The sequence below is a fragment of the Allonocardiopsis opalescens genome (genome assembly GCF_003002095.1).
GTDB lineage: Bacteria > Actinomycetota > Actinomycetes > Streptosporangiales > Streptosporangiaceae > Allonocardiopsis > Allonocardiopsis opalescens.
Genome location: NZ_PVZC01000014.1, coordinates 1 through 57,671 on the forward strand (window position 1 = coordinate 1; position 57,671 = coordinate 57,671).

Annotated in this window: 45 protein-coding genes, 2 tRNA genes and 1 pseudogene (1 of these 48 running past the window's edge); 34 read left to right on the top strand and 14 right to left on the bottom strand. The window is 73.1% G+C overall.

Features of this window, described 5'->3' with window-relative positions:
* The 9 genes and pseudogenes from CLV72_RS33500 to CLV72_RS30505 form a co-directional block, all read left to right on the top strand.
* Nucleotides 1–113: pseudogene (locus CLV72_RS33500) on the top strand (succinate--CoA ligase subunit alpha); the annotation flags it as partial.
* 278 nt (nucleotides 114–391) lie between these two features.
* Nucleotides 392–1,213 carry a hydroxypyruvate isomerase family protein gene (locus CLV72_RS30470; RefSeq protein WP_106253616.1) on the top strand — a complete coding sequence of 274 codons (822 nt, stop codon included), beginning with the start codon at nucleotides 392–394 and terminating at the stop codon, nucleotides 1,211–1,213.
* A gap of 12 nt (nucleotides 1,214–1,225) precedes the next feature.
* The gene (locus CLV72_RS30475) at nucleotides 1,226–2,110 is read left to right on the top strand and encodes a 2-hydroxy-3-oxopropionate reductase (RefSeq protein ID WP_106253619.1); all 885 of its coding nucleotides are present in this window, start codon (nucleotides 1,226–1,228) and stop codon (nucleotides 2,108–2,110) included.
* 5 nt (nucleotides 2,111–2,115) lie between these two features.
* Nucleotides 2,116–3,840 (top strand): glyoxylate carboligase, encoded by a 1,725-nt coding sequence (gcl, locus tag CLV72_RS30480; RefSeq protein ID WP_106253621.1) that lies wholly within the window; start codon nucleotides 2,116–2,118, stop codon nucleotides 3,838–3,840.
* A gap of 58 nt (nucleotides 3,841–3,898) precedes the next feature.
* Nucleotides 3,899–5,437, top strand: a complete 1,539-nt coding sequence (locus CLV72_RS30485) for an aldehyde dehydrogenase family protein (RefSeq protein WP_106253623.1) — start codon at nucleotides 3,899–3,901, stop codon at nucleotides 5,435–5,437.
* Between the two features lie 198 nt (nucleotides 5,438–5,635).
* Entirely contained in the window at nucleotides 5,636–6,778 is a 1,143-nt protein-coding gene (locus CLV72_RS30490; RefSeq protein ID WP_106253625.1) for an acyl-CoA dehydrogenase family protein, read from the top strand.
* A complete protein-coding gene (locus CLV72_RS30495) occupies nucleotides 6,775–7,626 on the top strand; it encodes a phosphate/phosphite/phosphonate ABC transporter substrate-binding protein (RefSeq protein ID WP_211303182.1) in 852 nt (283 codons plus the stop codon). The genes CLV72_RS30490 and CLV72_RS30495 overlap by 4 nt, the downstream gene beginning before the upstream one ends.
* Nucleotides 7,623–8,867, top strand: coding sequence for a hypothetical protein (locus CLV72_RS30500; RefSeq protein ID WP_106253628.1), 1,245 nt, complete (start codon nucleotides 7,623–7,625; stop codon nucleotides 8,865–8,867). The genes CLV72_RS30495 and CLV72_RS30500 overlap by 4 nt, the downstream gene beginning before the upstream one ends.
* A gap of 102 nt (nucleotides 8,868–8,969) precedes the next feature.
* Complete coding sequence (locus CLV72_RS30505; protein WP_106253630.1) at nucleotides 8,970–10,070, top strand: permease; 1,101 nt, start codon at nucleotides 8,970–8,972, stop codon at nucleotides 10,068–10,070.
* A gap of 57 nt (nucleotides 10,071–10,127) precedes the next feature.
* Here the strand turns inward: CLV72_RS30505 and CLV72_RS30510 are convergent, their stop codons facing one another.
* Nucleotides 10,128–10,988, bottom strand: coding sequence for an alpha/beta fold hydrolase (locus CLV72_RS30510; RefSeq protein WP_106253633.1), 861 nt, complete (start codon nucleotides 10,986–10,988; stop codon nucleotides 10,128–10,130).
* 386 nt (nucleotides 10,989–11,374) lie between these two features.
* Between CLV72_RS30510 and CLV72_RS33765 the strand changes: the two genes are divergently transcribed.
* From CLV72_RS33765 to CLV72_RS30530, 4 genes are read left to right on the top strand one after another with little or no spacing between them, the layout of a single operon-like run.
* The gene (locus CLV72_RS33765) at nucleotides 11,375–14,107 is read left to right on the top strand and encodes a sensor histidine kinase (RefSeq protein WP_106253636.1); all 2,733 of its coding nucleotides are present in this window, start codon (nucleotides 11,375–11,377) and stop codon (nucleotides 14,105–14,107) included.
* Between the two features lie 19 nt (nucleotides 14,108–14,126).
* Complete coding sequence (locus tag CLV72_RS30520; RefSeq protein ID WP_106253639.1) at nucleotides 14,127–14,567, top strand: roadblock/LC7 domain-containing protein; 441 nt, start codon at nucleotides 14,127–14,129, stop codon at nucleotides 14,565–14,567.
* Nucleotides 14,567–14,938 carry a DUF742 domain-containing protein gene (locus CLV72_RS30525; RefSeq protein ID WP_245930535.1) on the top strand — a complete coding sequence of 124 codons (372 nt, stop codon included), beginning with the start codon at nucleotides 14,567–14,569 and terminating at the stop codon, nucleotides 14,936–14,938. The genes CLV72_RS30520 and CLV72_RS30525 overlap by 1 nt, the downstream gene beginning before the upstream one ends.
* A complete protein-coding gene (locus tag CLV72_RS30530; protein ID WP_106253644.1) occupies nucleotides 14,919–15,536 on the top strand; it encodes a GTP-binding protein in 618 nt (205 codons plus the stop codon). Before CLV72_RS30525 ends, CLV72_RS30530 begins: the two co-directional genes overlap by 20 nt.
* Before the next feature lie 9 nt (nucleotides 15,537–15,545).
* Here the strand turns inward: CLV72_RS30530 and CLV72_RS30535 are convergent, their stop codons facing one another.
* Together CLV72_RS30535 and CLV72_RS30540 are read right to left on the bottom strand one after the other, a co-directional pair.
* A complete protein-coding gene (locus CLV72_RS30535; protein WP_106253647.1) occupies nucleotides 15,546–16,214 on the bottom strand; it encodes a response regulator in 669 nt (222 codons plus the stop codon).
* Nucleotides 16,211–17,476 (bottom strand): sensor histidine kinase, encoded by a 1,266-nt coding sequence (locus CLV72_RS30540; RefSeq protein WP_106253649.1) that lies wholly within the window; start codon nucleotides 17,474–17,476, stop codon nucleotides 16,211–16,213. The genes CLV72_RS30535 and CLV72_RS30540 overlap by 4 nt, the downstream gene beginning before the upstream one ends.
* 481 nt (nucleotides 17,477–17,957) lie before the next feature.
* On the opposite strand from CLV72_RS30540, the gene CLV72_RS30545 reads away from it, so the two are divergent.
* The 12 genes from CLV72_RS30545 (at nucleotide 17,958) to pstB (ending at nucleotide 33,745) form a co-directional block, all read left to right on the top strand.
* Nucleotides 17,958–18,203: a hypothetical protein gene (locus CLV72_RS30545; RefSeq protein WP_106253651.1), complete on the top strand. Its 246-nt coding sequence runs from the start codon at nucleotides 17,958–17,960 to the stop codon at nucleotides 18,201–18,203.
* Nucleotides 18,204–18,423: 220 nt separating this feature from the next.
* On the top strand, nucleotides 18,424–19,416 hold the full coding sequence (locus CLV72_RS30550) for a CPBP family intramembrane glutamic endopeptidase (RefSeq protein WP_106253653.1): 993 nt from the start codon (nucleotides 18,424–18,426) through the stop codon (nucleotides 19,414–19,416).
* A 635-nt stretch (nucleotides 19,417–20,051) separates the two neighbouring features.
* On the top strand, nucleotides 20,052–21,152 hold the full coding sequence (gene pstC, locus CLV72_RS30555) for a phosphate ABC transporter permease subunit PstC (protein WP_245930536.1): 1,101 nt from the start codon (nucleotides 20,052–20,054) through the stop codon (nucleotides 21,150–21,152).
* Nucleotides 21,153–21,160: 8 nt separating this feature from the next.
* Entirely contained in the window at nucleotides 21,161–22,615 is a 1,455-nt protein-coding gene (gene pstA / locus CLV72_RS30560; protein WP_211303183.1) for a phosphate ABC transporter permease PstA, read from the top strand.
* A gap of 50 nt (nucleotides 22,616–22,665) precedes the next feature.
* Nucleotides 22,666–24,393: a phosphate ABC transporter substrate-binding protein PstS gene (locus tag CLV72_RS33770; RefSeq protein ID WP_106253655.1), complete on the top strand. Its 1,728-nt coding sequence runs from the start codon at nucleotides 22,666–22,668 to the stop codon at nucleotides 24,391–24,393.
* Complete coding sequence (locus CLV72_RS30570) at nucleotides 24,390–26,918, top strand: hypothetical protein (RefSeq protein WP_106253657.1); 2,529 nt, start codon at nucleotides 24,390–24,392, stop codon at nucleotides 26,916–26,918. The genes CLV72_RS33770 and CLV72_RS30570 overlap by 4 nt, the downstream gene beginning before the upstream one ends.
* Nucleotides 26,919–27,218: 300 nt before the next feature.
* The gene (locus CLV72_RS30575) at nucleotides 27,219–28,298 is read left to right on the top strand and encodes a hypothetical protein (RefSeq protein ID WP_106253659.1); all 1,080 of its coding nucleotides are present in this window, start codon (nucleotides 27,219–27,221) and stop codon (nucleotides 28,296–28,298) included.
* Between the two features lie 441 nt (nucleotides 28,299–28,739).
* Entirely contained in the window at nucleotides 28,740–29,792 is a 1,053-nt protein-coding gene (locus CLV72_RS30580) for a substrate-binding domain-containing protein (protein ID WP_170141181.1), read from the top strand.
* Between the two features lie 85 nt (nucleotides 29,793–29,877).
* Nucleotides 29,878–30,345, top strand: coding sequence for a hypothetical protein (locus CLV72_RS30585; RefSeq protein WP_106253664.1), 468 nt, complete (start codon nucleotides 29,878–29,880; stop codon nucleotides 30,343–30,345).
* A 174-nt stretch (nucleotides 30,346–30,519) separates the two neighbouring features.
* Nucleotides 30,520–31,737, top strand: coding sequence for a hypothetical protein (locus tag CLV72_RS30590; protein ID WP_106253667.1), 1,218 nt, complete (start codon nucleotides 30,520–30,522; stop codon nucleotides 31,735–31,737).
* Between the two features lie 104 nt (nucleotides 31,738–31,841).
* Complete coding sequence (locus CLV72_RS30595) at nucleotides 31,842–32,891, top strand: sortase (protein ID WP_106253669.1); 1,050 nt, start codon at nucleotides 31,842–31,844, stop codon at nucleotides 32,889–32,891.
* 80 nt (nucleotides 32,892–32,971) lie between these two features.
* The gene (pstB, locus tag CLV72_RS30600) at nucleotides 32,972–33,745 is read left to right on the top strand and encodes a phosphate ABC transporter ATP-binding protein PstB (protein ID WP_106253717.1); all 774 of its coding nucleotides are present in this window, start codon (nucleotides 32,972–32,974) and stop codon (nucleotides 33,743–33,745) included.
* Between the two features lie 38 nt (nucleotides 33,746–33,783).
* On the opposite strand, the gene cpt is transcribed toward pstB, so the two are convergent.
* The 4 genes from cpt to CLV72_RS30620 all read right to left on the bottom strand — a co-directional run bounded on the left by cpt (nucleotide 33,784) and on the right by CLV72_RS30620 (nucleotide 39,000).
* On the bottom strand, nucleotides 33,784–34,317 hold the full coding sequence (cpt, locus tag CLV72_RS30605; protein WP_146159644.1) for a chloramphenicol phosphotransferase CPT: 534 nt from the start codon (nucleotides 34,315–34,317) through the stop codon (nucleotides 33,784–33,786).
* Between the two features lie 85 nt (nucleotides 34,318–34,402).
* Nucleotides 34,403–35,707, bottom strand: coding sequence for a glycerate kinase family protein (locus CLV72_RS30610; RefSeq protein ID WP_106253674.1), 1,305 nt, complete (start codon nucleotides 35,705–35,707; stop codon nucleotides 34,403–34,405).
* Nucleotides 35,708–35,764: 57 nt separating this feature from the next.
* Nucleotides 35,765–37,348, bottom strand: coding sequence for an SLC13 family permease (locus tag CLV72_RS30615; RefSeq protein WP_106253677.1), 1,584 nt, complete (start codon nucleotides 37,346–37,348; stop codon nucleotides 35,765–35,767).
* Between the two features lie 593 nt (nucleotides 37,349–37,941).
* Entirely contained in the window at nucleotides 37,942–39,000 is a 1,059-nt protein-coding gene (locus CLV72_RS30620) for a LacI family DNA-binding transcriptional regulator (RefSeq protein ID WP_342755700.1), read from the bottom strand.
* A gap of 486 nt (nucleotides 39,001–39,486) precedes the next feature.
* Between CLV72_RS30620 and CLV72_RS30625 the strand changes: the two genes are divergently transcribed.
* Nucleotides 39,487–40,500 (top strand): glycoside hydrolase family 16 protein, encoded by a 1,014-nt coding sequence (locus CLV72_RS30625; protein WP_106253681.1) that lies wholly within the window; start codon nucleotides 39,487–39,489, stop codon nucleotides 40,498–40,500.
* A 1,411-nt stretch (nucleotides 40,501–41,911) separates the two neighbouring features.
* Complete coding sequence (locus CLV72_RS30630) at nucleotides 41,912–43,138, top strand: glycoside hydrolase family 64 protein (RefSeq protein ID WP_106253684.1); 1,227 nt, start codon at nucleotides 41,912–41,914, stop codon at nucleotides 43,136–43,138.
* 777 nt (nucleotides 43,139–43,915) lie between these two features.
* Here the strand turns inward: CLV72_RS30630 and CLV72_RS30635 are convergent.
* Together CLV72_RS30635 and CLV72_RS30640 are read right to left on the bottom strand one after the other, a co-directional pair.
* Nucleotides 43,916–44,764, bottom strand: a complete 849-nt coding sequence (locus CLV72_RS30635) for a helix-turn-helix domain-containing protein (RefSeq protein ID WP_170141182.1) — start codon at nucleotides 44,762–44,764, stop codon at nucleotides 43,916–43,918.
* Nucleotides 44,765–45,499: 735 nt separating this feature from the next.
* The gene (locus CLV72_RS30640; protein ID WP_106253689.1) at nucleotides 45,500–46,438 is read right to left on the bottom strand and encodes a UTRA domain-containing protein; all 939 of its coding nucleotides are present in this window, start codon (nucleotides 46,436–46,438) and stop codon (nucleotides 45,500–45,502) included.
* Between the two features lie 656 nt (nucleotides 46,439–47,094).
* Here CLV72_RS30640 and CLV72_RS30645 point away from each other — a divergent pair.
* Nucleotides 47,095–48,330 carry a glycosyltransferase gene (locus CLV72_RS30645; protein WP_106253692.1) on the top strand — a complete coding sequence of 412 codons (1,236 nt, stop codon included), beginning with the start codon at nucleotides 47,095–47,097 and terminating at the stop codon, nucleotides 48,328–48,330.
* A gap of 312 nt (nucleotides 48,331–48,642) precedes the next feature.
* On the opposite strand, the gene CLV72_RS30650 is transcribed toward CLV72_RS30645, so the two are convergent.
* Both CLV72_RS30650 and CLV72_RS30655 read right to left on the bottom strand, forming a co-directional pair.
* Nucleotides 48,643–48,834, bottom strand: a complete 192-nt coding sequence (locus CLV72_RS30650) for a ferredoxin (RefSeq protein ID WP_106253695.1) — start codon at nucleotides 48,832–48,834, stop codon at nucleotides 48,643–48,645.
* Nucleotides 48,835–48,841: 7 nt separating this feature from the next.
* Nucleotides 48,842–50,050: a cytochrome P450 gene (locus CLV72_RS30655; RefSeq protein WP_106253697.1), complete on the bottom strand. Its 1,209-nt coding sequence runs from the start codon at nucleotides 50,048–50,050 to the stop codon at nucleotides 48,842–48,844.
* A 98-nt stretch (nucleotides 50,051–50,148) separates the two neighbouring features.
* On the opposite strand from CLV72_RS30655, the gene CLV72_RS30660 reads away from it, so the two are divergent.
* Entirely contained in the window at nucleotides 50,149–50,814 is a 666-nt protein-coding gene (locus CLV72_RS30660; protein ID WP_106253700.1) for a TetR/AcrR family transcriptional regulator, read from the top strand.
* Nucleotides 50,815–50,877: 63 nt separating this feature from the next.
* Here the strand turns inward: CLV72_RS30660 and CLV72_RS30665 are convergent, their stop codons facing one another.
* On the bottom strand, nucleotides 50,878–51,501 hold the full coding sequence (locus CLV72_RS30665) for an AAA family ATPase (protein WP_106253703.1): 624 nt from the start codon (nucleotides 51,499–51,501) through the stop codon (nucleotides 50,878–50,880).
* Between the two features lie 402 nt (nucleotides 51,502–51,903).
* Between CLV72_RS30665 and CLV72_RS30670 the strand changes: the two genes are divergently transcribed.
* On the top strand, nucleotides 51,904–52,548 hold the full coding sequence (locus CLV72_RS30670; RefSeq protein WP_106253705.1) for a dihydrofolate reductase family protein: 645 nt from the start codon (nucleotides 51,904–51,906) through the stop codon (nucleotides 52,546–52,548).
* Nucleotides 52,549–52,782: 234 nt separating this feature from the next.
* Here CLV72_RS30670 and CLV72_RS30675 read toward each other — a convergent pair whose 3' ends face one another.
* The gene (locus tag CLV72_RS30675) at nucleotides 52,783–53,892 is read right to left on the bottom strand and encodes a DUF4037 domain-containing protein (protein WP_106253707.1); all 1,110 of its coding nucleotides are present in this window, start codon (nucleotides 53,890–53,892) and stop codon (nucleotides 52,783–52,785) included.
* Between the two features lie 704 nt (nucleotides 53,893–54,596).
* Between CLV72_RS30675 and CLV72_RS30680 the strand changes: the two genes are divergently transcribed.
* Complete coding sequence (locus CLV72_RS30680; RefSeq protein WP_106253709.1) at nucleotides 54,597–55,109, top strand: VUT family protein; 513 nt, start codon at nucleotides 54,597–54,599, stop codon at nucleotides 55,107–55,109.
* Between the two features lie 183 nt (nucleotides 55,110–55,292).
* Here CLV72_RS30680 and CLV72_RS30685 read toward each other — a convergent pair.
* Nucleotides 55,293–55,366: transfer RNA gene (locus tag CLV72_RS30685), tRNA-Gly, on the bottom strand.
* Between the two features lie 87 nt (nucleotides 55,367–55,453).
* Here CLV72_RS30685 and CLV72_RS30690 point away from each other — a divergent pair.
* The 3 genes from CLV72_RS30690 to CLV72_RS30700 all read left to right on the top strand — a co-directional run.
* A tRNA-Pro gene (locus CLV72_RS30690) sits at nucleotides 55,454–55,528 on the top strand.
* Nucleotides 55,529–55,722: 194 nt separating this feature from the next.
* The gene (tig, locus tag CLV72_RS30695; RefSeq protein WP_106253711.1) at nucleotides 55,723–57,192 is read left to right on the top strand and encodes a trigger factor; all 1,470 of its coding nucleotides are present in this window, start codon (nucleotides 55,723–55,725) and stop codon (nucleotides 57,190–57,192) included.
* 388 nt (nucleotides 57,193–57,580) lie between these two features.
* Nucleotides 57,581–57,671: the beginning of a ClpP family protease gene (locus CLV72_RS30700; RefSeq protein ID WP_106253712.1), read on the top strand. It continues 527 nt past the right edge of the window; 91 of the gene's 618 nt are visible here — the first part of the coding sequence; the start codon lies at nucleotides 57,581–57,583; the stop codon falls past the right edge of the window.

Genomic DNA, 57,671 nt, shown 5'->3' on the forward strand with positions numbered 1-57,671 from the left:
GCACGGCCGCCGCCAAGAAGCAGGCCCTGGAGAAGGCCGGCGTCCGCGTGGGCAAGACCCCCACCGAAACCGCCGAACTCGCCCGCGAGATCTACGAGAAGCTCGGGCTCTAGCAGGCCGTTCGGGCCGGGCGGACCCTGTTCGGGACCGCTCGGTCCGAATTCGCGTGACCGCGGCCGCCCGGCGGAACGGCCGCACATCCGGCCCGCGTCATCCGCATTCCGGTACCGCTTTTCCGCGTTCTTGACATTTCCGCATTACCACCGCCCCCGGGCCGGCGCCGATCCGCCGGACCGGGGACCAGGGCGACGACCACGGGGCGCGACGCGTGCACCGGCCACCGCGCCCACCGGATGAGTGAAGCGAGGCACGAACCATCAGAGGGAGCCCCATGTCGCTGAGCGACCTGAAATACGACGTCAACCTGTCGATCGTCTTCACCGAACTGCCCCTGCTCGAACGCCCCGCCGCCGCCGCGGCCGCGGGGTTCGACGCCGTCGAGCTGTGGTGGCCCTTCGACACGAACCCGGTCCCCGACGACCAGGACGTGGACGCGCTGGTGAAGGCGCTCGAATCGGCTGGGACGCAGCTGGTCGGCCTCAACTTCATCGCGGGCGACATGCCCGGCGGCGACCGCGGCTGGCTGTCCAGGCCCGCGGACTCCGCCGGCTTCCTCGCCAACATCGAGGCGACGGTCGCCCTGGCCGAGCGCACCGGCACCCGCGTCCTCAACGCCCTGTACGGCAACCGGGTGCCCGGCGTGCCGGCGCGCGAGCAGGAGGACCTGGCCGTCGACAACCTGGCCATCGCCGCCCGCGCGGCGGCGCGCATCGGCGCGACCGTGGTGGTCGAGGCGCTGAACTCCTACGAGAGCCCCGACTACCCGATCGTCTCCACCGAGGCGGCGCTCGCGCTGATCGACCGGGTGCGCACCGAGGGCGGCGTCGACAACGTCGCCTTCCTGGCCGACCTGTACCACCTCGGCCGCATGGGCGAGGACCTGCACCAGGTCATCGCCGAGCACGCCGACCGCTTCGGCCACGTGCAGATCGCCGACATCCCCGGCCGGGGCCAGCCGGGGACCGGCGAACTCGACTTCACCGGCCTGCTCGGCGCCCTGGCCGCCAGCCCCTACCAGGGGCACGTCGGCCTGGAGTACAAGCCCCAGGGACCCAGCGCCGCCAGTTTCACCGGGCTGCCCGGCCACTCCTAAGGAGACTCTGACATGACCACGATCGGATTCATCGGCCTGGGCATCATGGGCGGCCCCATGGCCGCCAACCTCGTCCGCGCCGGATACGACGTCATCGGCTTCGACCTGGGCGCCGAGCGCCTGGCCAAACTGCGCGAGGACGGCGGCCGCGCCGCCACCAGCCTGCCCGAGGCGGTCGGCGAGGCCGACATCGTCATCACCATGCTGCCGGACTCCCCGGACGTCGAGGCCGTCGCCCTCGGCGAGGACGGCGTCATCGCCGCCGTCAAGCCCGGGACCCTCTACATCGACATGAGCAGCATCGCGCCGCTCACCGCCCGCCGGGTGGCCGAGGCCGGCGCCGCCGCCGGGGTGCGCACCCTGGACGCGCCGGTCAGCGGCGGCGAGCCGGGCGCCATCGGCGGCACGCTGTCCATCATGGTGGGCGGCTCCGACGCCGACTTCGAGGCGGCGCGCCCGGTGTTCGAGGCGCTGGGCAAGACCATCGTCCACGTCGGCGGGGCCGGCGCGGGCCAGACGGTCAAGGCCGCCAACCAGCTCGTCGTCGGCGGCACCTACGCGCTGGTGGCCGAGGCGCTGGTGCTGCTGGAGGCGTCGGGTGTGGACGGCAAGCGGGGCCTGGACGTGCTCGCCGGCGGCCTGGCCGCCAGCCGCATCCTCGAACTCAAGCGGCAGACCATGGTCGACCGGGAGTTCACCCCCGGCTTCCGGATCGACCTGCACCACAAGGACATGGGCATCGTGCAGTCCGCGGCACGGGCGGCGGAGGTCTCGCTGCCGATGGCGGGCCTGGTCGCGCAGCTGATCGCGTCCGCACGAGCCCAGGGGTACGGCACGCTGGACCATTCCGCGCTGCTGAAGGTCATCGAGAACCTGTCCGGCCGGTCGGAGGGCTGAGGTCAATGGAGCGAATTCCCTGCATGGAGGCCGTGGTCAAGGTCCTCGAATCCGAGGGCGTGGACACGGTCTTCGGAATCCCGGGCGCGGCGATCCTGCCGCTGTACTCGGCGATGCAGCACAGCGGCATCAAGCACATCACCGTCCGGCACGAGGAGGGCGGCACGCACGCCGCCGACGGCTGGGCGCGGGTCACCGGCAACGTGGGCGTCAGCATCGGCACCTCGGGCCCGGCCGGCACCAACATGATCACCGGCCTGTACACGGCGATGGCCGACTCCATCCCGATCATCTGCATCACCGGCCAGGCCGCCCGTGACAAGCTGCACACCGAGGCCTTCCAGGCCGTCGACATCGTCGAGATCGCCAAGCCCGTCACCAAGTGGGCGGTGCAGCTCAAGGAGCCGGCGCAGGCGCCGTGGGTCTTCCGCGAGGCCTTCCGGATCGCCCGCTCGGGCCGCCCCGGGCCGGTCCTGATCGACCTGCCGATCGACGTGCAGCGCGGCGAGTGCTACTACGACGCCGAACTCGACGGCCCGCTGCCGGTGGAGGTGCCCGAACCGCGGCCCGAGCCGGTGCGCGCGGCCCTGGAGATGCTGCTCACCGCGGAGCGTCCACTGATCCTGGCCGGCGGCGGCGTGGTCATCGCCGACGCCGACAAGGAGCTGCGCCGCCTCGCCGAGCACCTGCAGATCCCGGTGCAGGTCACCCTGATGGGCAAGGGCGCCTTCCCCGAGGACCACCCGCTGTTCGCCGGGATGGCCGGTATCCAGACCCAGCAGCGCTGGGGCAACGCCGCCTTCCTGGAGTCGGACCTGGTCCTGGCCGTCGGCGCCCGCTTCGGCGACCGGCACACCGGCGATCTCGACACCTACCGGCGCGGCCGCCGCTTCATCCACGTCGACATCGAGCCCACCCAGATCGGGAAGGTGTTCGAGCCGGAACTGGGCATCGTCGGGCACGCCCGCACCACCCTGGCCGCGCTGCACGAGCAGGCGGCGCAGATCGCCCCGGCCCGCGGCTCCTGGGCCTGGCCCGAGCGGGTGGCCGAGCTGCGCGACACGCTGCCGCGCCGCGACGACTTCGACGCGGTGCCGATCAAGCCGCCGCGGGTCTTCCGGGAGCTCAACGAGTTCTACGGCCCCGACACCACCTTCGTCACCGCCATCGGGCTGTACCAGATCTGGTCCGGCCAGTTCCAGCGCACCCAGCTGCCGCACCGCTACCTGGTGTGCGGCCAGGCGGGCCCGCTGGGCTGGGAGGTGCCCGCCGCGATCGGCGTCAAGGCGGCCTACCCCGAGCGCGAGGTGGTCGCGGTGGCCGGCGACTACTCCTTCCAGTTCCTGATGGAGGAGGTGGCGGTCGCGGCCCAGTACCGCATCCCCTTCGTCATCGTGCTGGTCAACAACGAGTACCTGGGCCTGATCCGCCAGGCGGAGCTGCCCTACGACATGAACTACGCCGTTGACCTGCACTACGCGGAGAACGGCGTGGACCACGTCAAGCTGATGGAGGCCTTCGGCTGCCCGGCGCGCCGGGTGACCGACCCGGAGAGCATCCAGCCGGCGCTGCGGTGGGCCAGCGAGGAGTCCGCCCGCGTGCAGCTGCCCGTCATGGTCGAGGTGATGGTCGAACGCGAGGCCAACGCCGCCATGGGGCAGTCCCTGGACGCGATCAAGGAGTTCGAACCGGTCCCCGAGCTGAGCCCGGCCGTCTTCGAGACCGGCTGAACCGCTCCGCCCTCCGTCATGAAAGCTTTGACCCATCCGTCCCCCTCCGGAGGATGACATGGCCCTGCAACTCAAGCCAGGCACGTCCTGGTCCGAGACCTACGACAAGGCGATCGCCGCCGCCCCCGAGGCCTTCGACGCCGACCGGGTCAACAACTACTGGGGCGGCCGCTGGCACACCGACGGCGAGCCCAGGCCCGCGACCTCGCCCATCGACGGCACCGAGATCGCCGGTCCGCCGATGCTGTCGCGTGCGGCCGCCGAGGAGGCGGTGCGCGCCGCGACCCAGGAGCACGAGCGGTGGTCGCGGCTCCCGCTCGCCGAGCGCAAGCAGCGCGTCAGCGCCACGCTCGACGCCTGGGAGGCGCACCGCGACCTGCTGTCCATGATGCTGGTCTGGGAGATCGGCAAGCCCTGGCGGCTGGCCACCCAGGACGTCGACCGGGCCATCTCCGGCGTGCGCTGGTACGTCGAGGAGATCGACCGGATGATGGACGGCCGCGTCCCGCTGGAGGGGCCGGTCAGCAACATCGCCAGCTGGAACTACCCGATGAGCGTGCTCGCGCACGCCATGGCGGTGCAGGCGCTGGCCGGCAACGCGGCCATCGCCAAGACGCCGACCGACGGCGGCCTGGCCTGCCTCACCCTGGCCACCGCGCTGGCCGCCCGGGAAGGGCTGCCCTTCACCCTGGTCAGCGGCGGCGGCCGCGAGCTGTCGCCTGCGCTGGTGCAGTCCCCGCACATCTCCTGCGTGTCCTTCGTCGGCGGCCGCGACGCCGGCGCCCAGGTGGCGACCGCCCTCACCGACCTGGGCAAGCGGCACATCCTGGAGCAGGAGGGCCTGAACTGCTGGGGGGTGTGGGAGTACAGCGACTGGGAGACCCTGGCCGGCCAGGTCCGCAAGACCTACGACTACGCCAAGCAGCGCTGCACCGCCTACCCCCGCTTCATCGTGCAGCGCTCGCTGTTCGACCAGTTCCTCGCCGCCTACCTCCCGGCCGTCGCGTCGGTGCGCTTCGGCCACCCGCTGGCCGTCGAGAACCCCGACGACCCGCTGCCCGAACTGGACTTCGGGCCGCTGATCAACGACGCCAAGGCCAAGGAGCTGTCCGAGCAGGTCCACGACGCGATCGTCGGCGGCGGCGTGCCCCTGTACCGGGGCACCGTCGACGACGGCCGCTTCCTGCCCGGCCAGGACACCCGCGCCTACGTGGCGCCGGTGGCGATCCTGGAGCCGCCGCCCTCCTCGCCGCTGTTCCACGCCGAGCCCTTCGGCCCGGTCGACAGCATCGTGGTGGTCGACACCGAGGCCGAGCTGCTGGCCGCGATGAACGCCAGCAACGGCGCGCTCGTGTCCACTCTGTCCTGCGATGACGAGGCGACCGCCAAGCGGCTGGGCCGCAGCGTGCGCGCGTTCAAGGTCGGCATCAACAAGCCGCGCTCGCGCGGCGACCGCGACGAGCTGTTCGGCGGCGTCGGCGACTCCTGGCGGGGCGCCTTCGTCGGCGGCGAGCTGCTGGTGCGGGCGGTCACCCAGGGCCACTCCGCCGAGCGGCTGCCCGGCAACTTCCCGAACTACACCCTTCACCCGGAGTAGCTGCTCCGAGCGGCCGGGCAGCAGCGGCCGCGAAAGGTTCCCGGTCCGGGAGCCGCACCTCATCACAACAGATAAGGATGCGGAGCGCCGGCCGGTGCGCGCCCCGAACGCCTTCGGGCGGGAGGGGCGCCGCCGGCCGCCGTGCATCCACGACACGCCGGACGACTGCCCGCCCGGCCGAGAGAGGCAGAGAGCACCGTGCCCGAGTACCTGGACGCCCTCGAAACGGTCATCGCCGACGTCGTCGCATCCGACGCGCCGGAGGTGGACAAGGAGGGACGCTTCCCCGAGCGCGGTGTATCCGCGCTGAAGGCGGCGGGAATCCTCGGACTGACCACCTCACCCGATGTCGGCGGCGGCGGAGGATCGCTGCGCGACGCCGCGCGGGTGATCGAGCGCCTGGCCGGAAACTGCGGCTCCACCGCCATGGTGGTGCTGATGCACTACGCGGCCACGGCCGTCATCGAGGCCCACGGCCCCAAGGACGTCCGCGAGGCCATCGCCTCCGGCGGCCACCTCACCACCCTCGCCTTCTCCGAGGCCGGGTCCCGCAGCCACTTCTGGGCCCCCGGCGGCAGCGCGACCGCCGACGGCGGCGACATCGTCCTCAATGCCGCCAAGAGCTGGGTCACCTCCGCCGGAGCGGCCGACAGCTACGTCTGGTCCAGCAGGCCGGTGGCCGCCCCCGGCCCGATGACCCTCTGGCTGGTCCCCGCCCGCACCCCCGGCGTCCAGGTCGCCGGGCCCTTCGACGGGCTCGGCCTGCGCGGCAACGACTCCCGCCCGGTGCGCGGCACCGGCGTGCGGATCCCCGCCACCGCGCGGCTCGGCGAGGACGGCGCCGGACTCGACATCGCCCTCGCCGCCGCCCTGCCCTGGTTCCTGGTGCTCAACGCCGCGTTCAGTGTCGGCCTCTGCGAGGCCGCGGTCGCCGAGGCGACCCGGCACGCCACCGCCACCCGGCTGGAACACCTCGGCCAGACCCTCGCCCAGCAGCCCGTCACCCGCGACGAGCTGGCCCGGCTGCGCAACGCCACCGACACCGCCCGCGCCTTCCTGGCCGACACCCTCGACGCCCTGGAGCAGAGCCGCCCCGACGCCACCCTGCGGGTGCTCCAGGTCAAGGCCGTCGCGGGGGAGACCGCGAGCGAGGTCACCGACCAGGCGCTGCGCCTCGGCGGCGGCGCCGCCTTCCGCAAGGAGCTCGGCGTCGAGCGCCGCTTCCGCGACGCCCGCGCCGCCCGCGTCATGGCGCCCACCACCAGTGCGCTGCGCGACTTCGTCGGCCGCGCCATCACCGGGCAGCCGCTCTTCGACGAGCCCGCCGGGGAGCAGGCGTGAGCGTCCCCGACGCGCTGCTGATGGGCGCGGTCGCCTACGACCCCAAGGTCGTCACCATCTGGGAGGGCTTCCGGCGCCGCCTCAACGCCACCGGCGTGCCCTTCGACTACCTCCTGTACTCCACCTACGAGCGGCAGGTCGAGGACCTGGTGGCCGAGCGGATCCACGCCGCCTGGAACTCCCCGCTGGCCTGGATCCGCGCCGAACGCCTCGCCGCGGCGGCCGGCCGGACCGTCACCGCCGAGCTGATGCGCGACACCGACCGCGACCTCACCTCCGTGGTGCTGGTGCGCGCCGACTCCCCGGCGCGGACTCCGGCCGACCTGGCCGGCGCCACTGTGGCGGTGGGCGCGGTCGACTCGCCGCAGGCCACCCTCATCCCGCTGGCCCACCTGGCCGAGGCGGGAGTGGAGGTGAAGGTCCGCCGCTTCGACGTCGGCGTCGGCCTGCACGGCGACCACATCGGCGGCGAGCGCGACGCGGCCCGCGCCCTGGCGGCGGGCGAGGCGGACGCGGCCTGCGTCATCGACGCCAACCAGCTGCTCTTCACCAGGGAGGGCACCCTCCCGCCGGGATCGGTGCGGGTCCTGGCGCAGACCGAGCGCTACGACCACTGCAATATGACGGTCGTCGACACCGCCCCGCGCTCCCTGGTGGACCCGTTCATCGCCGCGCTGCGCGCCATGTCCTACGCCGACGCCGCCGTGCGTCCGCTGCTGGACCTGGAGGGCCTGACGTCCTGGGAGCCGGGCCGCACCGACCGCTACGCCGCCCTGGCGCGCGCCGTCGACCGCTTCGGCTTCTACGGCGCCGACGGGACGGTCACCGCGGCGGAGTACCGGCCGTGACCCCCCGCCCAGGGGGCGGGGGAGCCGCGTCCGGCCGGGTCGACCTGGCCGGGCTCGGCTTCACCGACGGCGCCGACCTGCTGGTGCGGCGGGCCCTCGCGGGCCTGCCGCCCGGCGGGCGGCTGCACGTGTCCGGGCGGCACCCAGAACTCCGCGTCCACCTCGGCGCCTGGTGCCGCGGCGCCGGGCACCGGCTGGAGGACCCCGAGCCCGACCCCGGCGGCTCAGGGGCGCCGCCCAGCGACGCGGCCGTCGCCGTGGTCGTCAAGGGCCGCCGCGACGACGACCGCTGGTTCGGCGCGGTGCGGGCCGGCTCCGCGCACGGCGTGGTCGACCGGCCGCCCGGCAGCTGGGGGCTGGCCGCACGCGGCGCCCTGATCGAGGCCGGCGGACCCGAGGTCCACTTCGACGTGAACGAGCGCGAGGTGGTCTGGGCCGACGCGGTCGCGCGGATGTACGCGCACGCCGCCTCCCGGCAGTGGGACCCGGCCACCGCGGTGGACTGGAGCTCGGCCGCCGGGCTCGACCCCGAGATCGAGACGGCCGTCGTGCAGCTGATGACCTACCTGGTGGAGAACGAGCAGGCGGCGCTGATCGTCCCGGCCCGCTTCCTCGGCCGCATCCACCCGCACTTCCGCGAGGTCGTGCAGCTGCTGTCGGTCCAGGTCGCCGACGAGGCTCGGCACATGGAGGTGTTCAACCGGCGCGCGCTGCTGCACCGCGACCGGCTGGGCACCTCCTCGGCCGGCGGCCGGGCCTCGCTGCTCACCCTGGTGGAGGAGACCGACTTCTCCATGGCCTCCTTCCTGCTCTCCGTCCTCGGCGAGGGCAGCTTCGTGGACCTGCTCGCCTTCCTGCACACCTACGCCCCCGATCCGGTCACCCGCCGGATCGCCTGGCTGGCCATGCAGGACGAGCGCCGCCACGTCGCCTTCGGCGTCGCGCACCTGCAACGGCAGGCCGAGCAGGACCCGGCGCTGCTCGGCCGGCTGCGCGGGGCCATCGAGCGCCGCCACGACGCGCTGGCCGACACCGCCGGGCTCAACGACGACGTGTTCGCCTCGCTCGTCGTGCTAGCCGCCGGGGAGTGGACCCCGGCGGCCATCGCGGCGGGCGGCGAGCGGGTCCGGCGGCTCCAGCACGCCATGGACGACGGGCGGCGCCGCCGCCTGGTCCGGCTCGGCTTCCCGCTCGACGAGGCGGCCGAACTGTCCGCCCTGCACACTCGCAACTTCATGTGACCGCGCCCGGCGCGGCCCCGCGAGGGCCGCGCCGGGCGGGCCGCGGACACCCCCTGGAACGGCCCCCGCGGCGCGGCCGCGGGGGCCTGGAGAGGACCCCTCATGTCTGTGGTGAACGAAAGGGTGCGGCCGCCCCGGCCCGCCCCGTCCCTGCTCATCCTCGGCGCCGCGGTGGCGCTGCTGTGCGTCGCCCTGGTCACCTGGTCGAAGTGGTGGCCCTACGTCTTCCGCACGATGGACATCGCCGCGACCGGCGCGGTGGGCGACCCGATCCTGGCCGGAGCGGCCGGCGGGGCCGCCGGCACCCATCCGATCGCCGCCGGCTGGGACTTCGCCGTCACCTACACGCTGGCGGTGTGGAAGGCGCTGCTGACCGGACTGGTCATCGCGGCCGCCATCGACGCGCTGCTGCCGCGCGCCTGGCTGCTGCGGCTGATGGGCGACGGCCGCCGCCCGCTGCGCTCCACCCTGACCGGCGCGCTGCTCGGCCTGCCGACCATGATGTGCACCTGCTGCGCCGTGCCGGTCACCGCGGCGATGCGCCGCCGGGGCGTACCGGCCGCCGCCGCCTTCGGCTTCTGGACGGCCAACCCGATGCTCAACCCGGCCGTGCTCGTCTTCTGCCTGCTGGTGCTGCCCTGGGAGTGGACGGCGGTGCGCTTCGCCGCGGGCGTCGCCATGGTGCTGTGCGTCGCCGCCGTCTTCGCCCGCTCCCGCGAGAGCGTGCCCGAGCCGGACGGGACCGCGCGCGGGGCGGCCCTGCCCGCCACCCCAGCCGGCGAGCCCGGGCCCGCCTCCGCCGCCGACGCGCTCCGCCGCTTCGCCCGCACCTTCACCCGGATGGCGCTGATCCTGATCCCCGAGTACCTCGGCATCATGTTCCTGATCGGCGTCGCCCAGACCTGGGTCAGCCCGGCCGACTGGGGCGCCTGGGCCGCCGGCGCGGTCGTGCTCGCCGCGCTGGCGGGCGCGCTGCTGGCCGTGCCGACCGCGGCGGAGATCCCGGTCGCGCAGGGCCTGTACCACGCGGGCGCCGGGCTGGGGGTGGTCGGCGCGCTGCTGGTCACCCTGCCGGCGCTCAGCCTGCCCGCCCTCATCATGCTCAGGCGCGCGGTGCGCCCGCGTGAACTGCTGCTGCTCAGCGCGGCGGTGGTCGCCGTCGGCATCGCCTCGGGCGGTGCGCTGGCGCTGCTGGCCGGCTGAGCCGCCGGACGCGCGGGCCGGCGGCCCGCGCCGGAGGGCGCCGCCTGCCCGGGCGGGTCAGGCGGCGCCCAGGAAGCCGCGCAGCGCCGGCATCAGCCGCGGGTCGCGCAGCACCGCGGTGTGCGAGCAGTCCGGGTACACGATCACGTCGCTGTCGGGGACGCGGTCGCAGATCGCGCGGGCGTCGTCGAGCGGGTAGAAGGCGTCGTGCTTGGCGGCCACGACCAGGGTCGGCGCGGAGATGTCCGGCAGCCGGTCGAACAGGTCGGCGGCCACCTCGGCGCGCAGCATCGCGGCCAGGCCGGCGGGGTCGTCCGGCGCCCCCTCGACCAGCCACATCAGCCGGGCCAGCGCCAGCCGGAGCGGGCGCGCCGCCACGGTGGGCCGCAGCACCGGCTCGGCCGCGCACGGGCGGCCGGCCGCCACATTGTCGGCGTAGGCGGCGGTCAGCTCGCGGCCCAGCGGCCCCAGCCGGCAGGCCGTGCCCATCACCGCCAGCCGCGCCACCACCCCGGGGTGGTCGGCGGCCAGCTGCTGGGCGGCGATGCCGCTGGTCGACAGGCCCAGCACCGGGACCGGCCGGTCGAACAGCTCCCGCAGCGCGTCGGCGTGGTCGGCGGCGATGTCGGCCATGGTGGCGCCCTTGCCGAGCCCGGGGCGGCGGCCCAGGGCGTACACGGTGAACGCGTCGGCCAGCGGGCGCAGCATGGAGCGCTCCTCCGCCAGCCGGCCGAGGCCGGTGGGGTTGCGGTCGGTCGCGACCGCCGTGCGCAGCCATACGACCGGAGGGCCGGAGCCGAGGGAGGTGTAGGCGATCCCGTTGCTGGTGGTGCCGGCGCGCGGCGGTGTCGCCGTGGAGGTCATGGGGGTATCCAGCTTCTCGACGGGCCGGATGCGGTACTTCTCGCGGGCGATCATCCGGCGGACCGCAGACGAGGGTAGCCCGTCGAATCACCGGAGGGCCGCAATCTTGACGCGGCGTTAACGAGCACGAAACCGGACAACCGGCTTGGTAACACAGCGTGTCGAAACCATTGTGACCTGCGACGGGGCGCCGACCGGCCCCGAAGCCGGCCGCGACCCCCGCGCCACGGTTTCCCCGGGGCATCCGGATACGGAAGGATGGACCCCCGCAGGGCGGTCGTTCCAGGGCATCCCGCGCATCGACCTCGATCGAATCGAATTCGCGATCTAGGCCACAGGGACCGGCCCCGTGCACTAACGTTCCGTGTCCGTGGACTATCGTCAGGTAGCTGAGCGCTGACGGCACGCGAACCGACCTCCGGAACAGTGAAGGCGGAATCATGACGCAGGCTCGAACCCGCGGCGTCAGCAGCAGACCAGTCGCCACGCGGCTGCGGCGCCTGGTGCTGATCCCCGGACTCGCCCTGCTGGCCGTCTGCGTCATGGTGGCGGGCGCCTTCGGCTACGCCGGCCTCGCCCAGCGCTCCACCGCCACCGGAGTGCAGAGCGCCGCGGTCGCGGCCGAGCGGGTGCTGCACGCCGTCGTCACCGAGCGCGGCGCCACGATGCGCGCCCTGGCCGGCGACGACACCGCCGCCGGGGAGCTCGACGCCCACCGCGCCGCCACCCAGGCCGAACTCCAGGCCTTCACCGCGGCGGCGGAGCCGCTCACCGGCCACCCCTCCGAGCGGGTGGGCGAGGCGGCCGGCGGCTTCCTCGCCGCGCTCGCCGTGCTCCCGCGCGTCCACGAGCAGGTCGACGGCGCCGGCTCGGGCGCCGAGGAGGCGGCCGAGCGCTTCACCGACTACAACGGCGTCGTCGACAGCGGCCTGAACCTCTTCACCACCCTGGGCGCCGAGGCGCCGGCCGGGCCTGCGGCCGCCGAGGCGATGTCGGCCGCCGCCCTGCTGGGCGCCGCCGACCAGCTCGCGCGGGCCGACTCCGTGCTCGGCGCCGCCCTGGTCCGCGACGAGCTGACCGGCGCGCAGCGCGACCAGTTCGCCCGGCACGCGGGCGCCTACCGGGGCCAGGTGCACCGCATCGCCCCCGCCCTCGGCCAGGCGCCCGCCGTCCAGGCCTACCAGGACCTGGTGACCGGCCCGGCCTGGCCGGAGCTGGCGGCGGTGGAGAGCACGGTCATCGCCGACGAGGTCGAGGTCACCGTCGACGCGATCACCGGCGAGGAGCAGCGCGATCTCGCCCCGCCCGTCTCCGAGCAGGAGTGGGCCGACGCCGTGCTGCCGGTCCGCGACGCGCTGGACACCCTCGCCTCCCAGCAGGTGGCCGCCGCCGGGGCGAGCGGGGTGGCCGCCTCCGACGGCACCTTCACCGCCGGCGCCGTCGCCAGCGGCATCGCGCTGCTGCTCGCGATGGCCACCATCGTCGTCTCGCGCCGCAACGCGGGCGCCATCCGGCGCCAGCTGATCCGGCTCCGCGACGACAGCGCCATCCTGGCCGACCACCGCCTGCCCTGGATCGTCCGGCGGCTGGAGCGCGGCGAGAAGGTCGACCTCGACGCCGACGTGCAGGAGCTCGACTTCGGCTCCGACGAGGTGGGCGAGGTGGCGGCGGCGCTGAACTCCATGCAGCGCACCGCCATCAACGCCACCATCAAGCAGGCCGAGACGCGTGAGGGCGTCAGCAAGGTCTTCATGAACATCGCGCACCGCAGCCAGGCGCTGATCCACCGCCAGCTGGTGCTGCTGGACAAGCTGGAGCGCGAGCAGGAGGATCCCGACCACCTCAAGGAGCTGTTCCAGCTGGACCACCTCGCCACCCGCTCCCGCCGCAACGCCGAGAACCTGATCATCCTCGGCGGTGTGCAGCCCGGCCGGAAGTGGCGCAAGCCGGTGCCGCTGGTCGACGTGCTGCGCGGCGCGATTTCTGAGACCGCCGACTACGTCCGGGTCAAGCTGCGCCCGGTGCCCGAGGTCGCGCTCACCGGCCAGGCCGTGGCCGACGTCATCCACCTCGTCGCCGAGCTGGTCGAGAACGCGGCCGCGTTCTCGCCGCCGCACACCCGCGTCGAGGTGCACGCCGAGCAGGTGCCCAAGGGCGTCGCGGTCGAGGTCGAGGACCGTGGGCTCGGCATGACCGCCGAGGAGTACGTCAAGGCCAACGAGACCCTCGCCAACCCGCCAGAGTTCGACGTGCTGGTCCTCACCGAGGACTCCAGGCTCGGACTCTTCGTGGTGGCGCGGCTGGCCGCCAGGCACGGCATCGCGGTCCGGCTGCGCAGCTCGCCCTACGGCGGCACCCAGGCGGTCGTCCTGATCCCCTCGGAGCTGGTCGAGGCCCGATCCTCCGCCCCGGCGGGCGCCGCCCGGGCCGCCACCCAGCGCGCCGCGGCCACCGCCGAGGGCGGGCGCAACGGGCGCGAGCCCGTCCGGCCCGCCGGGCGCCGCGACGCCAGCATCGTGTCCATGCGCGGCCAGCGCGGCACCGCGACCGAGGGCGCCGACACCGCGGCGGTGCCCGCCGTCCCGGCCGCGAGCCCGGCGAGCAACGGCGCCGCGGCCGGCAGCGGCCAGCGCACCGCCCCGGCGGCCTCCCGGCCGCCGGCCCCGGCCGCCCCCTCGTCGGGGCCCGGGCGCTCGGGCACCGCCCCGCCGCCGCCCGAGACCGACCCGTCGGGCCGGCCGAAGCTGCCGCAGCGGCGCCGCCAGGCCAGCCTCGCGCCCCAGCTGCGCGAGGACACCTCCACCCTGGCGGCCCCCGTCGCCCCCGCGCCCGAGGAGTGGGACCGCACCCCGGCGCAGATGCGCGACCTCATGTCGGCCTTCCAGCGCGGCTCCATCCGGGGCCGCGAGGCGAGCCTGCGCGAGGCCGACGAGACTCCGGCGACCGGCACCCCCGCCTTCACCGCAGACGACGCGCTGACCGACAGCGCTACCGCCGACGCGGGCACGCCCGGGAACGAGCCCGAGCGCCCCGCCGCGGCACGGCAGGACCCGGGCGCGACGGAGCGCACCGGGTCGCCGTCGGAACCCACCACAGGTCCGTCCGGACCCCCCGGGACGAACGATGCCGCTGCGCAGCCGTCCGGCGGGACCGGGCCGGCAGCGCAGAACTGAACAGCTGAAGGGGTCGAACATGGTCGAACAGGGCAAGGCCGCAAAGGATCTGGACTGGCTGCTCGACGACATGCGCGAGCGCGTGCCCGGCGTCCAGCACGCCATCGTGCTCTCAGCGGACGGCCTGCTCATCGGCAGGTCCGCCAGCCTGTCCCGCGAGGACGGCGAGCACCTGTCCGCGATGGCCTCCGCGTTCCAGAGCCTGGCCAGGGGCGCGGGCCGGCACTTCAGCGGCGGGGCGGTCCGGCAGACGGTGGTGGAGATGGAGCAGGCATTCCTGTTCGTCACCGCCGCCGGCCACGGCGCCTGCCTCGCGGTCCTGGGCGCCGAGCACGCCGACGTCGGCATGATCGCCTACGAGATGAACCTGATGGTCCGCCGCGTGGGGCAGTCCCTCGCCTCGATGCCCAGGGTCGCGGCGGCGGGCGCGGCGGCCGGGAACGCCGCGCCGCTGTCATGATGACGCGCGGCGACTCGTCGTGGTTCGACGAGGCCGCAGGCCCGCTGGTGCGCCCCTACGCGGTGACCGGCGGGCGCACCCGGTCGGGCCGCACCGAGTTCGACATGATCAGCCTGGTCGTCGCGGCACGCACCGAGACCGACCGCAGGACGCTCGACCCAGAGCACCTCACCATCCTCTCCCTCTGCCGGCAGCCGATCTCCGTCGCCGAGCTCGCGGCGCAGCTCGACCTGCCGATGGGGGTGGTGAAGGTGCTCCTCGGCGATCTGCTGGACCGGGGCGACATCCTCGCCCGGGCTCCCGCCCCCGTCGCCCGGCTCCCCGAACTGAACGTACTCCAGGCGGTTCTCGATGGCATCAGCAGACTCTGAGACGACGGCCGACACCCCCCGGTCGGCCGACGAACTCCCACTGGCGGTCAAGCTCCTCATCGCGGGCGGCTTCGGCGCCGGCAAGACCACCCTGGTGGGCTCGGTCAGCGAGATCACCCCGCTCAACACCGAGGAGGTGATGACCGAGGCCAGCCTCGGCGTGGACGACGTGGCGGGCGTGGAGGCCAAGACCACCACCACGGTGGCGCTGGACTTCGGCCGGATCACCATCAACGACGGCGTGGTCCTGTACCTGTTCGGCACGCCGGGCCAGGAGCGGTTCTGGTTCATGTGGGACGAGCTGTGCCACGGCGCGCTCGGCGCGGTGGTGCTCGCCGACACCCGCAGACTCGAGAGCTGCTTCCCCTCGGTGGACTTCTTCGAAGGGCGCGGCATCCCCTTCGTGGTGGCGGTGAACCAGTTCGACGGCGCCCACCACTACACGACCGACGAGGTGCGCGGCGCCCTGGACGTCGGCGACGATCTTCCCGTGGTGCTGTGCGACGCGCGTGAGCGCGAGTCGGGCAAGGAGGTGCTGCGCTCGCTGGTGCTGCACGTCATGAGCCGGATGGGCGCACCCGCCGCCGCGACGGGCTGAGCGCCGGACCTAGGGCGGGCCGAGCCGGCTGGCGGCGTACAGCGCCAGCCGGGTGCGGTCGCGCAGGCCGAGCTTGCGCAGGATGCTGGAGATGTGGTTCTTGACGGTGCCCTCGGTGATGAACAGCCGGCGGGCGATCTCGGCATTGGCCGCGCCGGTGCCGACCAGCCGGGCCACCTCGCGCTCCCGCTCCGACAGTTCGGCGCCGCCGCCCGCCTCGGCCGCCGGGCCGGGCGCGGGCTCCGCCGGCGCGCGGCGCAGCGCCGCCACCACCCGCGCGGCGGCCGGACCGCCCAGCACGGTCTCGCCCCGCGCGGCCTTGGCGATGGCGGACACCAGCTCCTCGGGCGGGGTGTCCTTGAGCAGGTAGCCCCGGGCGCCGGCGCGCAGGCCGCCGAAGATGTACTCGTCCTCGTCGAAGGTGGTGAGGATCAGCGCGGCCACCTCCGGATGCGCCTCGCCCAGCCGCCGCACCAGCTCGATCCCGTCCATCCGGGGCATCCGGGCGTCCACCAGGGCGACGTGCGGGCGGGTACGGGGGACGGCGGCCAGCGCCTCGACGCCGTTGGCGGCCTCGCCGACGACCTCGACCGAGTCCTCGATCTCCAGCAGCTTCCGCAGCCCCTGCCGCATCAGCACCTGGTCGTCGACGATGAGGACGCGCACCGGCGCGCTCACCGCGCCGCCGTTCCGGCCGCCGCGGGCCGCTCCGCCGGTGCGTCGGGCGGGGCGGCCACCGGTACGGTGACCCGCAGTTCGAAGCCGCCGCCCTCGGGGTGCGCGGTGGCGACGGCGCCGCCCGCGCTCTCGGCCCGCTGCCGCAGGCCAGACAGGCCGAAGCCCGCCTCGACGGCGTCGGGGTCGGCGCCGCCGCCGTCGTCGGTGACGGTGAGCCGGGCGGCGGCGGGGGAGAAGGCCAGCTCGGCGCGGACGTGCGCGGCGCCGGAGTGGCGGGCGGCATTGGTCAGCCCCTCCTGGAGCGCCCGGTAGAGCAGCAGTTCGGCCTCCTCGGACAGGCCCGGGTCGGTGCCGGTGGTACGGAAGGAGACCTCCATGCCGGTGGCGTCGAAGGACTCGGCCAGCGCCAGCATCGCCTCTCCGCTGGCCTGGCCCTCCAGGGCGAGCGGTTTGAGCGCCCGCACCCAGCGGCGCGTCTCAGTGAGCGCCTGGTGGGTCAGCTCCTCGGCCTGGTCGACCTCGGCCCAGGCGGCGTCGGGCCGGGCGGTGCGGTAGCGGCGCGCATTGCGCAGGCCGAGGCCGATGACGGTGAGGTAGTGGCCGACGGAGTCGTGCATCTCGCGGGCCATCCTGGCCCGCTCCTCCGCGACGGTCAGCTCCCGCACCCGGGCGGCGGAGCGTTCCAGTTCGGCGTGGGCGTCGGTGAGTTCGGCCAGCAGCCTGCGGTTGCGGCGGTCGGCCTCCTGGGCGCGGGTGAGCACGGTGGCCATCACCACCAGCCAGGCGGCGAAGAGGGCGATGAACGCGCTCTGGAACAGGGCGCTTCCGAGGTCGTAGCGCGGATTGGTCGACGTGACGCCGAAGGCGTAGAGCGTCAGCAAGGTGGCGTAGCAGACGCCGCCGACCGTGCCGAAGACCGAGACCGTGTGCAGCATCGCGATCGCCATCAGCAGTGCCGCGGTCAGGCTGCCCATCAGCATGCCGATCGTGGTGAGCACGCTGAGGAAGACGACGCTGAGGACCTTGCGGAAGGCGGGTGCGCGCGGGGTCCAGCGCAGCAGCGGCCACAGCGCGAGCAGGATCGGTGCCACCGCCGGTCCCGCTCCGACCGCGATGCGCTCGAACTGCGTCAGCATCGCCCATTCCGGGATCCGAAAGACCCGGTAGACGAATTCGGCGCACAGCACCGCGAGCGTGCCCCACAGCAGAACACTCAGCAGCAGCGGTGCGCGATCTCCGCCCGCGTCATCCGGTTCGGTCATATCCGCAGATTAGCAGCGCACCGGCGCCGCGCCGAGATGAGCATGGCGATCAACCGGCCGCGGCGGCCGTTTCATGTCCTCCCATGACCGTGGTCATGGAGAAGGGCATGACCACGGTCATGCCGGCGGCGATCACATATGACCCGCGAAAGGCCGGCTGGCATGACGGAATGGTGTCGCCAGCGAGATTCGCGCGATAGGAACGACAATTATCTTTCCCTTATGTATATCTCGAAGGAGAATCCGTTCGTCCGGTCGGGTGCGGCGGGCCGCAGGGTCACCGACCCGGTCGCCGTGTTCCTGCCGGCGCCCGTGATCTACGGACTCGGGATGGTGCTGGGCATGCTGCTCATCACACCGCTCGGGCTCCTGATCCCGGTGGACTCCGTCGGACATCTGACCTTCGCACTGGCGCTGCTGAGCACGATCACTGGGCACGCGCCCGTCTTCGCGCTGCTGTGGCTGTGGCTGCGGTTCCACCATGTCGGTGTTCACCCCGTTCCAGGGGCAGCATGCGCTGGGCTGGTTCAGCCACCCCCTCGCCTCCCGCCTGCTCGGCGGCGAGGGCCGCGGCGGGCCGTTCGAAGGCTTTCCCGCCACGATCCTGCTGGCGCTCGCGGTGGCGGTCACGGCGCTGGCGCTGTGGCGGCGGGCGGCCCGCGCGGGAGCGGGGCCGGCCGCGGTGGACGCGGCGGCGGAAAGCGCCGACGCGCGGTCGCCGGTATGAGCGAGGCTCCGCGCTCCGTCCGATTCGCGGAGCGCGGAGCCTTCCGGCGGTGCGGTTCCTCGCCCCTTTCCGACATTTTCGTGACCGGTGTCATGGGACATCGGTGACCGTCGTCATGCGTGGCAGATCCCGATATGTCCTGGGACGGATGCGGTGAACATGCCGGAACGGTTTCTCCGGGGGGATTCGGCCGGTGGGCGGCGGCCCTTAGCTTCGCGGCATGTTGTTCTCGAAGAAGAATCCTTTCGTCCGGTCGGGGGCCGCGGGCCGCAGGACCACCCATCCGCTGCTCGCGCTTGTGCTGGTATCGGTCATCTACGCGATCGGGACGGTGCTCGGCACACTGCTGATCACGCCCTTCGCGATGCTGTTTCCGGAGGAACCGACCGGCCATCCGGCCTTCGCCATGCGGCTGGTGTTCACCGTGCTGCAGCACGCGCCGATCTTCGTGCTGCTGTGGCTGTGGCTGCGGTTCTACGAGCGGCGCGGTTTCGGCACGCTCGGCCTGCGCTTGGAGCGCGGCGCCTGGTCGCGGCACGCGCTGGGCTTCGGTATCGGGCTGGCCTTCGTGCTCGGTTGGCTGGGCCTGCAGTTCCTGCTGGGCAATCTGCGGCTGGAGCGCTGGGTCCAGGTGCCGGACGCGGCCGCCGCGCTGCTGCTGGTGTGGATCCCGGTCATGTACCTGAACCGGCTGATCATGATCGCGATCGAGGAGATCCTGTTCCGGGGCTGGCTGCTGCAGACGACCGCGGTGCGCTGGGGGGTGCCGGCCGCGGTGGCCTTCTCGTCCGCCGGCTTCGCGCTGTTCCACTTCGTCAACCCGCTCAGCCTGCTGTTCGGAACCGCGCACCACTTCCACTGGGCGCTGGCCGCCAACCTGCTGCTGTGGTCGGTGCTGGCCGCGCTGCTCACCCTGGCCGGGCGCTCGCTGTGGGCGGCGGTCGCCCTGCACGCCGTACCGCTCTGGTTCACCACCTGGGGGCTGGTCTCCTTCGAGTCGCCGCTGGCCGTGGCCTGGTTCAGCCACCCCCACGCCTCCCGGCTGCTCGGCGGCGAGGGCAACGCGGGGCCCTTCGAGGGCTACCCCGCCACGATCCTGCTGGCGCTCGCGGTGGCGGTCACGGCACTGGTGCTGTGGCGGCGGGCGGCCCGCACGGAGGTCGGACCGGCCGATCCGGCCCCGGAGGACGCCGACGCGCGGGCGTCGGTCTGAGGGAAGGCCCCGCGCTCCGTCCGATTCGCGGAGCGCGGGGCCGTTCCGGTCCGGCTGACGGGCGGTGTGCTCGCGGGACCGGACCGAAACCGGCTGCACCGCCGCGGCCGATTTAGGCTCCGTTCACCTTTGCTTCAGCGAAATAGCCGTATTCCGCTGCATTTCATGGCGCAGTTTCCGCACTCCCGGGACCGTCTTTTCGATCATGGCGGATGTGCGCCGGCAGCCCTTTTGACCTGCCGCGCGGCCGCGAGCGGCCTGCCGTGCCGCACCGCCGGAGGGCGGGAAGGGCGGCTGCTGCGGGACTCCGGCCCGCGCTGACCGACTGTGGGCGGCCGGTCACGTGCCGGGACCCCGCCGCCGGCGCCCCGGTAAAGGGATCAGGGATATTCGACGGTCCAAAAAAGGATCGTCCAGAGAGATGCCGTGTTCGGCACCATTTGTTCACTTCGCCATCACACTCCTGTCGGGGAAATGTCCGGAGCGCGTACTGAACCGCTCCGTAACTTTTGTCGCGATACGCGCCGTGGCGATCAGCCGTCCGCGGCCGTCCGCAGCAGCTGAGGAGACCCGGCAGTGACCAGCTCCGCCGACGTCCGCGCCACCGCGCGGGCGCACGCCAGGAAGGCGCTCCGGTGGCCGCGACCGTGACGGCGCCGCTGCCGCCCGAGGACGGCGGCGGCCCCGGCGGCCCGGACGACCCGGGCGGCACCGTCCAGCCGCCACCCGCCGAGGGCGAGGACGCGCCGCGCCGCGTCAAGGCGTCCATCGGCCCCGACGACCACGTGTTCCGGCTGCTGGCCCGGGCCGGCGGCTTCACGGTGCTGGCCGTCATGAGCCTGGTCGGCGTCTTCCTCACCTACCAGGCGTGGCAGGCGCTCCAGGTGGCGGGCTGGAGCTTCTTCACCACCTCGGAGTGGAACCCGGATTCCGGCGTGTTCGGCATCGCGGCCGTGCTGACCGGAACCGTCCTGATCGCGCTGGTCGCGGTGGTCATCGCGGTGCCGCTGGCCGTCGGCACCGCCCTGTACATCTCCGAGTACGCGCCCCGGGGCCTGCGCCGCACCCTGGTGAGCCTGGTCGACCTGATGGCTGCGGTGCCCAGCGTCGTGTACGGCATCTGGGGGCTGTTCCTGCTCCAGCCCGAGCTGCTGGTGGTCGGGCCGCAGGGCGACGGGCTGCCGCGCTGGCTGGCCACCTACGCCGGCTGGATTCCCATCTTCCGGGTGGACGGCTTCGACCCGCGCGACCCCATCGCCGCGGGCACCGCGCTCACCTCGTCCACCTTCATCGCCGGGATCGTGGTGGCGATGATGGTCACCCCCATCGCCTGCTCGGTGATGCGCGAGGTCTTCTCTCAGGCGCCCGCGGGCGAGCGCGAGGGCGCCTACGCGCTGGGCGCCACCAAGTGGGGCATGATCCGCACCGTCGTGCTGCCCTTCGGGACGGGCGGCATCATCGGCGGCACCATGCTCGGCCTCGGCCGGGCCCTGGGCGAGACCATCGGCGTCTACCTGATCATCTCGCCGGTCTTCGAGATCCAGACGCACATCCTGGAGAACGGCGCCAACTCGGTGTCGGCGCTGATCGCGCTCCGCTACGGCGAGGCCAGCCCCTTCGCGATCTCGGCCCTGATGGCCGCCGGCCTGGCGCTGTTCCTGATGACCCTCGCGGTCAACTTCGTCGCATCGTCGATCATCGCGCGGAGCCGGTCCGGCGCCGCCAGCGACGCCTAGGGGGTCCGATGACCGAGCCGCACCGGCCCTCGCCGGCCGAGCAGCGCGCCATGGGCGAGGACATCGCCGCCGGGGACGCGCCCACCGCGACCATCCCGTCCGTCCGCGTCGGCGACACCCGGACGCTGCCCGCCGTCGACGCCGCGGAGACGACCGAGCTGACCGCCGCCCCGGGCGCGCCGCCGCGCCCGGAACCGCGCTCCCTGCCCGAGGTCGCCACCCGGATCAGCACCCAGCCCGGCCCCGACCTCGCCGGCACCACCACCCTGCCCCGGCCCTCGCCCGGCGGCCCCGAACGGCGCCGCGTCACCACCACGCTGCGCGCCACCGACTACTGGGCGATGCTCGGCGCGGCCGCGGCCGCGCTGGCCACCGCCGGGCTGCTCTACACCCAGCTCACCCCCTTCACCGGCCTGCTCGGCTTCGCGGTGCTGAGCTACCTGCTCTTCCTCGGCGTCTACGCGCTGCTGGTGTCGCTGGACGAGAGCGGCCCGGCGGTGCCGGACCGGGTGGCGGCCGCGCTGGCGGCCACCATCGCCTACGTGCTGCTGGCCGGGCTGGCCCTGGTCATCGTGTTCACCCTGGTCCGCGGGTACGAGCCGCTGCTGTTCCCGAACTTCCTGACCCAGGACATGAGCCTGGCCGGGCCGCTGCAGGGCCTGGAGGTCGGCGGCATCCTGCACGGCATCGCCGGCACCCTGATCGAGATCGCCATCGCGCTGGCCATCACCGTGCCGCTGGGCATCCTGTGCGCGGTCTTCCTCAACGAACTGCCCGGGGCGTTCAGCCGCTTCGTGCGCACCATCGTGGAGGCGATGACCGCGCTGCCGTCCATCGTGGCCGGCCTGTTCATCTACGCCACCGCGATCATGCTGCTCGGCCTGGACCTGTCGGGCTTCGCCGCCTCGCTGGCCATCACCGTGATGATGCTGCCGATCGTGATCCGGGCCGCCGACGTGGTGATCCGGCTGGTCCCCGGCACCCTGCGCGAGGCGTCGCTGGCGCTGGGCGCCAGCCAGTGGCGCACCGTCTGGCACGTCACCCTGCCCACCGCCCGCTCCGGGCTGACCACCGCCGTTATCCTCGGCACCGCACGCGGCATCGGTGAGACCTCGCCGGTGCTGATCACCGCCGGCTTCACCACGAACCTGAACCTGAACCCGCTCGAAGGCCCGATGGTGTCGCTGCCGCTGCTGGCCTTCCGGCTGATCGCCTCGCCCGAGCCCGCCATGATCGCCCGCGGCTTCGGCGCCGCCTTCACCCTGATGGTGCTCGTCCTGGTGCTGTTCGTGCTGGCCAGGATCATCGGCGGCCGCGGACCCGGCCGGCTCAGCCGCCGCCAGGAGCACCGACGGGTGCGCCGGTCGCGCCGCGACGCCGCCCGGATGGCCCGGCGCGCCGCCCAGCGCGCGAACGCGTACGCCCTCCCGTCCGACGCCCCCGCAGCGGAGCCGCCGCGATGAGCGGCCCGCGCCAGCCCGACGCGACCCCCCGCCGACAAGGAGCCGTTCCGATGCCCACGTCCACCCGACCGGGCGCCCGCCCCGCACCGCCGCGGCGGCACAGCCCGCTGCGCGCGTTCGCGGTGCTGGCCGTTCTCGCGCTGCTGGGCGTCACCGTGCCGCCCGCGGCGGCGGACACCTCCTACACCAGGATCTCGGGGGCCGGCTCCACCTGGAGCCAGAACATGGTCGACCAGTGGGTCCGCAATGTGCGGGCCAACTACGGCATGGTCGTCGACTTCTCCGGCACCGGCTCCTCCGACGGCCGCAACCAGTTCCGCAACGGCACCGTCCAGTTCGCCGTCTCGGAGATCCCCTACGGACTGCGCGACGGCCAGAACGTGGACTCGCCGCCCAACCGCGACTACGCCTACATGCCGATCGTGGCCGGCGGCACCGCGTTCATGTACAACCTGCGCATCGGCAGCAGGCGCGTCACCAACCTCCGGCTGTCCGGCGAGGTCATCGCGCGGATCTTCACCCGCGACATCACCCGCTGGAACGACCCGGCCATCGCCGAGGACAACCCCGGCCTGAATTTGCCCGCCACCCCCATCACCCCGGTGGTGCGCTCCGACGGCTCGGGCACCTCGGCGCAGTTCACCACCTGGCTGGAGACCGAGCACCGGGGGATCTGGCAGGACTACTGCGCGCAGACCGGCCTCAACCCGTGCACGCAGACCTCCAACTACCCGACGGTCAACGGCATGGTCGCCCAGTCGGGCTCGCTGGGCGTGTCGGGCTACGTGTCCCGCAACAACGCGGTGGGCTCCATCACCTACGTGGAGTACTCCTACGCCCTCAACACCGGCTTCCCGGTGGCCAAGGTCCTCAACGCCCAGGACTACTACGTGGAGCCGACAGCGGAGTACGTGGCGGTGGGCCTGCTGCGGGCCAGGATCAACGAGGACCCGAACTCGTCGGCCTACCTCACCCAGGACCTGCGCAACGTCTACCGGCACAACGACCGGCGCGCCTACCCGCTGTCCAGCTACTCCTACATGATCCTGCCGACCAGCACGGAGACCGGGTTCACCCAGGCCCACGGCCGCACGCTGGGGGCCTTCGCCGACTACTTCCTGTGCGAGGGCCAGCGCCAGGCCGGCGTGCTGGGCTACTCGCCGCTGCCGATCAACCTGGTCGAGGCGGGCTTCGACCAGATCGAGCGCATCCCCGGCGCCGACGTCGAGAACGTCAACATCGCCAGCTGCAACAACCCCACCTTCTCCAGCGACGGCAGCAACACCCTCGCCGAGAACGCGCCGCAGCCGCCCGACTGCGACCGCCGCGGCCCCACCCAGTGCGCCAGCGGCACCGGCGGCGCGGAGGAGGAGACGCCCGTCGACAACAGCGGCGGCGGTGGGGGAGGCGGCGGTGACAACGGCGGCGGCGGTGGCGGCGGCGGCGACAACGGCGGCGGCGGTGGCGGGGGAGGCGGCGGGCAGGACTCCGACGGCGACGGCATCCCCGACAGCGAGGACCCCGACCCCGACTCGGCCGCGTCCGGCGACCCGCTGGCCGGCGGCGGCGCGGTCGACCCCGAGACCGGCGAGGTGATCGGCGGCGACGGGCTGGGGGCCGGCGGCCAGCCCGTCGCCGGGATCCCGGTCTCGCTGATGGCCGACTCCGGCTGGGGCCTGCGGCACACCCTGATGCTGCTGGCCGGCGTCTCCCTGATCGCTCTGGTCGTCGGCCCGCCGCTCGTCTCCCGCCTGGTCACCGCACGGAGGAGATCATGAGAGCCACCCCGGTCCGCCGCACCGGCGCCGCACTCGGCGCCCTGATGATCGCCACCGCGACCCTCGCCCTCGGCCCGGCCGCCCCGGCGGCGGCCGACCCGGGCGAGCTGACGGACTCCGCCGTCACCGTGCGCTGGGACGACGGGACTCGCGACCCCGAGCACTTCATGTACCAGGGCTTCCGCGACCTGGAGGTCACGGTCTCGCAGACGGAAGGACTGGTGAACCAGTCCATCTCGGTCTCGTGGACCGGGGGGCGGCCCACCACGCGCGGTACCCACGACGGCCAGGACGTCCCCTACGGCAACCACTACCTGCAGCTCATGCAGTGCTGGGGTGGCCCCGAGGGGCCCGAACCCGAGCAGTGCCAGTTCGGTGGGTATCCGCCCAATTCGGCCAATCTCTACGGCCATTTCACCCAGCTCCGCGATCCGTTCAACCGGACCCCCGACCCGGCCGGCACCTTCGACGGCCGCTTCACCGCGGTCGACGGCACCACCGTGCCGGCGGCGGGCATCGGCACCTACTTCAGCTTCAACAACACCAACGAGATCGTCGGCGCGCGCACCAGCGGCAACGGAACCGGCCGGGTCTACTTCGAGACTCAGACGGTGACCGAGGCGCAGCACCTGGGCTGCGGTGCCGCGCAGGAGGGCCCGGACGGCGAGGTGACGGGCCGCTCGTGCTGGCTGGTGATCGTGCCGCGCGGTGAGCACCTGCCCGACGGCAGTCCGCATCCGCTGCAGTGGGGATCTCCGCTGCAACCGACCAACTGGGCCCAGCGGATCCAGGTGCCGCTGGACTTCGCGCCGGTGGGCGAGTTCTGCCCGATCGGCGCCCCGGAGCGCTCCATCCTCGGCACCGACCTGATGTCCGAGGCGCTCAGCTCCTGGCAGACCACCCTGTGCGCAGGGGGCGGGGCCGCCTACAATTACACGCTCGTCTCCGACCAGCAGGCGCGCGGCCAGGTGGCCGCCGGAGGCGACAGCGCACCGCTCGCCCTCACGCAGCTGCCGGTCGCCGGCGACGACTCCGTGGTGCACGCCCCCGTGGCCGCGTCAGGGGTCGCGATCGGCTTCAACATCGAACGCAACTACCCCGAGCCGCGGAGCCCCGAGCAGCAGGCCCTCCAAGGAGTGCCGCTGGACGAACTCAACCTCACGCCCCGGCTGCTGGCCAAACTGCTCACGCAGTCCTACCGCATCCACGTGCCGGGCGGGAGCCAGCCGAACAACCCCGACGCCGAGCACGTCGCGGGCAATCCGGTCAACTTCCTCCAGGACCCCGACTTCCTCCAGCACAACCCGCAGCTGGCCGACGTGATGCCGGTGACCCGCCATCCGCTGCTGGTGCCGATCTACTACTCCGACGCCATCCGCGAGGTGTGGCGGTACATCATCGCCGACGAGGAGGCGCGCGCCTGGCTGGAGGGGCAGCCCGACGAGTGGGGCATGGTGGTCAACCCCCACTACGAGGCCATCGGCCTGACCGAGACGCCCTTCCAGAACTTCCCCAAGGAAGACCCGACGCGGTTCTCCGCGGCGGCCGACCGGCCCGGCTACGACACCATCGCGCTCTCCCCGTACATGGACGACATGGCGGAGACCGCCCGCAACACCCTGCGGGCCGACGACCACAGCGCGACGGTGTGGGACCCCAACATGCTGCCCAGGCCCGGCTACCGGGAAGGCGACCCGCAGAACCCGGGCCAGCGGCTGATCCTGAGCATCACCGACACCACCGCCGCCGACCGCTTCGGGCTCGCCACCGCGAACCTGCGCAACCAGGCGGGGGAGTTCGCGGCCGCCGATGAGGAAGGGCTGGCCGCGGGCATCGAGGCGATGGTCCCCAGCGACGCGGCCCCGGGCGTGTTCGAGGTCGACCCCGAGGCGGTGTCCGCCGACGCCTACCCGCTGACCCTGCTCACCTACGCCGCCGCCAACACCGAGTCCGGCGACGAGGAGGCGGTGGGCGACTACGCCGCCTTCCTGCGCTACGCGGCCGACGAAGGCCAGCGGCCGGGCGTCGGGGCGGGCATGCTCCCACCCGGCTACCTTCCGCTGCCCGGGCCGATGCGTGCCCAGACCGAATGCGTCGCCGACTACCTGGAGGACGACGGCCTGGCCGTGGAGGAGCGGGCCGACGGAACCCTGGGCTGCGTGGCGGCCGAGACTCCGGGCGGCGGGAGCGGTCCGGACGATCCCGGCGCCGGCGGCCTCGACGACCCGCCCCCCTTCTCCAACGACGACCTGGGCCCGGCACCCGACCTGGTTCCTGTCGCCGACGGCCCGGGCACCGACGACCTCGGCCCGGACGACACCGGCGGCGGCCCCACCGACGAGGTGCCGGACGGCGGCGAGCCCAGCGCCCTGCCGAGCGATACCCCGCTGGTCGCCGGCATCACCCCGACGACCCCGGCCGGCTGGCTGCGCTGGGCGCTGATCGCCGCCCTGGCCACCGGCCTCCTGGCCGCCCTCCTCGGTCCTCTGCTACTGCGATTCGCTCCCCGCCGGACCGGACTGTGAGGGCATGAAGCCGCACTGATCCGGCCGAACGAAAACGTGTTTTGACAACTGCACAGAGCTTTCCGGGCCGTTACGTCCGCCCGGTCCCCCGCCGCCTGGAGAACCGGTCGGCGGGGGACCGGCGGCAGTTCCCACTCGCTCACGCTTCGCGGGTACGGACGTTTCCGAACACCGAACCGAAGAATCCGCGACGGCCGACCGCCGCCAGAAAACCGCTCCGCGCCGACGCGCGTCATGATTCGCCGCCGAAGACCATCGGACCGCTCGTGTCGAACAAGGACCCGCCAGCGCAGGAAAGGGATGAAGATGAAGGTCGTGCCCTTGACCGGACTCGCCGCCGTCATCGCCGCCGTCGGTCTGGCCACCGGACTCGCGGTCCCCGCCGCGGCCGATCCGCCCGGCGCGGCGTACGGACTGCTGGCCGGCGGTGGCTCTGATACCACCCAGGACGTCTCCAATGCCCTTTTCGAATTGATCGGTGCCGGCGACACCGTCTCCTCATGGAACGCCGTCGATCCCGATACAGGCGAGGCGGGCGGCCTCATCACCACCAAGAACCCCGCCACCCACCCGCAGTGCGGCGACATCGCGCGGCCGAACGGTTCCCATGAGGGCCTCACCGCCCTGATCGGGGCCATCCATCCGGACGGCGTGCGCGACGGCTGCTTCGACTTCGCCCGATCCTCCGTCGGTGCCACCTTCAGTGCCAATGGCGACCTTGCCTACATCCCCCACGCCGTTGACGGGGTGACCTACGCGCGCCACGAGCGCGGCCTCCTGCCGCGCAACCTGACCCTGAACCAGTTGCGCAACATCTACCAGTGCGTCACCACCAGCATCGGCGGTGCCCAAGTCCGGCCAGTGCTCCCGCACCACGGTTCGGGGACCCGCTCCTTCTGGCTGAGCCTGATGAACATCAGCGAGGCCCAACTCTCGCAGGGCCTGTACCCCTGCATCGAGAACCGCGGCGACCAGCCCAACGACGGTTCGGGGCTGCGGAACACCTCCGAGATCATGCCGTTCTCCATCCCCCAGTACATCGCCCAGCGGAACAACATGCCCGGTGTGCTCGACCGCCGCGGCCCGGCCGAGCTGGGCTGGATCAATGGCCAGGCGCCGATCGTGAGCGGCGTCCTCAACGCGGACTTCCCGATCACCCGGCCCGTCTACCACGTCGTTGCCTCCGCGGCCGTGGACGATCCGCGCCACCCTCACCACACGCTGGTCCACGACGTGTTCGTCTCCGACGGCGATACGGCCGAGATCTGCACACCCGCCGCTGAAGAGATCTTGGCCGACCACGGCTTCCTGCCGTACGAGGGAGGGCTCGTCGGCTGCGGTTCGGACGCCCTCCGCGCACACCCCGACATCGTGCCGTAGCGGCACGCCCGGTGTCGCCGCCCAGGCCGCCAATCGTATGCCCGTTCATATATCGAATTGAATGCAAACCGTGTTTCCATGACCGCGCAGAGTTCTCTGGGCCGGCGCCTTCCCTTCATCTCCCGCGCGGTCCGGGAATCTGGGCCACGGGAGGTCGGCCAGTGATTATCTGATTGCACCGAGCGATATTCGACATGCACAGAAACATCGGCCCGTAAAGCGGTTCCGTGTGCGAATCGGAGGCATACACCTACCGTTCATGATCGCGTGCTCATATGCGTATTACCTGCATGTTTCCGGAAGCTGTCCAACTGGTTTCGTTAACCAAATCAACATGATCAATTAGTGGTCGATTCTGACGGGGTCGGAGATTATACCGGTGGCGCGCAACTGCGCACCAAACTCTTAAGTCTCACGAAAGGGACGAAGAGAATGAAGGTCATGACCTTCGCCAAGCTCGCCGCCGGCATCGCGGTCGCCGGCCTGACCCTCGGGCTGGCCGCCCCCGCCTCGGCCGACCCGGTCCCCGCCACCGACTACCGGCTGCTGGCCGGCAGCGGCTCGGACACCACCCAGGACGTCTCCAACGGCCTGGCCGAGCTGATCGACGGCGGTGACACCCTCGCCTCCTGGAACGCTCGCGACCCGCAGACCCAGGAGGTCGGCGGTCTCATCACCACAAAGAACCCCGCCACCCACCCGCAGTGCGAGGACATCGTCCGGCCGAACGGCTCCAGCCAGGGCCGTGACGCGCTGATCGAGTCCATCGACAACGACGGTGTCCGCGAGGGCTGCTTCGACTTCGCCCGGTCCTCCTCCGGCGCCACCTTCGACCCCGCCGGCGACCTCGCCTACGTGCCGGCCGCCGTCGACGCGGTGACCTTCGCGGTGCACGAGGACAGCTTCCTGCCGCGCAACCTCACCGAGACCCAGCTGCGGGGCATCTACCAGTGCACCATCACCAGCATCCTCGGTGAGCCGGTCACCCCGGTGATCCCGCAGGCCGGCTCGGGCACCCGCCAGTTCTGGCTGTCCCGCGTGGGCATCGCCGAGGGCGACCTCGACCTGTACCCCTGCATCCAGGACCGCGGCGACCAGGAGCACGACGGCGCCGCCCTGCAGACCACCTCCGACATCGTGCCCTTCTCTATCGCGCAGTACATCGCGCAGGGCAACAACCTTCCCGGCGTGCCCGACCGCCGCGGCCCGGCCGAGCTGGGCTCCGTGGGCGGCCAGGCGCCGGTGGTGAGCGGTGTCCTCAACGAGAACTTCCCGATCACCCGGCCCGTCTACTACATCGTCCCGTCGGCCGCCGTGGACAACCCGGCCGACCCCGACTACCAGCTGATCAACGACGTGTTCGTCTCCAACGGCGACACGGCCGAGATCTGCGCCCCCGCCGCCGAGGCCGTCGTGCAGCAGTACGGCTTCCTCGTGCACGACGAGTGCGGTGACGCCGAGACCTACCGGGCGTTCCCGAACGTCCTGCCGTAGCACCACCGCTTCCCTTCCGCAGTAACCCGGATGGCCGGTCCCGGCCGGCCATCCGGTCCCCCATCTCGCACCCGAAAGGGAGACCATGCGCAGAACCCTCGCCGCCGCGGCGGCCGCGGCCGGCGTGCTCGCCGCAGGACTGTTCGCCGCACCGGCCCAGGCCGACGAGTCGGCCGCCCGCGGCCACCGCGACCCCAACGTCATCGGGTCCATCGAGCTGCCGCAGCGCCTCGGCCGCACCGACACCACCCCGTTCGTCACCGGCGCCGAGACGACCGACGCCTGCCCGGAGGGCTACGGCAACTTCGTCGCCTTCCGCGTCGGACGGGGCGACACCTTCGTGAACCTCGCGCCCTACCTGAGCGCGGGCGGCTACGACCAGGGCGAGTCGGTGGAGGTCTCCGCGACCCGCTCCCTGGACGCCGCGCTCGGCGCCGACGCCCGCGGCATCTACCACCTGCGCGTGCAGTGCTCCGACGAACTCGGGGTGCTGGCGGACCAGTACTTTGACCGGCGGATCGCCGTGATCGGCGACCACTGGGTGGCTCTCTAGCCGAGCAGGACCGGCTCCGGTGGTCCGTCCGGGCCACCGGAGACCGGCACCGGTCACCACCCTCCGAATGACACCGCGACGAAGAAGCGCCGCCTCCGGCCGGACGCCCTCGGGCGTCCGGCCAGCGGGCGGTTCCGGCATTGACCGACACCTCACCAGGATCGAGCGATACCCATGAGACACCTGTTCCCCCGGCTGCTCGCCGGTGCGGCCGCCATGGCGGTGGCGGGCGCCGCGGCCGTGCTCGCCGCCCAGCCCGCAGGGGCCGACGTGATCGGCGCCGTCGAGTTCTCCGACGCGGCGGGCGCGCCGGTGACCGGTGGCGAGGTCACCGAGAACCCCTTCGCCGCCCTCGCCACCGCCGACGGCGGCTGCCCGGACGGCTACGGCAACTCCTACACCCTGCAGGCCGGACCGGTCGGGGGCGACAGCTTCGTCGCCATGGCGGTGGCCGTGGCCGCGGGCGGCTACGACGAGGCCGAATCGCTGCCAATCACGCCGCGCCGGGCGCTGACCCAGGTCACCCAGAACCCGCCCGTGGCCGGCGACTACGAGCTGCGGATCATCTGCGGCAGCGAGAGCGGCGAGATCAGCCCCGACTACTACGCCACCTGGATTACCGTCACCGGTACCGGCTGGGCTCTGTCCGACGAGCAGCCCGACCCCGACCCCGACCCGTCGGGCTCGCCCTCGCCCTCGCCCGACCCCTCGGAGTCGCCCTCGCCGGACCCGTCGGAGACGCCCTCGCCCGACCCCAGCGACACCCCGCCCCCGGCCGACGACGATCTCACCGTCACCGACGAGGAGGGCAACGAGCTGGGCGAGAACCCGAACCTGCTGCCCGGCCAGACGGTGAACATCACTGCCCGCGGCTACGAGCCGGGCGAGACGGTCGCCGTCACGCTCTACGGCGAGCCGGTGGTGCCGCCCGCGCCCAGCGCCTCGCCCAGCGCCGGCCCCAGCGGCTCGCCGAGCCCCGAGCCCTCGCCCTCCGATGACCCCGGCGGCTTCCCGCAGGACGTCGGCACCCAGGAGGCCGACGACGACGGTGTGATCGCCTTCCCGTACACGCTGGCCGAGTCGCACCCCGACGGCAGCTTCACCCTCGCCATGGAGGGGGCCGACTCCGCCCACCTGGTGGAGTTCGGCTACACCGTCGGCGACGGCTCCACCCCGCCGCCCACCGACCCGGGCCCCGGCGGCGACGGTGACGACACGCCCGGCGGCGACGGCGGTGGCGGCAGCCTGCCGCAGACCGGTGTCGCCATCGCCGGCCTGGTGCTCGGCGGCCTCGCGCTCACCGGCGCCGGCTACGGGCTGATGCGGACCGGCCAGGCCCGCAAGCTGCTCAGCTTCGGCCGCTCCGACGACGACGGGCCCGCGCACGCCTGATCCACCGGGCACGGCCCCCGCGGCCGCGGCGCCGGCCGGCCGGACCCGCCGGCCGGCGCCGCCGCGCACCCGAACGTCCAGGCACCTCGTGAGGAGGACCGCGCATGACCACCCCGCCGCCCGGCGCCGACGGCGCCGGACCCACGCCCGGCAGCGGCCCGGCGACGGCCACGGCGACGCTGCCCGACCTGCCGCCGGTGCAGGCCGCGCCGCCCGCGCCGCCGAAACCCGCGCCCGCCGCCGGCGGCGGCACCCGCGCGCCCCGGCCGCCCGCCGTGGTGGCCGCGCCGCTGTCGGTCTACGTGTCGGGCATGGCCCTGTCCATCCTGGCCGCCTTCCTGCTCGGCCTGGTCGCGCACGTCACCGTCGTCAGCCAGCTGCGCTACGAGCGGGCCCAGCAGATCGCCTACACCGAACTGCGCGCCCAGCTCGCCAACGCGCTCGCCCCCACCGGGCAGACCGTGGTCGACCCGCTCGACCCCGAGGCGCAGCCGCGGCTGGTCGCCATGGGCGCCCCCGTGGCGCTGCTGGAGATCCCCGCCATCGGGCTGCGGACCGTGGTGGGGGAGGGCACCACCTCCTCCGTGCTCGCCGACGGACCCGGCCACCGGCGCGACACCGTGCTGCCCGGCCAGGCCGGCACCAGCGTGATCATGGGGCGGCAGGCCGCCTACGGCGGACCCTTCGCCGAGCTGGCCACCCTCGCCCCCGGTACCGAGTTCACCGTCACCACCGGCCAGGGCGAGCACGGCTACCGGGTGCTCGGCGTGCGGCTGCCCGGCGACCCGCTGCCGCAGCCGCCGGCGCAGGACGAGGGACGGCTCACCCTGGTCACCGCGCACGGCCGCCCCTTCCTGCCCGAAGACGTGCTGCGGGTGGACGCCGAACTGGTCTCCGAGGTCCAGCCGGCCCCCGGCCGGGTCATCGCCGCGGGCACCCTGCCCCCCGAGGAGGGCACCCTGGCCGGCGACGACCGCGCCTGGATCGCGGTGGTGCTCTACGGGCAGGCGGTCGCGATCGCCGCCGCCGTCATCACCTGGGCGCGGTTCCGCTGGGGCCCGCGCCAGGCGTGGATCGTCGGCGCGCCCGTGCTCGGCTTCCTCGGCCTGTCCATGGCCGACCAGATCGCCCGCCTGCTGCCCAACCTGCTGTAGCCGCCCGCCCGCGACGAGGAGCACCCGTGACCACCACCATTCCCGACCTGCCCGCCCCGGCGCCGCACCCCTCCGACGGGCTGGCCGGCCTGGAGGCACGCGAGATCTCGGCCTGGTTCGGCGAGCACAAGGTCCTGGACCGCGTCTCGCTGAACATGCGGGCCGGCGAGGTCACCGCGCTGATCGGCCCCTCCGGCTGCGGGAAGTCCACCTTCCTGCGCATCCTCAACCGGATGCACGAGCTGGTCCCCGGCGCCTCGCTGGCCGGCGAGGTGCTGCTGGCCGGCCAGGACATCTACGCGCCTGGACGCCGGCTCACCGATGCCCGGCACCAGATCGGCATGGTCTTCCAGAAGCCCAACCCGTTCCCCGCCATGTCCATCTACGACAACGTGACCTCCGGACTGAAGCTCACCGGCACCCGGATGCGCCGCGCCGACCGCGACGACCTGGTCGAGGAGTGCCTGACCAAGGCCGGGCTGTGGAACGAGGTCAACGACCGCCTGCGCCAGCCCGGCGGCGCCCTGTCCGGCGGCCAGCAGCAGCGGCTGTGCATCGCGCGCTCGCTGGCGGTCCGGCCGCGGGTGCTGCTGATGGACGAGCCCTGCTCGGCGCTGGACCCCACCTCCACCCGCCGCATCGAGGAGACCATCGCCGAACTCGTGCGCGAGGTGACCATCGTGATCGTCACCCACAACATGCAGCAGGCCGCCCGCGTCTCCGACCGCTGCGCCTTCTTCCTGGCCGCCCACCGCACCCCCGGTGTGATCGTCGAGCACGGCCCCACCAAAGCCATGTTCGAGAGCCCGCGCGACTCCCGCACCGCCGACTACGTGCACGGCCGCTTCGGCTGACGGGCCGCGCCGGCCGGCGGCCGGACCCCGTCCGCCGGTCAGCCGGCCCGCGCCGCGATGGCCCGCGCGCACACCAGGGCCTCGGTGTGCGTCGTGTCCACCTCCAGGTCGTAGCGGACGCCGTCGTGGACCACCGGCGCCTGCAGCGCGGCCATGCCCGGCACCCGGTCGCCGCGAGCCAGCTCGCGGCCCGCGGCGACCGCGGCGTCGCAGCGCACCCCGACCCACAGCACGTCGAGCCCGTCCAGGGCCTGGCGCCAGCGCCGCTGCGTCGAGGAGCCGCCGAGGAACACGTCGTCGACGATGATCCCGGCGCCGGCGCGGGCCATGGCCGCGACGCCCGCCATCCAGGCCGTCTGCAGCGCCATGAAGTCGGGGCCGACCTGCACCGCGCCGTCCGCGGCGAAGGCGACGCCGCCGTTCGACGCCCGCATCCGCGCGGGCAGCGCGGCGATGAAGGAGTCGACGCCGAAGGCCGGCCACGGATCGGCGAGCACGTGCTGGAGGCACCGCACGATCCCGGACTTGCCCGAGCTGGAAGCACCGTTGAGCACGATCACCTGAACCGTCACCGCGCCACACTAGAGCGCGGCCCGCACCCCGCCCAAGCGGATTTCGGCCGGCGCGCGCACGCGCCCCCACCCGCCGGGCCGGCGGTCACGGCGCCGGCCGCCGGTCGGGGGAGCGGTCGGCGGCCAGGACCGGCGCGCGCACACCATGAGGGCCGTGCCGGTGGCCGTGCCGCGGGTCGGCGGGCGGCTGCGCGGTGAGCGGCGGCGGGCGCCGGCCGGTGCCGTGCGGCAACGCCGTGCCGACCAGCACCATCCGCAGCGCGCGCTCGGCCGCGTCGGCGGTCAGCCCGGCGGCCTGCTCGATCGCGCCGGCCAGGTCGACCGGGGCGGCCAGGATGCCGGCATAGGCGTCGATGCCGACGGCGAGGGTGTGCCGGGCGCCGGAGCCGATCGTCCCGGCCAGCGCGATCACCGGCCTGCCGTAGCGCTTGGCCCGCCTGGCCACCTCGGCCGGCACCTTGCCGCGCGGGGTCTGCGCGTCGATCGCCCCCTCCGCCGTGATCACCAGGTCCGCCGCGGCCAGCCTGGCGTCCAGGCCGGTGTGGTCGAGCAGCACGCTGAAGCGCGGCGCCAGCCGGGCGCCCAGCACCCCGGCCAGCCCGGCGCCCAGACCGCCCGAGGCGCCGCCGCCCGCGACGAGCCGCAGGTCGGCGCCGCCGTGGGCGGCCAGCAGCGCGGCCCAGTGCTCCATGGCCGCCGAGAGCCGCCGCACCTGCCCGGGCGCGGCGCCCTTCTGCGGCCCGAACACCTCGGCGACCCCGCGCGGCCCGCACAGCACATTGTGCGGATTGCAGGCCAGCACCACCTCCGTCTCCGCCAGTCGGGGATCCAGGCCCGCGGCGTCGATCGCGGCGACGCCGGCCACCTGGTAGCCGCCCTCGCCGACGGGGCGGCCGGCGGCGTCCGTCAGCCGGACGCCCAGCGCCCGCAGCGCGCCCGCGCCGCCGTCGCAGGTGCCGGAGTCGCCGCAGCCGACCAGGATCCGGCGGCAGCCCGCGTCCAGGGCGGCGCGCATCAGCTGCCCGACGCCGTAGGTGGAGGTGAGCCCCGGGTCGCGGGCGTCGCGCGGCACCAGCCGCAGCCCGGCGGCGGCCGCCATCTCCACCACCGCGGTGCCGCGGGAGTCGCCGCCCAGCAGCGCGATGTGCGCGTCGACGGGCGCGCCGAGCGGGCCGCGCACGCGGACCGGGACCAGCCGGCCCCCGCTCGCCTCCGCCAGCGCCGCCGCCGAGCCCTCGCCGCCGTCCACCAGCGGGACCGTGTCCACCTCGGCCCTCGGCAGTACCCGCCGCACGCCCCGGGCGATCGCCGCGGCCACCTCCCCGGCGTCCAGCGACTCCTTGAAGCCGCTCGGGGCGATCACCACGCGCATCGAGTCGATCGGGCTCATCGTGTCCTTCCTCGGAAACTGGGCGGGCGGGCCGCGCGGCCCGCCCGTGACGGCGGGTCAGCGCAGCGGCAGGCCCAGCAGCGGCCAGACCGCGTAGGTGAAGCCGAGCACCAGCCCGGCCGTGACCGGGCCGAGCGGCAGCGCCAGCCGCAGCAGGTCGCCGCGGCGGTAGGTGGGGACGCCGGGCACGTCGGAGAAGAGCGCGACCGGCTTGGCCGACGACGGCAGGGTGTGGCAGAAGCCCGCCGCGGCCGTGGAGGCGAAGGCGACGGCCGCCGGGTTCAGCCCGAAGGCGGCGGCCAGCGGAATCACCACCGGCACCAGCACCGCCGACCTGGCCGACCGCGAGGGCAGCACCAGATGAGCCCCGGCGCTCACCGCGACCACCGCCGCCAGGAAGGCCCCGGCCGCGCCCGGGCCGGGCGCGAAGCCGCCGAAGGCGGCGCCGGCCAGCCAGGCGGCGGCGCCCGAGGAGGCGAGGGCCGAGCCGAGCACCATCGTGGCGGCCATGAACATCAGCAGCGGCCACGGCACCTCGGCCAGCGAGCGGTTCATGCCGGCCGAACCCAGCGCCGGAGCCGTGACGGCGACGGCGCCGCACAGCGCGACCAGTGTCGGTGACAGGCCGTGCCAGGTGCCGGTGCACCACAGCGCGATGACGGCCAGCACGATGGCGAGGGTGCGCCGCTGCCGCGGGTTGAGCGGTACCCCGATCCGGGTGCCGGCCTGTCGGGCGATCCGGGCCGGTTCCAGGTGCAGCGGTGTGCGGCGGTCGGCGCGCCGGGTCATGGTCAGCAGTACCAGTTCGGTGGCGGTGTGGGAGCTGACGGCGGCGAGTGGCAGGCCGAGCAGCAGCCACCACCCGAAGCCGATGCCGGTGCCGGTCATCGCGGCCAGCAGTTCGCTGGTGATCAGGTGCGCGCCGGCGCCGATCAGGGTGGCCACCGCCGACAGCAGCACCACGGTGGGGAAGAGCAGTGCCAGTGCTCGCACCACCGCCGGCCGGTCGGCCAGTACGTGGGCCAGTGCCACGAACACCGGCAGGGCCAGGGCGGCCCGGCCCGAGGTCGAGGGCACCGCCAGCGCCGTCACCAGCAGGGCCAGCGTGCACAGATGGGCCAACTGGCGCACCGTACGCGCCCGCACCACCAGCGCGACCGCGAGCCGCGCGGTGAGGCCGCTCGCGGTGATGCCCGCCGCCAGCACGCAGGCCGCGATGAGCAGCCAGATCGTGTCATCGCCGAGCGCGCCGAGCAGTTCGGCGCCGTCGACGACCCCGGTCAGCACCAGGGCGAGCGCGGCGGTCAGGGCGACGAACACCTCGTCGATCCGGGTCAGCGCCCAGGCGCCCAGCGCCGCCGCGGCGATCACCAACGCGGTCCGTCCCTCGGGCGGCAGCCCGGCCGAGGGGCCGGGCAGCGCCAGGAAGAGCACGGTCAGGGCCAGCGCGAAGCCGGCGCAGGCCGAGCCGCGCAGCAGTGTGCGCAGCCAAGGCGGGCGCGGCCGGGACGGCGGCCCGGCCGTCCGGCCCGGGGCCGCCTCGCCGTCGCCGGGGTCCGGCCCGTCGTCTCGGCCGCCGGTGCCGTCCGGACCGGTCTGTGCCGGACGAGTCGCCACCGCGGCCGTGGTGCTCGCTCCCATGCCGTCCACTGTGTGGCCGGGAAGGGAAGCCGCGGTTAACGGTCGATGAGAGTGCTCTCATCCGCCGAGGTCCGGGGCTATATGCGGCAAATGGCGGACGGAGTCCGATATTCGGCGGGCCGCTCCGCGGCTCTCAATTCTCGCGCTTCCCGCGCCGTCGAAGGTGGCTTTCGGCGGTTGTTCGATTACGCGAAGTAGCCGCCGGTCGCACGGGTGTCCCGGATCCCTCGGCGCGGCGGCCGGGCCGCGGCGGACGCATCCGGTCGGCGAGGGCCGGGCGGCCTCGACCTGCGGCGGGCTGCTCAGGAGCGCGGACCCGGCCCGGCCTTCTCCCGGGCGGCGGGGGGAAGGCATCGTCGATTCACCGGATGTTCACCCGGGCAATTCCGGGAGCCAGGCCGTCGAAAACGCGTCCATTGTTCGAGGGTGGCGCGGATTCGGCGGTGCTGCTCTTCTCCGGCCATTGAACCGGCCGTTTCGGCGTACCTTTCCATCCCGCCCCGAACTCCTGGGCCGGGGCGGTGCGCACCCGGCCGGCGCTCATCCGGGCCGCCGCCCGACCCGCCGCCGGCGCCGGCACGCCGGCGGCGGGCTCAGGAGGGCGGCGGGCCGAGCCGGGCGGTGCTGGCACGCGGCTCCAGATGGGTGACGAAGCGCTGCGGGGGCACCTCCTCACCGGCGATCAGGCGCAGTAGCGCCCCGGCCGCGGCCGCACCGAAGGCCACCACGTCGTGGTGGACCACGCTCAGCGTGGGGTAGGTCAGCCGGCACCAGGGGGAGTCGTCCCAGGCGACGAAGGACACGTCGCCCGGCACCCGCACCCCCAGCTCCTGGGCCACGCCCAGGCCCGCCACCGCCATCACGTCGTTGTCGTAGATGATCGCCGACGGACGGTCGGCCGCGGTGAGCAGCCTGCGGGTGGCGCGCGCTCCGGCCGCCCCCGTGTAGTCGGCCTCCACGCAGCGCGCCGCCATCCCCAGCTCCCCGGCCACCGTCAGGAAGGTGTCGGTGCGCGCCCGGGTGTGCACGAAGTCGGGGATGCCGGTGACCCGGGCGATGCTGCGGTGGCCGAGCGCGGCCAGGTACTCCACCGCCTCGCGCATGCCGACCCGCTCGTCGACCCAGACCGAGGCGATGCCCGGCAGCTCGTCGTGGCGGGCCAGCACCACGGCGGGCAGGCCCAGCTCCGAAAGCAGCGCCGGGCGGGGGTCGCCGGTGCGCAGGTCGGCCAGCACGACGCCGTCGACCTTGCGCTGACCGGCCCAGCGCCGGTAGATCGCCAGCTCCTGCTCGGGGTCCTCACCGATGACCTGCAGCAGCAGCGAGACCTCGCGCGGCCCGAAGCGCAGCTCGAAGCCGGAGATCAGCGACATGAAGAAGGGCTCGACCTCCAGCAGGTCGGCCGAGCGCGCCAGCACCAGCCCCACCACGCCCGCCCGCGCCCCCGACAGCGCGCGGGCGGCGCTGTTGGGCTGCCAGCCCAGTTCGAGCGCGATTTCCCTGATGCGATTTCGCGTGGCCGCCGCGACTCCCGGCTGGTCGTTCAAGGCATAGGAGACCGTGCCCTTGGAGACGCCCGCCCTGCGCGCTATGTCCGTGATCGTCGGCCGTTTCGACCGCTGGTCCCGCGCCCCGGTGTCGACCACGTTCACTGAACCGGTTCGAAGCGATTTGACTGACAAAACTGAGCGAGTGGGCATCCGGCGTCAGCGGCTTGGAGTGCGGCAACCATGCGCTCAACGGTAACTCGAAAGCGTGAGCGCCGCCACACCCGGCGTAGCCGCGTTCGGATTTTGAACCGGTTCGAACGACGAAGATTTTTCGGCCCGGGAAACGCCGAGGTCATCCCGCACAAAGCGCCTACTCGTCCGTAACTCGGCCGTTACAAGCTGTTGACAACCGCGAACGCAGGGCGTTTACTCCGAAAAAATTCGGCCCGGTCCGACGTTCCCGCCCCGCGAAGGAGCCGCCGATGCGCCTGGGTCCCCGTGCCGCCGCGCGGCCGGGACCGAGCCCCCAGCAGGCCCGCACCGGCCCTGCACCGAAGAGAAAAACCGCCCCGCCGTTCTGGCCCAACGGCGAGGCGGTCACGCCGAACTCCCCGACAACCGCGACTGCACACGGAAGGAAGACGAGTCATGCGCTCGTTGCGACTTTACCCGTCCGATCCCCGCCCGCACAGAGCCGCCCCCGCCGACGCACCCGCCCCCGCGCGGCGGCGCCGCGGCGCCTGGTGGAAGTTCGCCGCGACCAGCGTCGTGCTGGCCTCGGCCTTCAGCCTCACCCCCGCCACCGGCGCGGCCGACTCCGGCCAGGTCGCCCCGGCCGACGCGCCCGCGCCCTCGCCGGGCTGGACCCGGATGTGGTCCGACGACTTCACCGCCGCCGCCGGCTCGCCCATCGCCAGTGAGAACTGGTTCCACGACATCGGCCACAACTACCCCGGCGGGCCGGCGAACTGGGGCACCGGCGAGATCGCCTACCACACCGACAGCACCCAGAACGTCTACCAGGACGGCTCGGGCAACCTCGCCATCCGCCCGCTGCGCGACGCGGCCGGCAACTGGACGTCCGGCCGGATCGAGACCCAGCGCACCGACTTCCGGCCGCCGCCCGGCGGCAGCGTCGCCGTCTCCGCCCGCCTGCAACTCCCCAACGGCGGCCAAGGCTACTGGCCCGCCTTCTGGATGCTCGGCGCGCCGTTCCGCGGCAACTACCACAACTGGCCGGGCATCGGCGAGATCGACATCATGGAGAACGTCAACGGCCAGAACCTCACCCACGGGGTGCTGCACTGCGACGTCGCCCCCGGCGGCGCCTGCAACGAGTTCAACGGCATCGGCAACAGCTACGACCTCGGCGCCCCCGGCGGCCAGGCCGGCTTCCACACCTACACCATGGTGTGGAGCGACGACCCGCAGGAACTCCGCTGGTACGTCGACGGCAACCACTTCCACACCGTGACACCCGCCCAGATCGGCCAGGACGTCTGGGACCGCGCCTTCGGCAGCCACGGCTTCTTCATCATCCTCAACGTCGCCATCGGCGGCGGCTGGCCCGGCCTCCCCGACGGCACCACCGTCTCGGGCTCCCCGCTCCTGGTCGACTACGTCACCGTCGACACCCACCCCGACAGCGGCGTCACCCCGTAACCCACGACCCGGACCGGCTCGGGCCCGCCCCCCGCTCACGGGCCCGGGCCGGTTCACCGGGCGGTCGGTTCGGTTCGGCCCTGCTCGGGCCGGGTGGCTTCGGCCCGCCTTGGTCCGCCCCGGTTCGGCCTGGCCCGGCCCGGTTCGGATCCCGGAGCGCCGGGCGGGGTGCCCAGAAGCCCTCGGCCCGACGCTCCGCAGGTCCGATCGGTCCTGGCCGGCCGCAGGAACAGGACGGCCGAACCAGGGCCCGAACGAGGTCGGGCGGCGCCATCCCGCTGGACGGGATCGGCTCCTGACGAGCTCAATCCGCCCGGTCCTCCCGGATCCGTCGGGCGTCCCGACCGCTCGGCAGGGGTGTTCGGGATCCGACCCGACTTCCCGACAACAGGCAGACGCCCCCGGCCGGTCCGGCTCAGCCCTTGAGTCGCCGGCCTCCCCGATCAGTCCGCCCCGACCCGACAGGCCGCCCCACAAGGTCCGGCTTTGTCAGCCGTGGATTGGAGGTGTCGCGATCAATGCGGTTCAGCCAGGTGCCAAGGCCCGGCCCGCCGCTCGGTCCGCCTCCGGCGTCCTGGTGCACAGGTCCGGCCACTGGCAGCGCCGGAAGGACCGCCGCGGTGAGCGTGTATGGCGGTGCCGGAAGGATCGCGCCGACGAACGCGTACCGCAGCTCCGGAAGGGCGGCGACGATGAGCACGCTCGCCACCCGGCGGTCCGGCGGCGCTCCCGATCCGGCCCGGCCCCCTGCCGCTTCGATCCCAGCGTGCCCACCCCGTCCCCACGAGACCTGCCGCGCCCTTCCCCCGACCGCCCGGCCCGGACCATCGTCCGGTCCGTCCGGTCTCCACGACCGGTCCGGCGCGGGCGCCCCGATCGCCTCCGCCGGACCGCCTCCGGCCCCGTGCCCGCCCCGCCGCCACTCCCGGCGCGACGGAGCACGGGGCCGGGCACACCGAACGGCGGGGGAGTTCGGGCGGCGCTCGCGCAGCCCGGCCTGTCGGCCGTGTCCGGGTTCACCAGCACGTGCTGGAGGAGCCATGCCGGTGCGGCCGCAATGGCCGATGCCGCCTGCCATCCCGTTCGCCTGGCCGCCGCGCCGAGTCGTCCGATCGTCGTTCGACCCGGACGTCTGTGCGGTGTGCGCGCGACCTGGCCTGGCGGCAGTGTCCCGCCCCCTCGGCACACGCCCGTCGCATGTCGGTGTGGCCGCACCGGCCGACGCCGTCCATCGTCCCGTTCGTCGAGCTTTCCCGCCTCGAGAGGCGGTCCGACCACTGTCCGATCTGGACCTGGGTTGCGACGGATTCCGGCCCATCGGTGGTCCAGCCGTACCGGCCACGGCCGAACCGTTCCCCCGTCGACCCGTCCGTCCGAATCCCCGTCCGACCGAATCCCTAGGAGATCCCCGATGGTGTCTCGCCGCGCATTCCTCGCCGCCTCCGGTGCGGCCGCGCTGAGCGTCCCCCTCGCCCCGAGCTGGCTCGCCGCTCCTGCGCACGCCGCGCCGCCCACCTGTCAGCTGGCCCTGGAGAACACCACCCTGCCCGGCCAGATCAACGCCTACGTGTCCGGCCGCGAGCTGGGCACCGACCGGCTGATCTTCCTGCGCGCCGACGGCTCCGCGTACTACCCGGAGACCTCCTCGGCCCAGCCGGTGCCGCTGCCGGTGGACTGCTCGATCCCGCTCGGCCCGGCCGGCTCCGGCCCGCGGGTGCTGACGATGGGCCACATCTACAGCGGCCGGATCTACTTCGTCCGCGACAACGTGCTCGACTTCTTCCTGGTGCGTACCGGCGACGGCCGGACCGGCCTGGTGGAGCCGTCCTTCTCCAACCCCGCCGACGTCAACTACAACCGCACCTACGCCTTCGCCGAGTTCACCTTCAACACCGTCCAGATCTACGCCAACATCAGCTACGTCAACATCGTGACGGCCCTGCCGATCGGCCTGGCACTGGACGGAGACGTCGACCAGACCGTGGCCGCGATGCCCGAGGGCGCCGTGGACCGCATCGCCGACGGCCTCACCCGGCAGGCGGCCGCCGACGGCCAGCCCTGGGACCAGCTCGTCATCCGCGGCAGCGGCGGGAACGTGCTGCGCATCATCTCGCCCCAGGACCTGATGGCCGCCCCGCCCAACGGCGGCACCCCGTTCGCCGGCTACTGGGCGCCGTACGTCAACCAGGTCTGGGACCGCTACCGCACCACCGACCTGCGCATCGACCTCCAGGGCGGCCGCGGCGTGCTGGCCGGCAGGGTCAACGGCGACGTGCTGACCTTCCAGGGCGGCCACACCTTCGCCCGGCCCAACGACCGCGACATCTTCACCTGCGACAGCGGCCCCTTCGCCAACGTCCCGTCGGACTCCGACGAGAAGAAGGCCATCCTCGCCCGCCTCGCCGCCGGCTTCAACCGCAGCATCATGCTCAGTCACCCCGAGCAGCCCAACGGCGTCACCGCCGCCGACTACTACCGCGACCCCATCACCAACCACTGGGCCAGGGTCATCCACGCCAACACCCCGATCGGCTACGCCTTCCCCTACGACGACGTCCGCCCCGACGGCCAGCCCGACGTCTCCGGCGCCGTCCACGACGGCAACCCCGTCCGCTTCACCGTCCGCGCCGGCCAGTAGCCCCCACCCGCCCGCCGGGACGGGTGCGCCCCTCCGCACTCGTCCCGAGCGGCCGGCACGGCGCCGCCTACCGACTCGGCCCGGCCCGGCGACACACCCGACCGGACGGGGCAGGTCCGCCGCCGACCCTCGACCGGCCGGCGTGGTGTGCTTCGCCGCCCGGCCGCGGCATGTTGACGTGGCCGGGGCGGCGGGGTGCGTCCGTCCGTACCCGTCCCTGAGCGGTCGGTGCGGCATGGTCCGCCCCGGTCGCGGCCTGGCCGCACAGCCGACCGTCCGAGATTCGGGGGAAACCGGCGGCACCCGAGCCCACACCAGGGGCGGTCATGCCTGTCGTCGAACTGAGTCCTCTACGCACGAGCCGTTCCGGCGGACGCGCCCGCGCCGGTCGGCCACCCTCAGTACCGATCGGTGATGCTTTCAGCCGATGCCCCATCCGCGTGCGCCGGAAGGCTTGAACCGATTTCCCGGGGCAGGCGCGCCAGGGGCGTCCGCTACCCGCAGGGGGCAGGCTGTGCCCTTCGAGCCCGGTGCGGCCATGAGGACTCGTGCGGACCGGAGTTTTCGATGGCCTTGTCGTCTGGTCGCCCGGTTCGCCGACACCGAACAGGCGAGCCGGCGCGAGGCGCGGGTCCTGCCGCAGGGGCGGCGCCGCCGGCGGTTCTGGCAGCTTCGGTGACCCGTGCGACGTCCGGCGCGCCGGGCCCGGCCGGTCGGGTGAGTCGCCGCGCGTGGCGCTGCTGACGGGTCCTCGTTCCTGGACGGCCGGCGCGGCCGTTACCAGTCGCGGGCGACGGTGCGGATGAGGTCGGCGGAGGCGGCGGGGTCCAGGGCGACGCGGTCGGCGTCGGCGAGGGCCCACCGGCAGCGGTCCAGGTCGGCCGCGTGGTCGGAGAAGACCGTGTCGAACAGGCCCTCCCGGTAGACCACCGGACCGTCGTCGGCGCCGTCGAACTCCAGCAGGGTGAAGGGCCCGGCGAGCCCGCCGTGGGCGCCGGCTCCGAAGGGCACCACCCGGAGCGATACGGGCCGCGCCTCGGCCACGTCGAGCAGCCGCCGCAGCTGCGCCGCGCCGACGCGAGGGCCGCCGACGGGGCGGTGCAGCAGGCCCTCGTCCAGGTAGGCGACCACCTCGGGCGGATCGGCGCGCTCCAGTAGCGACTGCCGCTCCAGCTGGGCCGCCGCCAGCCGGTCGGCGATGTGCCAACGGTGCTCGGGCAGGGCGGCGCGGGTCAGCGCGCGGGCGTGCTCGGCCGTCTGGAACAGCCCGGGGAGCTGGTAGAGCGCCAGGTAGGTGATCCGGCTCGCGTCGTGCTCGGCGGCGAAGAAGGTGTCGCCGGGGAACACATCGCGGTAGCCCAGCCACCAGCCGCGCTTGAACGCGTCCCGGCCCAGCTCGCGCAGCCGCTGGTACTCGTCCGGATCGACCTGGTACACGTCGAGCAGTTCTTCCAGGTCGTTGAGGATCAGCCGGGAATCCCCCTTCTCGATCCGGTACAGCTTCGAACGGTGCCAGCCGAGCCGGCCCGCCACCTGTTCGGGGGTGAGGCCGAGCCGTTCGCGGACCGCCTTGAGTTCGCGGAGCAGCCGCCGGCCGCGCACGGTCAGGCTGAGCTTGCTTCCCATTCGGACTCCCGGGTTGGCGGAGCGGCCCAGCGGTATCGGCCGCTGCGCGGCCATCCTCCCAAGCCGGATCACACCCTCTCAACCAGAACCCCGAATTCACGAACTGGCCGCAACCCGTCAATATCCAGGCGAAACAATCGAACGGCATCCATTCCCAATCCCGGATGAGCCCGCGACGACAGCGCGTCGCCCCCGCCGATGGCCCGTCCCATCCATGGGCCGTGGGTTGCTGCCGATCCGTCGATGGCACCATCCGCCGCCGTGAACCGGCGAACGGAGCCGTCCGCACAGCGCACGGTGCGCACACGGCGTCGGCACATCGCGGGGCAACGGCCTTCCAGGGCGCCGGACGTCCATCGCGCGGTGGCAAGCCGCCTGTCCCCGACCCATCAGTCCGACCGGATCGCGCCGCGATGACCCGTACGGTCACCTCCGGGTGCAGTGCAGCGGCAGTACCTCAGCGATCGGCCGACCTGCGGCGCAGAGTGACGTCCCGTTCTGAGCAGCCTCTCGATGAGCCACCGCGCTCGCGCCACACAGCAGGCGCCGCCCGGCACGGATCCGTCCATACCTTCAGGTGCCCCGAACCTTCAGGTGCCCCGAACCTTCCCACGCACCGACCACTCCGACCAGGCTCCAACTCACGTCGGGTTCCGGGCGTCGGGTTCCGGGCGTCGGGTTCCGGGCGTCGAGCCCCGGGCGTCGGGCGGCGCGTTCCGCGCCTGCTCGACGTCCTCAGAAGGTGTCGATCCCCGCGACCTGGCCGATCGCGAAGGTGTGGCGGGACGCGGCGCAGATCGTCTCCAGGGCGTGCACGGGCACGTCCGCACGCGAGACGCCGACCCGCAGCACCTGCACCACCCATTCGCCGTGCACGTCGAGCAGGTCGGCCTCTTGCGGCGTCGGCGGACGGGCGGTCAGCGTCTCGACCGCGTGGCCGAAGCGGTGGCCGAGTGCGGTGATCGCCGCCTGCAGGGTCGGCTGGACGAAGCCCTTCTCGGCCAGTCGGGTGCCCTCGGCCACGTCGCGGCGGAAGTAGGAGGTGGAGACGCGCACCGGCACGTCGTGCGCCCAGAACATCTTCCGGCGCGCGATCACCGGTTCCCCCGGCGGCACCCGCAGCACCGCGGCCACGTGGTCGGCGGCCGGCTCCGGGCCGATGTAGAGCATTTCCCGGCGCGGCGCGACGCCCTGTCGCCGCGCCTCGGTGAGGAACAGGCTCGCCGACTCGCGCACGCGCGGCGGTGTGGGCAGCGCCCGCTGCACCAGCACCCTGGGCCGCGCGTCGGCCGGCAGCCGCCCTGGCCCGCCGGAGCCGGTCTGCGACGGCCTGTCGGCGGCGGCCTCCGGTCGAGGGGCGCCCGGTGCCCGGTCCACCGCCGCCCCGGACGCCTGGACCGGCTCTCGAAGGGCGCCGGACGCATGTGGGACGGCCCTGTCGGCCTGTCCCACCGTGCGCTCCAACTCCTCGGCGCCGTCCCCCGGCGCCTCGACCGGCCGCACGCCCGAGGTGTCGACCGCCCCGGCCGCCTCCGCCTCGGCCAAGGCGCCGAGCCGTACCCGCGACAGCACCGCCGCGCGTCCCTGCAAGGCGGCCAGTGCCTCGGCGGCGGCCTGCGCCCGCTCGACGGGGTCGGCTATGGCCGCGATCTCGCGCGGATCCGTCGCGTCCATGCTGCTGCGCTACCTCCCATGCGCGACCGGCGACCGAATGGTCGCCTCGCCCGACGCTACTGCGTACCGGGCCTCGCATCGACCGAATCGGCGATGCACCCGCACAGCCCCTTGGTGCCCCGTGCCCGCGACGGCCGAAGCGCGACGGTACTCGCCGTTACGGGCCGCCCTGTGGACGCACCACGAGCACACAGCCGCCCGAAACCGCACCGGTGGCCGCCAACGGCGGGACGCGTTCGATCCGCACACTCCCTGACCGCAGACCCTTTGAAGGCGACGGACCATCAAGCGTGCTGTCCCACGCCCGCACCACTTCCGTCGGCCGAGGATCCGCCCGGATGACCGCGACGACACGCGCCAAGTTGGCTCGGCTGCGGACGGGGTCTCATTTACTCACGGCGGCTCGCGTCACCGTGCCAGGGGTCCCGGCCGGCGCGTGGCCAGGGGGAAACTCCGCCGACGTACCACCGTGCGGCAGGACACCGCCGCGCACGGGAGGACTTTCCGTCACAGCAGGCGGCCGAAAAGGAAAGGCAAGGAGAATCAACTCCTTGCCACTCTCAACTTATAGCGCACCGGTGGGCTTGCGGCAAGACCCGGGGCGTACCGCAGAATCGTCGGCGGAAAGCCGGGAACTGTGAAAACGGGGGCGCGAAATGCGTGTACTGCTGACGACGGTGGGCTCGCGCGGTGATGTCGAACCGGTGGTGGGCCTGGCGCTGGCCTTGCGGGAACTCGGCGCGGAGGTGCGGGTGTGCGCGCCGCCGGACGAGGACTTCGCGGCGCTCATGGCGCGTGTCGGCGTGCCGCTGGTGCCGCTCGGCCCAACAGTGCGCTCGGTCGTCGGCGGCTCGCAGCCGCCGACGATGGAAGACGCGTTCCGCCTCGCCCGCGAACTGGTCGCCGCCCGCTTCGACACGCTCGGCGCGGCGGCCGAGGGGTGCGACGTGCTGCTGGCGGCCGGCCTGATGCCGGCCGGCGCGCGGGACGTGGCCGAGAAACTGGGCATCCGCTACGTGTTCGCCTGCTTCCAGGTCTTCGGACTGCCGTCGCGGCACTTCCCGCCGGGTACCTGGCCGGGCAAGCGGTCGCCAGGGGACGGAACCGGCAAGCGGGTGCTGTGGGAGCAGGACGCCCAGCGGCTGAACGCCCTGTACGGCGAGGCGCTCAACAGCCACCGGTCCGCGATCGGCCTGCCACCGGTCGACAGCGTCCGCGAGCACGTCTTCACCGACCGGCCGTGGCTGGCGGCGGACGAGACGCTGTGTCCGTCGCAGGGCATGACCGATCTCGATGTCGTGCAGACCGGGGCGTGGATCCTGCCCGACGACCGTCCGCTCCCGGACGGGCTGGCCGCCTTCCTGGACGCCGGTGCACCGCCGGTGTACGTGGGCTTCGGCAGCATGGCCGCGCTCGCGCCGAGGGACATCGGCCGGGTGGCCATCGAAGCGGTCCGCGCGCAGGGCCGACGTGTGGTCCTCGCCCGCGGCTGGGCCGGCCTGGTCCCGATCGACGGGGCCGATGACTGCTTCGTCGTCGGCGAGGTCAACCAGCAGGCACTGTTCGGCCGGGTGGCCGCCGTCGTGCACCACGGCGGCGCGGGCACCACCACGACAGCGGCCCGGGCCGGAGTGCCGCAGGTGGTGCTTCCCCAGATCGCGGACCAGCCGTACTGGGCCGCCCGCGTGGCTGAACTGGGCATCGGCTCGGCCCACGACGGTCCCACACCGACCTTCGACTCCCTGTCCGCCGCGCTCACCCCGGCGCTGACGCCCGCCACCCGCGCACGGGCGAAGTCCGTGGCCGGCACGATCCGCACCGACGGGGCGACGGTCGCAGCGAAACTGCTACTCGACGGGGCCGGCCGGGACAGGCCGTCCAGGTCCGCGTGAATCAGCCGGAACGGTCACACCAGGCACCCGCGAGACGGCAGCGGATTCCGAAAAGCCTTTGTTGGGAATGCGGTCATCGGCACCAAGTGACAGGTGCGCGGCCACCGGGGCATCGTCGGACGCGTATCTTGTTCCGACCACCGCTAGTCCTATGTGAACGTGGAGCAGCTGGCCGGACACTTATTCGAATCGGTCGTACGTATCGTGGTGGAATGGCAGCCGAGCCCGCGCGCATTCTCGCTGGATCGGACGGAAGCGTCGAGAACATCATCAGGGCCTGTGTCTGCCTCCCTCCTCAGCTGATGTCGAGCCTCAGCTGATGTCGAGCGCCCTACTGGGGCACAGCCGGACGGCCTCGGCCACCTCCTCGCGCAGTTCCTCCGGGGGTTCCGGCAGGAGGACCGTGACCAGTCCGTCTTCGTTGGACTGGTCGAAGACCTCCGGTGCGGTGAGCACGCACATGCCGGCGCTGACGCAGACCTTGGTATCGGCGGTGATCCGCATGCCGCGCCTACCAGGTGACGGGCAGCTCGTGCACCCCGTACAGGAGGGTGCCGTGTTTGTAGGACAGCTCGTCCACCGGCACGGCGAGCCGCAGGGTGGGGATGCGGGCGAACAGTGTGGAGAACACGATCTCCAACTCCATCCGGGCGAGGTTCTGCCCGAGGCACTGGTGCACTCCGTAGCCGAAGGCGAGGTGGCGCCGGTCGCCGCGGTGGATGTCGAGCCGATCGGGCTCGCCGAACACCTCGGGGTCCCAGTCGGCCGCGGCCAGCAGGGCGATGACCCCGTCGCCCGCGCGGATCTCCGTGCCGCTGAGCCGGGTGTCCTCGGCCGCGATCCGGGTGGTGACGAAGTCGGCGATGCTGAGGTAGCGCAGCAACTCCTCGATGGCGTCAGGGAGCAGTTCGGGGTCCGATCGGAGCGCGGCGAGCTGGTCGGGGTGCTCCAGCAGCGCCATGGTGCCGAGGGAGATCATGTTCGCGGTGGTCTCGTGCCCCGCGTGCAGCAGCATCAGGCACATCATCAGCAGGTCTTCACGGCGGAGCTCGCCGGCGGGCTCCAGCTGCTCGGTGACCAGCTTGCTCAGCAGGTCGTCGCCGGGGTTCCGCTGCTTGCGGGTGATCAGCTCGTCCATATAGGCGCGTAGCCCGCCCAAGGCACTCGCGAACTGCTCCGCGGTGCTCGTGCCCGATGCCGCGATCCTGCTCTGGCTCTGGAAGTACTCGTGGTCGTCATAGGGCACGCCGAGCAGCTGGCAGATCACCAGCGAGGGCACCGGGAGCGCGAAGGCGTCGACCAGGTCGACCGGCGGGGTTCTGGCGAGCAGTTCGTCGAGCAGCCGGTCCACCGTGGCCTGGATGCCGGGCCGCAGCGTCTTGACGCGCTTGAGGGTGAACTCCTGGATGAGCATGCGCCGGTAGAAGCCGTGCTGCGGCGGGTCCATCCGGATGAACGGCGGGCGCTGAAGGATCTGCTCCTGCCCGGGGAAGAGCCTGGGGAAGCCGGGGCGGGTGCCGTCGGCGCTGAACGCGGAGCCGCTCAGCACGGTGCGGACGTCGTCGTAGCGGGTCACCAGCCAGGCGGTGCCGCCGGTGGGCAGCCGCACCTTGGCGACGGGTTCCTCGGCGCGCAGCCGCTCGTACTCCGGCGGCGGGGCGAACGGGCACCGTCGCCGGACCGGGAAGCTCAGGCTGTCAGGAGCCTTGGTCGGGGGCATCGGTCACTCCTAACTAAACGGAGGGAGTTCCTTCGCTTGTTCAAGGTAAGCTAGCACAATCGAAGGGCTTTCCTCCACATCTCGACGATGGGTACCGGTTGACCGAGAGCACCACCCGGCTGCGGGCGGACGCCCGCCGCAACCGCGAGCTGATCATCATCACGGCCCGCGAGGTCTTCCTCGAGCAGGGCATTCTCGCGCCGCTGGAAGAGATCGCCCGGCGCGCCGGCGTCGGCATCGCCACCCTCTACCGGCGGTTCCCCGACCGCCCCACGCTCATCCGGCAGGTCGCCCTGGACAACCTGGCCCTGGTCGGCGAGGAGCTGGACCGTGCCATCGCCGAGCACCCCGACGACGCCTGGAGCGCCCTGGCGCACCTGCTGCGCCGCCTGGTGCGCCTCCGGATCACCGCCGTCATGCCGATGCTGGTCCCGGGTCTGGAGGACGACATACGCGCCGACGGGGGAACGCTGAAGGCGCGACGCAACCAGCTCTACGACCGCCTGGAGCGGCTCACCCGCGCCGCCCAGCAGGAGGGGCGGCTCCGTCAGGGCCTCACCCCGATCGACATCTGGCTCGGCGTCGTCAAGCTGTCCCGCCCGCTGCCCGGCATCGGCGCCGACCTGAACGAGCTGATCACCGACCAGCAGCTTGAGCTGTTCCTCGGCAGCCTGCACGCGGTGGCGCTGGACGCCGCCGAGCCGCTGCGCCGGCGGCCGCTGACCCTCGACGAGCTGGACCGCCACCTCAAGCGCAGGGAGTAGACGGAGCCCTTCCGCCGCCGTGCAGGCCGGGGGAGCACCCGCACGAGAGGAAAGGCGCGCCGGTCACCGCGTCGCGGAGTCGACGGGGTGCGCGCCGAAGGCGAAGCCCGCCACCCGCGCCGCCGCCGTCCGGTCCAGCAGGACGGCTGAGGTGACGCCCGGCACCGCCGTGCCGGGGGAGTGGCGGACGGCGTCGGTGAGGGCGGTCCAGCGGCGGCAGTGGGTGGCGAAGCTGCGGCCGCCGACCAGCCGGCCGCGGCGGTACTGTCCCGCGCGGGCCAGCGCCGGAGGCACGTCGATCATCACCAGGTGCACCTCGCGCCCGAGCCGTCCCGCCGCCGCGCACAGCATGAGCAGCAGCATCCGCCGGGTGCCGCAGTCGTGCAGTACGACGGCACCGGGGCGGCGCAGCGCCGCCCACATGCCGGCCAGGTACCAAAGGTGCACCAGCGGGCGCCAGAGCGGATACGGCGACCACCACAGCCAGCGGGCCAGCCGGTTGCGCGCCTGCTGGGAGTCCAGCACCTCGACGCCGTCCTCGCGCACCGACTCCGACTCCGCCCCGGTCAGCCCGTACACGCGCCGCAGCAGCGTGCTCTTGCCGGCTCCCGGCAACCCCGCCACCACGACGAGGGCCCGGCCCGGGTACCGCAGCACCCCGCCCTCCCGGCCCCGCAGATCGTCCATGCGCACGCCGCCACCCCATCCGGACAAACACCTCCGAGCGGGTGTTAGTTCCCCACCCGAACCGCGCGGCGAGCCCCTGGGCGCCGTCCGTACCAGGTCGGAACGCGTCGGAAGCGCTCACACCGGCGCCGGACCGCGAAGATGGCCCCATCCGGCCACGGCACCCGCTCGGCGAGGCCCGAAAACAGCGAATGCGCGGAGCGAGCACCGCACGGCGCCGCGTCCGGACGGTGCGGAATCCGTCCCTGGGAGGAGGTCCACGGGACCCGGTGATCCGGCGCCGCGGCGGACCGGCCGCGTCGGCGCGCCTCCCGGCCAGGGCGGTGGTCGTGGACGCGGCGATGAGTTTCCGCGTCCGGGGGAGTCCAAGCACCCGTTGTCGAACGAACGCAGGAGGAGCACATGTCTCAGCTACTGAGGGTCCAGAACTTCACCGTCTCCAGTGACGGGATCGGCGCGGGTGAGGAACAGACCCTCGAACGCCCCTTCGGCCACGTCGACCCGGGAGGGTTGTTCACCTGGGCCGGCGCCACGGCGAGCTGGCCCAACCGCACCGACCCCGGCGGCAGCCGGGGCCTGGACGACTACTTCACCCGGGACTTCGCGCACAACATCGGCGCCGAGATCATGGGCCGCAACAAGTTCGGACCGCAGCGCGGGCCCTGGCGCGACCACGAATGGCGCGGCTGGTGGGGCGACGAGCCGCCGTTCCACACCCCCGTGTTCGTCATGACCCACCACGAACGCCCGTCGTTCACCCTCTCCGACACCACGTTCCACTTCGTCGGCGGCGACCCGGCCACGGTCCTCGACCAGGCGCGGGAGGCGGCGCAGGGCAAGGACGTGCGACTCGGCGGCGGCGTCACCACCATCCGGGAGTTCCTCGACGCCGACCTCGTCGACACCATGCACGTGGCGGTCGCTCCGGTGCGGTTCGGCTCCGGGCTCCGGCTCTGGGATTCACCCGACGACCTGCACGACCGCTTCCACCACGAGGCCGTGCCGAGCCCCAGCGGCGTGACGCACCACCTGTTCTGGCGGAAGTGACCCGAGGACCGGCCCGGCGCACGGCCGGGCCGGGCGCTTCGCCGTACGGCCGCGTGGTCGCGGACGAGTCCTCGCGCAGGCGGCGGTACTCGTCCGCGACCCCCAACGGCGCCTCGGCCGTCGTGCCTACTGACGCGACGACGCGTGGACGCCGGCATTACGTCGACGACGGCACGGGTGTCGCCGGATCGCCCATGTACCGCCCGCCCGGCGGTACGTCCCTGGCGAGCAGCACTAGCCCGTTCCGTCCAGCGCCTCCATCGCCGCGCGGATCGCCGCCGGGTGGGCGAGCAGGTCGGTGCTGTCGGCCCACTGGTCGACGGCGCCCGTCAGCGGCAGCGCGCGCAACTGCGGATCCGTCAGTGTGGCGGCCAGCGCACGCGCGAAGCGGTCGGCGCCGAGCACCAGGTAGGGCCGGTTGTGGAAGCGGCGGCGCGTCGGATCGACGGGCTCGGCCAGGCCGAGCCCGTTCTGGGCCGCGCCGACCGCCTCGTACGCGTCGCACAGGTGGCCTTCGCGCCCGCGCTGGTCGCGAGCCACCACGGCGCCGCGCAGCGACGGTCCCACCCGCTCGGCCAGCTCCAGCCGCCCGAACGCACTGCCCAGCCACTTGGAGTAGGGGGCGTAGCGCCGCTCGATCAGCAGGCACAGCCGCATCAGCTCGCGCACCAGCCGCGCCGCCACGACGGACGCGCCGAGCTCGTCGCCCACCTCCGCGCACCGCCCGACGAAAGCCTCCTCCTGCCCGACCCGCCGCCACTGGCACGCCAGCAGGTAGCGCCACACTTCGTCGGGATACCACTCCAGTCGGGACCGCACGAGCGTCAGCTCGCCCACGGAGTCGTGGAACACCGCCCCGCCGGTGACCTCCGCCAAGCGCTGCTGCGGCATCGCCAGCCACTCCAGGACCGTCGGCTCGCCGCCGACGGCGTCCACCCCGAGCAGCGCGACCGCCCACGCGCCCGTGTCCAGCACCTCGACCCGGTGGTTCACCGGCCCCTCGGCCGGCGCCATGAATCCGACCGGGTCGAGCGGATCCTCGCTCATCCGGAAGTTCGTCGACCACCCTGCGACGCTCGCCGGCAGCCGCTCGCTCAGCACCCGGCGAATCCGCTCCCGATGCAGCAGCAGCTCATCCCGTCGAAGGAACAGCTCCAGCCGAGGCCCCCAGTCATGGTCGACCGACCGCTCCGTATCGAAGCCCAGCACCTCAGACCCGCCGCCCACCCGGGCCGCCGCATAGCGCAGCCCCGGCAACTCCCGGGCCAGCACCGGCGCCACCACCCCGAACAGCGCCCGAGCCACCTCGACCCCACCCGCGAACCCGCCCACCGACGTAGCCATGCCCCAAGCCTCCACGCCGGCCGTCCCGGGCGCCAAGCGGTTTTCGGAGCCGAATCGGCCGGAACCTCGGATCGGACATGGAATTCGGCGCATCGCCCGAAGAAAGCGGTCAAAGGCGGCGCGACCGAGTGATAGGCACTCCGGATCACGGGGCGCGGTCCACGATCGAATGGATTGGAAGATCAATTCAGTGAAAGGCCGAAAGCGGCCAGCGGGAAGCGGCTTCCCCGGTTTCCCGCGAACGGCGTAAAGTCGCCCTAATCGCCCCGTCAGCCGATAGTGACGACCTTCCGCCGATCATCGAGACCGCCTGCCCGACGCGAAGCACCGGCTGTCGGCGCTCGTGGTCGTCTCGTTGATCGACGGCACCGCGAACCAGGCGCGGATCGACCAGCTGCTGGCGGCTCGCCCGGGAAACCTGCTACGAGGCTAAGGAGGATGAATGCCCGGCCAAGGTCGCGGGCGCGCCTGGGTACAGTCGAGCCGACCGGCGGTGTGGGCCCTGTGTCAGTTGTGATCTGAGCACACTGCGGTGTCAGCCACTCGAAGCGCTCGAACGACTCGGCGCCGCGTGGCGGCGGACGGCCGTCCGCGCCATGCTGTTCTGGATCCCTTGGGACCTGGTCTCCGGTCGCCGCCGCCTGACTGAACGTTTGTCACCGCCAAGCGGCACGCTGGACCGTATCGACCGCAAAGGAGGCGAGATGGCGCCAAGGGTCCATGCTGTCGTACTGGCGGCCGCGTACATGGCGACGATCCCGGCCGCCAATCTGGCCATAGCCCACATCGGGATGCTTCCGGTCGGCTTCGGGCTGATGGCTCCGGCCGGTGTCTACATGGCGGCTCTGGCGCTGGTGCTGCGCGACCTGCTGCAGGAGGTGGCGGGGTGGCGCTGGAGCCTGTGGGCCGTTCTGGCCGGCACGGTGCTGTCGGTGGCCGTCTCGCCCACCCTGGCGCTCGCGTCCGGCGCGGCGTTCCTGTTCAGCGAGCTGGCGGACCTCGCCGTCTACACGCCGCTGCGGCGCCGCGGCCTCGTAGTGGCAATGGCGGGTTCCAACGCCGTCGGCCTGGTCATCGACTCGGCGCTCTTCCTCTGGCTGGCCTTCGGCTCCCTGGACTTCTTCACCGGCCAGGTCCTGGGCAAGACCTGGATGACCCTGGCCGCCATCGCCCTCCTCCTACTGATCCGCCGCACGCGCCCCCAGGTACACACCTGAAAACCGAACACGGACCCCGACCCCCGCCCGCGGAATGAACGTGGCCCCCAACAGAAGGATGTGGGGGTGGGGGGCGTGGGGGCAAAGCCCCCACATCGGGGGGTCCGGGGGGTCGTCCCCCCGGGGGACATGCGGAACGCGAAGGCGAGCCGAGCGCAGCGAGCGAGCAGGGTACGCCCAGCGTGGAGCGGGCGACGGGAATCGAACCCGCGTAGCCAGTTTGGAAGACTGGGGCTCTACCATTGAGCTACGCCCGCACGTCTCCGCTGAAGCCCTGGTTGCCCTAGACTTCGGGGGAGCCGCAGGACTAAGAGTACAGACTCATGAGCCTGGGGTCGTACATTCGGGATGTAGCGCAGCTTGGTTAGCGCGCCTGCTTTGGGAGCAGGAGGCCCCCGGTTCGAATCCGGGCATCCCGACGGACTGGCACGTCGCGCGCCGTCGTCGCGTACGGTCGGGGCGCGGCGTCGTGTTTCGCCCTCCCGCCGAAGCCGTGTGGAAGGGCCTCTTCCGGCCGGGCGGTCCCGCGGGACGCGGTGCCGGTTCGCGAGAGCTTTCCGTGTGCGACCAACCAGCCGGACCGATTCACCGGAACGTCTAGGAGTACCACCCCGTGAAGACCGATGTTGAGGAGCTGAGCCCGACCCGGGTCAAGCTCACCATCGAAGTGCCGTTCGAGGAGCTCGGTCACGCCTTCGACGAGACCTACAAGACGCTCAGGAAGCAGGTTCGCATCAAGGGCTTCCGGCCCGGCAAGGTGCCGACCCAGCTGATCGATCGGTATGTCGGTCGCGGTGTCGTGGTGAGTGAGGCCGTCAACCACGCGGTGCCGGAGTTCTACAACCAGGCGGTGCGCGAGGAGGAGATCTTCGCGCTCGGCCAGCCCGACTTCGAGGTCACCAACCTTGAGGACGGTGCGGAGTTCTCCTTCACCGCAGAGGTCGACGTGCGGCCGAAGTTCGAGGTGAAGGACTACGAGGGCGTCAGCGTCACCGTCGACGACGCCGCGGTGTCCGACGAGGACGTCGACCAGCAGCTGTCGAACCTGCGCGAGCGCTTCGCCACCCTCACCGGGGCCGACCGCCCGGCCGCCGAGGGCGACTACGTGTCGATCGACCTCCAGGCGTCGGTCGACGGCGTGGAGCTGGAGGACGTCAAGGCCAGCGGCGTGTCCTACGAGATCGGCTCCGGCTCGCTGCTGGACGGCCTGGACGCCGCGGTCACCGGCCTATCGGCGGGCGAGTCGACCACCTTCGCGACCACCCTGGTGGGCGGCGAGCACGAGGGCAGGGCGGCCGACGTCGCCGTCACCGTGCACAGCGTCAAGGTGAAGGAGCTGCCGGAGCTGGACGACGAGTTCGCCCAGTCCGCGAGCGAGTTCGACACCATCGAGGAGCTGCGCGACGACTCCCGGCGCCGGCTCGCGGAGGTCAAGGAGTACCAGCAGGTCTCCCAGGCCCGCGACCGCGTGCTCGAGGCCCTGGTCGACAAGGTCGACATCCCGCTGCCCGACAGCGCGATCGAGGCCGAGGTCAACCGCCGCACCGAGAGCCTGGAGCAGCAGCTGCAGGCCAGCGGCCTGACCCGCGAGGCTTACCTGGAGTCGCAGGGCAAGTCCGAGGAGGAGTTCGAGACCGAGCTCGCCGAGGGCGCCCGCAAGGCGGTCAAGTCCGGCTTCGTGCTGGACCAGCTGGCCATCCAGGAGGACCTCAGCGCCGACAACTCCGAGCTGACGAACTACGTGGTCGACCAGGCGCAGCGCATGGGCGTCTCGCCCGAGGTGCTGATCAAGCACATGGTCGACTCCAACCAGATCCACATCGCCTACACCGAGGTGCTGCGCGCCAAGGCGCTGACCCTGGTGCTGCGCACGGCCACCGTGGTGGACGAGTCCGGCAACGAGGTCGACGTCCGCTCGGTGCTCGGCGACGAGGCGGAGACCGCCGCGGCCCCCGAGGCCGAGGGCGAGGCGGCCGACACCGAGATCGTCGAGATGGACTCCACCGACGCCGCCCGCACGACCGCGTCCGCCCGCTCGGACGACGACGCCGACGGCGAGGAGCGGCCCGCGGCCGGCTCCTGACGGCCCGCGCCACCCGTACGATCCGGCCGGTGGCGGACGCGCACGCGTCCGCCACCGGCCGTCGCCGTCTCGCGGGGACGGCTCCGCGCACCGGTACGGCCGGTGGCCGCCCGCGGTTCCCGGTTCCTCCGGCGGCGAACGGCCTGCGCCCACGGTGAACAGGGCAGGTCCAGGGGCTCCGGCGCGGCTAGTGTCGCTGGTGTAGCGACCGGTCCGGCCGTGGTCCGGCGGCGGGTGAAGAGGAGGGGGAGCGTGCTCGAAGCGTCCGCGCCGCCCGACCTGCGCCCAAAGCGAACAGGCCGTCTTTACGTGCGGGTGCGCCTCCACGGGGGGCTAGTGTCGCTGACACCGCAACCGAGAACATACGACTCCGGAACAGGTGAGATGAGTGCCGGAAACGTTTGAGCAGCCCTCGCGTATCATCTCGCGCACGGCTGAGGCCCCCCCGCAGTTCGGCGACCAGACCTACCAGCGGCTCC

Coding starts and splice junctions, on each gene's coding strand:
- CLV72_RS30585 (WP_106253664.1), top strand. CDS start 29,878: ATGCGCAGAACCCTCGCCGCCGCGGCGGCCGCGGCCGGCGTGCTCGCC.
- CLV72_RS30470 (WP_106253616.1), top strand. CDS start 392: ATGTCGCTGAGCGACCTGAAATACGACGTCAACCTGTCGATCGTCTTC.
- CLV72_RS30590 (WP_106253667.1), top strand. CDS start 30,520: ATGAGACACCTGTTCCCCCGGCTGCTCGCCGGTGCGGCCGCCATGGCG.
- CLV72_RS30630 (WP_106253684.1), top strand. CDS start 41,912: ATGGTGTCTCGCCGCGCATTCCTCGCCGCCTCCGGTGCGGCCGCGCTG.
- CLV72_RS30575 (WP_106253659.1), top strand. CDS start 27,219: ATGAAGATGAAGGTCGTGCCCTTGACCGGACTCGCCGCCGTCATCGCC.
- CLV72_RS30665 (WP_106253703.1), bottom strand. CDS start 51,501: ATGGACGATCTGCGGGGCCGGGAGGGCGGGGTGCTGCGGTACCCGGGC.
- gcl (WP_106253621.1), top strand. CDS start 2,116: ATGGAGCGAATTCCCTGCATGGAGGCCGTGGTCAAGGTCCTCGAATCC.
- CLV72_RS30635 (WP_170141182.1), bottom strand. CDS start 44,764: ATGGGAAGCAAGCTCAGCCTGACCGTGCGCGGCCGGCGGCTGCTCCGC.
- CLV72_RS30570 (WP_106253657.1), top strand. CDS start 24,390: ATGAGAGCCACCCCGGTCCGCCGCACCGGCGCCGCACTCGGCGCCCTG.
- CLV72_RS30580 (WP_170141181.1), top strand. CDS start 28,740: ATGACCTTCGCCAAGCTCGCCGCCGGCATCGCGGTCGCCGGCCTGACC.
- CLV72_RS30510 (WP_106253633.1), bottom strand. CDS start 10,988: ATGATCGCCCGCGAGAAGTACCGCATCCGGCCCGTCGAGAAGCTGGAT.
- CLV72_RS30475 (WP_106253619.1), top strand. CDS start 1,226: ATGACCACGATCGGATTCATCGGCCTGGGCATCATGGGCGGCCCCATG.
- CLV72_RS30595 (WP_106253669.1), top strand. CDS start 31,842: ATGACCACCCCGCCGCCCGGCGCCGACGGCGCCGGACCCACGCCCGGC.
- CLV72_RS30640 (WP_106253689.1), bottom strand. CDS start 46,438: ATGGACGCGACGGATCCGCGCGAGATCGCGGCCATAGCCGACCCCGTC.
- CLV72_RS30545 (WP_106253651.1), top strand. CDS start 17,958: ATGTCGGTGTTCACCCCGTTCCAGGGGCAGCATGCGCTGGGCTGGTTC.
- CLV72_RS30625 (WP_106253681.1), top strand. CDS start 39,487: ATGCGCTCGTTGCGACTTTACCCGTCCGATCCCCGCCCGCACAGAGCC.
- CLV72_RS30610 (WP_106253674.1), bottom strand. CDS start 35,707: ATGAGCCCGATCGACTCGATGCGCGTGGTGATCGCCCCGAGCGGCTTC.
- CLV72_RS30530 (WP_106253644.1), top strand. CDS start 14,919: ATGGCATCAGCAGACTCTGAGACGACGGCCGACACCCCCCGGTCGGCC.
- CLV72_RS30525 (WP_245930535.1), top strand. CDS start 14,567: ATGACGCGCGGCGACTCGTCGTGGTTCGACGAGGCCGCAGGCCCGCTG.
- CLV72_RS30485 (WP_106253623.1), top strand. CDS start 3,899: ATGGCCCTGCAACTCAAGCCAGGCACGTCCTGGTCCGAGACCTACGAC.
- CLV72_RS30540 (WP_106253649.1), bottom strand. CDS start 17,476: ATGACCGAACCGGATGACGCGGGCGGAGATCGCGCACCGCTGCTGCTG.
- CLV72_RS30675 (WP_106253707.1), bottom strand. CDS start 53,892: ATGGCTACGTCGGTGGGCGGGTTCGCGGGTGGGGTCGAGGTGGCTCGG.
- CLV72_RS30505 (WP_106253630.1), top strand. CDS start 8,970: ATGTCTGTGGTGAACGAAAGGGTGCGGCCGCCCCGGCCCGCCCCGTCC.
- CLV72_RS30615 (WP_106253677.1), bottom strand. CDS start 37,348: ATGGGAGCGAGCACCACGGCCGCGGTGGCGACTCGTCCGGCACAGACC.
- CLV72_RS30645 (WP_106253692.1), top strand. CDS start 47,095: ATGCGTGTACTGCTGACGACGGTGGGCTCGCGCGGTGATGTCGAACCG.
- CLV72_RS30550 (WP_106253653.1), top strand. CDS start 18,424: ATGTTGTTCTCGAAGAAGAATCCTTTCGTCCGGTCGGGGGCCGCGGGC.
- pstA (WP_211303183.1), top strand. CDS start 21,161: ATGACCGAGCCGCACCGGCCCTCGCCGGCCGAGCAGCGCGCCATGGGC.
- CLV72_RS30680 (WP_106253709.1), top strand. CDS start 54,597: ATGGCGCCAAGGGTCCATGCTGTCGTACTGGCGGCCGCGTACATGGCG.
- CLV72_RS30655 (WP_106253697.1), bottom strand. CDS start 50,050: ATGCCCCCGACCAAGGCTCCTGACAGCCTGAGCTTCCCGGTCCGGCGA.
- CLV72_RS30670 (WP_106253705.1), top strand. CDS start 51,904: ATGTCTCAGCTACTGAGGGTCCAGAACTTCACCGTCTCCAGTGACGGG.
- CLV72_RS30520 (WP_106253639.1), top strand. CDS start 14,127: ATGGTCGAACAGGGCAAGGCCGCAAAGGATCTGGACTGGCTGCTCGAC.
- CLV72_RS33770 (WP_106253655.1), top strand. CDS start 22,666: ATGCCCACGTCCACCCGACCGGGCGCCCGCCCCGCACCGCCGCGGCGG.
- CLV72_RS33765 (WP_106253636.1), top strand. CDS start 11,375: ATGACGCAGGCTCGAACCCGCGGCGTCAGCAGCAGACCAGTCGCCACG.
- CLV72_RS30650 (WP_106253695.1), bottom strand. CDS start 48,834: ATGCGGATCACCGCCGATACCAAGGTCTGCGTCAGCGCCGGCATGTGC.